At 50.0% G+C, this 41,263-nt stretch carries 27 protein-coding genes; 17 read left to right on the top strand and 10 right to left on the bottom strand.

The features are described 5' to 3' along the window. Positions 1-1,058, bottom strand: a 1,058-nt coding sequence (locus tag V2I46_02265; GenBank protein ID MEE4176313.1) for a hypothetical protein, incomplete at its 3' end; no start/stop codon positions are given. A gap of 360 nt (positions 1,059-1,418) precedes the next feature. Here V2I46_02265 and V2I46_02260 point away from each other — a divergent pair. From V2I46_02260 to V2I46_02245, 4 genes are read left to right on the top strand one after another with little or no spacing between them, the layout of a single operon-like run. Further along, on the top strand, positions 1,419-1,700 hold the full coding sequence (locus V2I46_02260; protein ID MEE4176312.1) for a DUF485 domain-containing protein: 282 nt from the start codon (positions 1,419-1,421) through the stop codon (positions 1,698-1,700). Continuing rightward, a complete protein-coding gene (locus V2I46_02255; GenBank protein MEE4176311.1) occupies positions 1,697-3,607 on the top strand; it encodes a cation acetate symporter in 1,911 nt (636 codons plus the stop codon). The genes V2I46_02260 and V2I46_02255 overlap by 4 nt, the downstream gene beginning before the upstream one ends. A gap of 47 nt (positions 3,608-3,654) precedes the next feature. Then, a complete protein-coding gene (locus V2I46_02250) occupies positions 3,655-4,395 on the top strand; it encodes a metallophosphoesterase (protein MEE4176310.1) in 741 nt (246 codons plus the stop codon). A gap of 9 nt (positions 4,396-4,404) precedes the next feature. Beyond that, positions 4,405-6,909 (top strand): DUF294 nucleotidyltransferase-like domain-containing protein, encoded by a 2,505-nt coding sequence (locus tag V2I46_02245; protein ID MEE4176309.1) that lies wholly within the window; start codon positions 4,405-4,407, stop codon positions 6,907-6,909. Positions 6,910-6,925: 16 nt separating this feature from the next. Here V2I46_02245 and V2I46_02240 read toward each other — a convergent pair whose 3' ends face one another. Further along, positions 6,926-8,299 carry a M20/M25/M40 family metallo-hydrolase gene (locus tag V2I46_02240; GenBank protein MEE4176308.1) on the bottom strand — a complete coding sequence of 458 codons (1,374 nt, stop codon included), beginning with the start codon at positions 8,297-8,299 and terminating at the stop codon, positions 6,926-6,928. A gap of 101 nt (positions 8,300-8,400) precedes the next feature. Here V2I46_02240 and V2I46_02235 point away from each other — a divergent pair, with 101 nt between their 5' ends. Further along, on the top strand, positions 8,401-9,390 hold the full coding sequence (locus V2I46_02235) for a DUF1028 domain-containing protein (GenBank protein MEE4176307.1): 990 nt from the start codon (positions 8,401-8,403) through the stop codon (positions 9,388-9,390). Between the two features lie 268 nt (positions 9,391-9,658). Next, positions 9,659-12,646, top strand: a complete 2,988-nt coding sequence (locus tag V2I46_02230) for an insulinase family protein (protein ID MEE4176306.1) — start codon at positions 9,659-9,661, stop codon at positions 12,644-12,646. 60 nt (positions 12,647-12,706) lie between these two features. Here V2I46_02230 and pbpC read toward each other — a convergent pair whose 3' ends face one another. The 4 genes from pbpC to V2I46_02210 form a co-directional block, all read right to left on the bottom strand. Beyond that, complete coding sequence (gene pbpC / locus V2I46_02225) at positions 12,707-15,097, bottom strand: penicillin-binding protein 1C (GenBank protein ID MEE4176305.1); 2,391 nt, start codon at positions 15,095-15,097, stop codon at positions 12,707-12,709. A gap of 417 nt (positions 15,098-15,514) precedes the next feature. Further along, positions 15,515-21,118, bottom strand: coding sequence for an MG2 domain-containing protein (locus V2I46_02220; GenBank protein MEE4176304.1), 5,604 nt, complete (start codon positions 21,116-21,118; stop codon positions 15,515-15,517). A gap of 124 nt (positions 21,119-21,242) precedes the next feature. Next, on the bottom strand, positions 21,243-22,364 hold the full coding sequence (locus V2I46_02215) for a hypothetical protein (GenBank protein ID MEE4176303.1): 1,122 nt from the start codon (positions 22,362-22,364) through the stop codon (positions 21,243-21,245). A gap of 45 nt (positions 22,365-22,409) precedes the next feature. Further along, on the bottom strand, positions 22,410-23,048 hold the full coding sequence (locus V2I46_02210; protein MEE4176302.1) for a copper homeostasis protein CutC: 639 nt from the start codon (positions 23,046-23,048) through the stop codon (positions 22,410-22,412). Positions 23,049-23,110: 62 nt separating this feature from the next. On the opposite strand from V2I46_02210, the gene V2I46_02205 reads away from it, so the two are divergent. Further along, entirely contained in the window at positions 23,111-24,088 is a 978-nt protein-coding gene (locus V2I46_02205; GenBank protein ID MEE4176301.1) for a N(4)-(beta-N-acetylglucosaminyl)-L-asparaginase, read from the top strand. 105 nt (positions 24,089-24,193) lie between these two features. Here V2I46_02205 and pulA read toward each other — a convergent pair whose 3' ends face one another. Then, positions 24,194-26,206, bottom strand: a complete 2,013-nt coding sequence (gene pulA / locus V2I46_02200) for a type I pullulanase (protein ID MEE4176300.1) — start codon at positions 26,204-26,206, stop codon at positions 24,194-24,196. Between the two features lie 203 nt (positions 26,207-26,409). Between pulA and V2I46_02195 the strand changes: the two genes are divergently transcribed. From V2I46_02195 to V2I46_02185, 3 genes are all read left to right on the top strand, one after another. Continuing rightward, positions 26,410-27,285, top strand: a complete 876-nt coding sequence (locus V2I46_02195; GenBank protein ID MEE4176299.1) for a hypothetical protein — start codon at positions 26,410-26,412, stop codon at positions 27,283-27,285. Between the two features lie 65 nt (positions 27,286-27,350). After that, positions 27,351-27,794, top strand: coding sequence for a DUF1573 domain-containing protein (locus tag V2I46_02190; GenBank protein MEE4176298.1), 444 nt, complete (start codon positions 27,351-27,353; stop codon positions 27,792-27,794). Between the two features lie 122 nt (positions 27,795-27,916). Continuing rightward, a complete protein-coding gene (locus V2I46_02185) occupies positions 27,917-29,116 on the top strand; it encodes a pyridoxal phosphate-dependent aminotransferase (protein ID MEE4176297.1) in 1,200 nt (399 codons plus the stop codon). 107 nt (positions 29,117-29,223) lie between these two features. Here the strand turns inward: V2I46_02185 and uvrA are convergent, their stop codons facing one another. Continuing rightward, complete coding sequence (gene uvrA, locus V2I46_02180) at positions 29,224-32,052, bottom strand: excinuclease ABC subunit UvrA (protein ID MEE4176296.1); 2,829 nt, start codon at positions 32,050-32,052, stop codon at positions 29,224-29,226. A gap of 195 nt (positions 32,053-32,247) precedes the next feature. On the opposite strand from uvrA, the gene V2I46_02175 reads away from it, so the two are divergent. The 4 genes from V2I46_02175 to V2I46_02160 all read left to right on the top strand — a co-directional run bounded on the left by V2I46_02175 (position 32,248) and on the right by V2I46_02160 (position 36,773). Continuing rightward, entirely contained in the window at positions 32,248-33,906 is a 1,659-nt protein-coding gene (locus tag V2I46_02175; protein ID MEE4176295.1) for an AMP-binding protein, read from the top strand. Positions 33,907-34,204: 298 nt separating this feature from the next. Further along, positions 34,205-34,792, top strand: a complete 588-nt coding sequence (locus V2I46_02170) for a sigma-70 family RNA polymerase sigma factor (protein MEE4176294.1) — start codon at positions 34,205-34,207, stop codon at positions 34,790-34,792. A gap of 265 nt (positions 34,793-35,057) precedes the next feature. Beyond that, positions 35,058-36,074 carry a UDP-N-acetylmuramate dehydrogenase gene (murB, locus tag V2I46_02165; protein ID MEE4176293.1) on the top strand — a complete coding sequence of 339 codons (1,017 nt, stop codon included), beginning with the start codon at positions 35,058-35,060 and terminating at the stop codon, positions 36,072-36,074. Between the two features lie 93 nt (positions 36,075-36,167). Beyond that, the gene (locus V2I46_02160) at positions 36,168-36,773 is read left to right on the top strand and encodes a hypothetical protein (GenBank protein MEE4176292.1); all 606 of its coding nucleotides are present in this window, start codon (positions 36,168-36,170) and stop codon (positions 36,771-36,773) included. A 3-nt stretch (positions 36,774-36,776) separates the two neighbouring features. Here V2I46_02160 and V2I46_02155 read toward each other — a convergent pair whose 3' ends face one another. Then, positions 36,777-37,106 (bottom strand): DMT family protein, encoded by a 330-nt coding sequence (locus tag V2I46_02155; GenBank protein ID MEE4176291.1) that lies wholly within the window; start codon positions 37,104-37,106, stop codon positions 36,777-36,779. A gap of 78 nt (positions 37,107-37,184) precedes the next feature. Next, a complete protein-coding gene (locus V2I46_02150) occupies positions 37,185-38,924 on the bottom strand; it encodes a phospho-sugar mutase (GenBank protein ID MEE4176290.1) in 1,740 nt (579 codons plus the stop codon). Positions 38,925-39,378: 454 nt separating this feature from the next. Here V2I46_02150 and V2I46_02145 point away from each other — a divergent pair, with 454 nt between their 5' ends. From V2I46_02145 to V2I46_02135, 3 genes are all read left to right on the top strand, one after another. Continuing rightward, complete coding sequence (locus V2I46_02145) at positions 39,379-40,590, top strand: cation:proton antiporter (GenBank protein MEE4176289.1); 1,212 nt, start codon at positions 39,379-39,381, stop codon at positions 40,588-40,590. A gap of 75 nt (positions 40,591-40,665) precedes the next feature. Continuing rightward, a complete protein-coding gene (locus V2I46_02140; GenBank protein MEE4176288.1) occupies positions 40,666-40,869 on the top strand; it encodes a tautomerase family protein in 204 nt (67 codons plus the stop codon). A 26-nt stretch (positions 40,870-40,895) separates the two neighbouring features. Then, positions 40,896-41,222: a multidrug efflux SMR transporter gene (locus V2I46_02135; GenBank protein ID MEE4176287.1), complete on the top strand. Its 327-nt coding sequence runs from the start codon at positions 40,896-40,898 to the stop codon at positions 41,220-41,222. Positions 41,223-41,263 lie beyond the last annotated feature (41 nt).

Genomic DNA, 41,263 nt, shown 5'->3' with positions numbered 1-41,263 from the left:
TGCAGTGCCTTGAACCGGGCATTGATTTCTCCGATGATCCTTGACCGCCGAACCCGTTTATAGTCAGGGTTGGGCAAGTGATCGATCTCAAACAGCCGGTCCAGCTCATCCACTTGCAGGACCTGCCCGGAATACTTGTACAATTGGCTTATCAAACGCTCAATCAAATCAATATCCAAGCCATTCAGGCCATTTTCTTCAGCATCTTTTTGATTCCGTGGTCTCCTTATGGCATAGAAAACCGATAAACAAGCCAGGATTAAAACCCCAGAGGACACAGCCATCATGAATCCGGATGAAGGTTTCCATTTAATTTTCACCTTTCCCACCTTTAAAAACTCTTCGCGCCCCGATTCGAAATCGGTAAGGATCAAACCGTCACTGGATTCCTGGTGAATCAATTTGTTTCCTTCCGTAAAAAAGAAGGGTGACCGTTCAACGGTATTTGCCCTGTCCCAAAAAAACACTTCAAAGGTGGCCTTATCCATAACAAAATACCCGGCTATTCCCTTGTAAGCATGCCTGAAAACAAAGAAATCCTTGAGATCAAAGGAGGTGCCCAGTGAAACAAGTCCTTTATACTCCCTTGGAACTCGTAATTTAACTCTTAACGGCTTCCAGGTTTTTTCGCCAATGTCCAGGAGCCATCCATTTCTTTCTGCTTTATGCCTTCCGGTGCTTTCCCGCAGATAAGTGCCAAACAAACAAACAATGGAATCGCCCACCAATCCAGTGATGGATGTGGAATAGTCAAAGGGCAGGTTTTCCACAATAACCATATTCCATCGCTTATCCCTGTCACTCCAATGGATCATTTCGCTATGCCTTTTATAGAAACCATAGCCCCCAATTGAAAAGATGTCTTGGCCCAGTATAAATTGCTGGCTAAAACAATTATACCCATATACTTTGCCGAGGTATAAGTTCACCCAGGCGGTATCGGTCCAGACAAAAACATCAAAAAAGCAAGAGCGGAAGGCATAGTAGGTTCCATTAAAAGGTAATATGGTAACTTCATGACCGCCAACCCTGTCATCGGAGGGTATCGAAAAAAGCATTTCCGGCGTCATTCCTTCAGGCAAAAAAGAATAATCACTGACTTCATCCAAGCGTGGAGGCAAGAATTTCAGTCTAAAGGTGGTTTCAGAAAAGCCTGTTAAAGAATGTAAAATCAAGGAAGTAAAAAGAATCCATGTCCATAAGGGACTATGTGGGTATAGCTTATTCACTCCGGAGAAAATCACATGCAATAGAGTAAAATCCATTGCTAATTTAACAAAAGGAATTGTAAATTTAACCCCAATGTAACATTTGTTTAAAAATGTTCTATTTTTATGGCTTTAAAAAATGGGGAATTCCCTTGGTTTTCCCTACAAGGGCTTTCTGAATCCAACCAATAACCACCAAAATCTTTTAAAATGTTACATGAACCTGCAGTTGAACTGGGTGCTGATCATGCCTCCAGAAGGAAGACGAGATTAGGGTTAATCTTGTTTTTCGTTTATGCGGTTATTTATGCCGTTTTTGTTTTGTTAGGTCTTTTTTTCACCGACACGCTTGGAATGATCGTGTTTTCGGGGCTCAATCTAGCCGTAGTTTATGGTTTTGGCCTCATATTACTGGCCTTTCTGATGGGACTGATTTACAGTTTGGTTTGCACCCGCATGGAAGACAAAATGAATGGAGGGGTTAAGATATGACATACGATGCATCCATTTGGGCCATTCTGATCTTTCTGATCTTTGTTGCCCTGGTCATAGGCCTCTCCTTTTATTTCGGATCGCGTACCCAATCCTCAGCCAGCTATTATGCTGCAGGGGGCACCATTCATTGGGGGGTTAATGGTATTGCCTTCGCAGGTGATTATCTTTCTGCTGCTTCGTTTCTTGGTATTTGCGGAATGATCGCTTATGCTGGCTACGATGGTTTTCTTTATTCAATCGGCTATCTTGCCGGGTGGGTTGTGGCACTTTTTGTTGTGGCAGAGCCTTTAAAGCGCCTTGGGAAATACACTTTTACTGATGCCCTTGATTCCAAATTCAACTCCAAGAGCATCAAATTGACAGCCTCCATCAGTACCCTAATCGTTTCCATTTTTTATTTAATTCCCCAAATGGTAGGTGCTGGTGACCTGGTGGTGCCTTTGCTAGGTTTGCCCCATTGGGCCGGGGTGGTCATTGTCGGTGCAATCGTTATATATATCGTAGCCACCGCAGGCATGACCTCAACTACCTACGTTCAATTTATCAAGGGCGGGTTGCTAATAACTTTTTCAATTATTTTAACCATTTACATCCTTCGTAATGGAATTAACCTGAAGCCTTACGAAGATTACCATGAGTTCAAAACCGTTGAAGCATTGGTTGTAGGCGATGAGATTCTTTCCATTACCGAGGACGAATACAAGCTTGTCAGCCAAACGCAATATGGCGGTAATACCTTTGCAAAACTGGAGAAGGATGGCATTCACCAGTGGTTTAAACTGGAGGCCCTGCCCGAAGGTTCTTTTGTATTAAAAGAAGCCCCAAGTATCACTGTGACGAGTGATGGTCAGACCTTATACAATGGTGCCCCCCGCTCAGAAAATAAGTTTTACCAAGTGGGTCACATGAGCAAAATTGTCCACAAAGGCGTTGAAGTTGAGCAAACAGGCCCTGTTGGACCTTTTGAAATGCTCAGCACCCTTGAAAAGAGTGAAGTGGTACTTTTCCAAAAAACGTTCTTCCTGGATGGCGATGACCGGGTAACCATTTTTTATCAGAAACCTACTGCCGGGTCTGATATTTTAAAGCCCGGCCTATTGTTTAAGTTAGGTAAGAACGCCAAGCTTTGGGATAAGATAAACTTCATCTCCTTGATGCTTGCCTTGTTCTTCGGGACTTCAGCACTGCCGCATATCCTGATCCGATACTACACAGTACCCAGCCAACGGGCCGCCCGTAAATCAACGGTGGTTGCCATTGCTGCCATTGGATTCTTTTACATCCTTACCATGTATATGGGCCTTGGAGCAATGATCAACGGCGTCAACGACCTCGAAAGCAGCAACATGTCGGGACCACTCCTGGCCAAGTATTTTGGCGTAGGGATCTTTTCCATCATCTCGGCTATTGCTTTTGCAACGGTACTGGGAACGGTGAGCGGACTGATCGTGGCATCATCAGGTGCCATTGCCCACGACTTCGTGGATAAATACCTGAAGGTGGAAATGACCGACAAGCAAAAAGTTAAAGCCGGGCGAATAGCCGCCTTTGGTGTGGGTATCTTGGCCATCATCCTGGGGATCCTGTTTAAAGGGATGAACGTTTCATTTCTGGTGGGATTGGCCTTTGCCATTGCCGCATCTGCCAACCTTCCTTCCATCCTTGCTGTGATATTCTGGAAAAAGACGACTTCCAAAGGAATTGCTAGTTCCATTACGGTGGGCATCGTCTCAGCAGTAACCATTATCCTGCTGTCACCCAGCATGTTCGAAAGATACGGACTACCTAAGGAAAACGCATTGATACCCTTTGACAACCCAGGAATTATTTCAATTCCCTTGTCGTTCATCGTTCTTATTGTGGTCTCGCTTCTTACACAGAAAAAGACATTGACTGTAAGATAGTCGTTGTACATTCTTTTTTGTATATTTGATTCTCAGGCACTTAAAGCATGAGAATAGCCATTATTACCGATATTCATGAGGATTTCGAAATGCTGGAAAAAGCTTTCGGAAAACTTCAATCGCTGGGTTACGACCTATTGGTTTGCCTTGGCGACATTACCGGTTTTGCCCATCGGTATTATGATCATCCCCCTGATGCCAATGCATGCATTGACCTAGTGAGGGAATACGCCCATTTTTCACTGGCCGGAAATCACGACCTTTTTTCCGTGCAACGCCTGCCCTCCTACCACCTTGAGAGGCACATGCCCGATAACTGGTATGACCTTAGCATTGAAGAACAAGCCTCACTCACCGGGGAGAAGCTCTGGCTGTATGAAGCGGAGGTCGTTCCTCTACTGAGCCCCGAAAACAGAAATTACCTTGAAAGTTTACCTGAATTTAAAGCCCTGGATACGGGCGCTAGGAAAATATTTTTTTCGCATTTCATGCAGCCTGACCTCTCAGGAGTCAGTCGTTGGTTTCCCTTTCACACCGGTGAATTAAGGCAGCATTTAAGGCTCATGAAAGAACTGAATTGCCAGGTAGCTTTTGCTGGTCACAGCCACCCTCTGGGAATCAGCATGGCCGGGAAATTTCTCTGGGCAGACCCGGGGTTTTCACAGGTAAAAATTAACCATTCACCAAAAATTGTTTTTTGCCCTGCTATTGTCAACGGGCGTAATACCAGCGGTTTTATCATCTTTGATACGCATTCGAGCATTATCACACCTGTCCCATTAAATTAAAATTTCACCATGCATATAGGTCAGCGATTCTTTTCCCGGATTCTACTCCCAGCCCTTGTGGCCGTTTTACTTTTCGTAGGAGTCACTTTCCTCGTGATCATACCTACTTATCGCGAGAATCTCATGGAAGGAAAACGCGAAACCATTCGCGAACTTACCAATACGGCTTTAAGCGTTATGCGCAAGCTCGACAGGATGGTAACCGATACCTTCAGCCTTTATGAAGCTCAAAGGGAGGCAGCCCTTATTATCGGTGATATGCGATACGGACCTGAGCAAAAAGACTATTTCTGGATAACCGATACAATTCCGGTAATGGTCATGCACCCCTATCGCCCCGGGATGATTGGAATGAATCTTTCTGACTACCGCGATAACCAGGGAAAGAACTTTTTTGTGGATATCGTTAACATTGTTAAGGAAAAGGGTGAGGGATACATCGACTACAAATGGCAATGGAAAGACGACAGCCTTACAGTCGTTTCAAAGCTTTCCTATGTTAAGCCTTATGAACCCTGGGGATGGATCGTGGGTACGGGCATTTATATCGATGATGTAAATCGCGAGATTGCAAGTCTTTCCCGCAGGGTCATTTGGATATCTATTCTTGCCACCCTGGTTCTGGGTGCCCTGATTGCTTACCTGACCCGCCGCAACTATATGGCTGAACTTGAACGACAAAAGGCACAGGAAAAGCTGCGTGATTCAATGGAGCGTTATAAGAAGCTGGTGGATGCATCAGCCGATGGGGTGATCCTGGTGCTTGAGGATGAGATCGCCTATGCAAATCCCTTTGTCCTGGGCCTTTTGGGCTTCTCCGAAAAAGACTTTGAATCCAAAGAATCTCAACTGTTTGAAAGACTTGAAACTTTGATTGAAGAAGCTGACCAAGGCCACGAAGGGGATAGGGAGGAAGCCCTGGTTTCAGAACAAAAGATCCCTGGTTTTGATGGCAATACAGTGGATGTCGTCGTTAACCGGTCGAAATTTGAATTGGAAGGAAAACACGGGTTCATTTATGGGGTGAAGGATATTTCCAGGCAAAAGGACCGGGTACGCGAACTGGAAATGAAAATCGAGAAATTTCGCGCCTTTGACAAGTTGCAGATATCCTCTAGCCTATTGTTGCAGCCCCTTTCCGAACACCTTCAACCTGCCCCTCGCTGCGATCTCACAACCACCGTAAATATGGCAGCCCGGATGATGGCACGTGCCAAAGCCGATATTATCCTGGTGATGAATGATGATGGCTCTGTGGCGGGTCTTATCACACAAAGCGACATCAGCAGGCGGATAGTGGCCAGCGGAATGGATCACGGAATCCCGGCAGAAAAGATCATGAGTGCCCCCGTAATCAGCCTCTCTGAAGACGATATGGTTATGGATGCCTTCTCCCTGATGTTGCAGCACCAGGTTTCCTATATTGTGGTACTTCCCAGGGAACATACAAAACCCTCCTATATTAGCTTACTGAGCCTTTCAGAATTGCGTCGCGATACACCCGAATACCTCATGAATGCCATCAGAAAAGCAGAAACAGTATATGAAATTGCCGACAACCTGAACCGCCTGCCTACCCTTATTCAACGACTGGTAGAAACCGGCACCGGGGCTGCCACCAGCGGAAAACTCATCAGCAAGGTTTCTGATGCCATTACCCAGAAATTAATCGAAGAGGCTATGAATGAAATGGGGCCTCCGCCCGCCCCCTTTGCCTTCCTTGCACTTGGAAGTGAGGGACGATTCGAACAAACGCTGGCCACCGACCAGGACAACGCCATTGTTTTTCGATCAGACAAAGCAATCGACAAAGAATCCAATAAGGATTATTTCCTTCAACTTGGAAACCGGGTCTGCAACAACCTCCACAAAGCGGGATATCCTTTGTGCAAAGGAGGAGTAATGGCATTAAACCCCGATTGGTGCATGGATCTTGAAGACTGGCAAAAAGCCATTGCAGCATGGATCACCACCCCAAACCCCCAGGAGTTATTGAAAACCTCAATCTTCTTTGACTTCAGGGCCGTGGCAGGACATCAGGAACTGGCTGAAGAACTGCAGCATTTTGTTCTGAAAGAACTTAAAGGAAAGGATATCTTCTTTTTCAATCTCGCCAAAAGTGTCATTTCCTTAAGGCCTCAGGTATTGGATAGTTCCGCTTTGAAGAACGACAACATTGACATTAAGCTTCCCATCCTTTCGCTTACAAGCATCGTCCGCCTTTGGGCCCTTAAAAACGGAATTAGTCTTAGGAATACCAGTGAAAGGTTGTTTGCCCTGGAATCGGCAGGAGCCATTCCATCGACCTTAACGGATGATTTCGAACAGGGGTTCAGGTTTCTTACCCTGTTGCGGATAAAAGGCCAGTTACAGCAGTTTGAAACGGGTGAACCATTCAGCAATCAAATCAACGCAAAGCATCTTTCTGAAATGGATAAAGCCATGCTGAAACGAGTCACCACCATGATAAACGATCATCTGAACCGCCTTTCCATCGATTTCAGGATCAGTTAAAAGGGGCAAAAGAAACCTACTTAAGAACATCCCCGGCATCCAGCAAGTAAATAAGGGCGGCCATGGCGGCACTTCCCAGCTGCATCTCGCGACGGTTGATTTTATCAAAGGTATCGTTTGCCGAATGATGAACATCAAAATATCGTTGGGAATCGGTAAGCAAGCCTGCCAGGGTCATTTGAAAATGCTTTTTCAGGGGCTCGATATCTACCCCGCTTCCCCCGGCAATAAACTCATGCATCCCATAGGGAGCGAACAGGGGTTGCAATGCCTGAATGGCTAAAAGGTTTTCGGGAGCAGCATCAATGGAAAACCCACGCGGACTGAATGCCCCCCTGTCGGCTTCCAGCGCAAAATAATGCTCTTCGCCATTCACACGGGCATCTTCTACGTAAGCCTGCCCTCCCCGCTGAGCGATCTCCTCGTCCATAAACATGACAGCCCTTACGGTCCTCTTGGGCTGTAATCCAAGCGCGCGGAAGATGCGTAGCACCTCCATGGACTGCATGCAGCCTGCACCGTCATCATGTGCACCAGGGCTATTGTCCCAGGCATCAAGATGTCCGCCCACAGTAATGATCTCATTGGGGTAATGGCTACCCCTTATTTCCCCAATGACGTTATATGAAACAGTATCCGGAAGCTGCCGACAATGGGTTTCGAGATAGAGTTCCAGCTCAGGATCGGCCTCCAGCCATTGGCTAAGCTGTTCAGCACCCAAAGTACTGACCGCTACAGCAGGGATATTCGGCCCCTCTTCACTTACGTAAGTCACGCCGGTATGGGCGAAATCGTGTATGGCACTGGTTACGGATCGCACGATTACGGCAACAGCACCATACTGGGCTGCCCGATGCGGTCCATAGAATCGCTGATCCACGGCATCACCGTATCCCAGGAAAGTATTATAAAAAGCATGGTTGAAGGGCCGGTTGAAGAATATAATCCGCCCTTCAATCCCTTCCCGCCCAAGGCTTTCCAGTTCATCCAGACCTTTAACCTCTGTTACCCGGGCTTTTACTCCATCAGGGCCTGTCCCAACAGACAAACCCAGGGAAGAAACCGTTAAAGCCTGGGAACCCAAAAGTCTTGACTCCATCCGGGAAAGTTCCACTTCCCCGCGGATCCAATGGGGTACCATAATCTCCTGACGATAAACCGAATCTAATTCAAGCCCCTCCATCATCCTTTGCGTAAGGTCCACTGCCGCCAGGGAAGCCTGTGAGCCAGCAATACGTCCTTCGGTGGTTTCGCAAAGAATCTGAAGATTTTCATAAGCAATATTAGATGAAAGCGCTTCGAGGAAAATGGATTCCACCACAACCTGCTGAGACCTGGCTGAAAGAGTACCAAAAATAAGGATGAACAGCGTAATGATCAATTTTTGCATAGCTCACTGATTTTTCAAATAAAAATCCAAAAGTAATGATTAGAAGCACTGGTTTCAAGGGAAAATTTCAATAGCTTTGAAAAGAAACAAAGTCAAATCCTATGAGAAAAGCAGCAATCAATTTAATGATGGTTATCCTGATGAATCAACTTGCAGCAGGGCAGGTTTACAAGCAGACCGAGCCCTTTGCCCATACCTATTCCATTGTAGCCCGCGATCCCGTGACCGGTGAAATGGCCATTGGGGTACAAAGCCATTGGTTCTCGGTAGGTACTGTAGTAAGCTGGGGAAAGTCGGGTGTAGGCGTGGTAGCCACGCAATCGTTCGTGAACCCTGCCCTGGGTCCCGATGGCTTGGCCCTGATGGAAGAAGGTCTGGATGCCCAAACTGCCTTGGAGCGACTGATCTCAGAAGACGAAGGGCGTGACTTCCGGCAGGTAGCCTTCCTCGATGCGACGGGCAATGTGGACGCTTACACCGGCGCCAAATGCATAGCCTGGGCCGGGCATTATGTAGGCGAAAACTACTCGGTGCAGGCCAATATGATGCTCAACGACCTTGTCATCCCTGCCATGCGCCTGGCTTTTGAAAGCAATGCCCACCTTCCCTTGGCAGAACGGGTAATTGAAACAATGAAGGCGGCAGAAGCAGCAGGAGGCGATATTCGCGGCCGGCAATCGGCTGCCCTGCTTGTGGTGAGTGGCACAACAGCATCCCATCCTTCATCCGATAAGCTTATTGACCTAAGGGTGGATGATCATCCTTTACCCCTGGAAGAACTCGAACGCCTGCTCAGGGTCCATCGTGCCTATACCCACATGAACAATGGTGACCTGGCTATGGAAGCCGGCGACATGCAGAAAGCCATGGAGGAATACGGAGCCGCCGAACAAATGTTCCCTGACAACCTTGAAATGAAGTACTGGAAAGCTATCGGCCTGGCTAACAGTGGCAGCATAAATGAGGCCCTACCCATCCTGAAGGCTATATTTCAAATAGACGGAAACTGGAAAGAGCTTACGCGCCGGCTTCATGCTTCCGGCTTACTGAATATCAGCGAAGCTGACCTGGAGAAAATTATGAATCTCTGATCCGGCATCTACCTCTCATTCCCGATCCAGGGCAAGTCCTTTACGTTTTATTTTTAAAAGAGGCACTTCATAGAAGCTGCCCCCTTTGGCTATAGGTGTCCGTTATCGGTCAAAACTGTCCGTTTCTGCATCACCAGACTGGTTTACATCCCCATCACCCTCACCTCTAATGATTTGAAAAATAATACATTAATAAATGTTGCATGTTTATTGTTGTCACGTTGCGCCATATAAACCTCCAAATCATTGTCAAATTTAAAATTAAATCATGAAACAAGGAATCGTTTTCACCATCTTGATGGTGATGACTGGTATGCTGCTTGCCGGCAGACCAATGGAATCATTTAATGAAAACCAAACCTATCACGGGTTTAGTTTAAAGGAAAAGAGGTTTGTTCCGGAAGTAAATGCAGAATGCCTTTTTTTCATCCATGAGCAAAGCGGGGCACAACTGATCAAGATTGCTGCGGATGATCCGAACAAGCTATTTAACATTGCCTTTAATACCCTTCCTGAAAACAGCACCGGGGTGGCCCACATCATGGAGCACTCCGTTCTGAACGGCTCACAAAGCTTCCCGGTAAAGAGCCCCTTTAATGTGCTGCGCAGGGGGTCACTCAACACCTTCCTGAATGCCATGACGGGTTCGGATTTCACCACCTATCCGGTGGCCAGCATGAACGAAAAGGATTACTTCAACCTTATGCATGTCTACCTCGACGCCACCCTTCTCCCAAGGATTTATGACGACCCGAGAATCTTCCTCCAGGAAGGCTGGCATTATGAAATTGAAGAACCGGAAGCTGAAATCGTTTACAAAGGGGTGGTCTTTAATGAGATGAAAGGCGCCTATTCAAGCCCCAACAGGGAACTTTATTATCAAAGCTGGAAGGTCCTCTTTCCCGACAACACCTATGGCAACTGCTCGGGTGGTTATCCCTCCGAGATCCCCAGGCTCACCTATGAGGAATTCCTGAATTTTCACCGCACTTTCTATCATCCATCCAACAGCTACATCACTTTATACGGGAATGCTGATCTGGATAAAGAACTTGCTTTCATCAACGAAAATTACCTCTCCCGTTTTACCCGGTCGGATGCTGTGATTGAGCTTCCCATGCAAAAACCCTTCGACAGGATGAAAGAACTGGAGACTCCCTATGCGGTGGCCGAAGGCAACAACATTCAGGACAACACCTATCTGTTGATGAATTTTGTAGCCGGACAAGGGATCAACCAGGAGTTTAACATGGCCATGGAGGTGATTGCCGATGCCCTGGTCAACCACGAGTCAGCTCCCCTAAGAATTGCCCTTCAGGAAGCTGGTCTGGGCAAGAACGTCAGCGCCGGCCTGAAGAAGGGAAAACAAAACCAGTTTCTGATCCTCCTTCAAAACGCCAACCGCGAAGACAGGGATCGTTTCCGTGAAATAGTCTTTCAAACCATGAAAGAAGTCGCTGACAAGGGTTTTGACAAGGAAATGCTGGAAGGGATTATCAACCGAAAGGAATTCCAGCTAAGAGAGGGTAACACCTCAGCCAAGGGAATGATGTATATGATGGCATCGTATATCAACTGGATGTTCGATGGAGACCCCTTTGCCGGCCTCGAATTCGAAAAACCCCTGGCCTATGTGAAACAATCACTCGAACAGCCTATCCTGGAAAATCTTATGGAGGAGTATCTGATCCAGAATCCCCATGCCGTGCTGGTTGCCATGTATCCTCAGCCCGGGCTTGAGCAGATCCATGTGGAGCGCGAGCGTCAGGAACTTGCGGAATATAAAGCAAGCCTCAGCAAGGAGGAAATCGATGCCCTGGTGCAGCAGACCAAAGAATTAAAGCAGTATCAGCTTAGCGAAGACAGCCCTGAAGCTTTGGCCTCTGTTCCTATGCTGTCACTGGAAGACATCTCACCCGAAGTCAACTGGTATCCCTTGCAGGAGAAAAAATTCCGGAATGCCCCCGTTTTCCATTACGAGGATTTCACCAACGACATCATTTACATTTACCTATATTTTGACATGCGCACCTTGCCCCAGAAACTGATCCCCTATGCCAGCCTTCTTTCGGCCCTGATCCGCGAAATGGGAACGGAAACCAAAAGCGTTGGTGAACTCGACAATGCGCTGAACATCCATACTGGCTCCTTCTGGACTACCCTTGATTCGTATTTACAGAACCAGTCGGACGAGCAACTTTTGCCGTTCTTCCTGGCTGGCGGGAAGGCCATGTCAGACAAGACAGGAACTTTCTTTGAACTCGCCGCCGAAATCATCAACACCTTTAACCTGGAAGACCGCGAACGCCTGAAGACCATCCTGACCCGCCACCAGGCTGTTGTGGAAAGAAGGATCACCAACGATGGCCTGAATTTTGCAAACCTCCGTCTGCTGGCCAATTTTAACAAGCAAGGGATTTTCAATGAAATGACCAGGGGTATCAGCTATTACAGGTTCGTTACTGAACTGAACAATGAATTTGATACCCGTTCCGATGAAATGATCGCCAGGCTCAGGGAAACTGCAAGTTTACTGTTTAACCAGAATAACATCAGCGTTCAGGTCACCTGTGCAGAAAACAACTATGGCGCCTTTGAAGACGGATTCAAATCATTCCTGGCTTCCCTTCCCAATGAAAAACCCGTTATGCAAACCTGGTCGCTGGAGTACCTTCCAGCCAATGAAGGTTTGCTCTCGGCATCAAAGGTTCAGTATGTTACGCAAGGATACGATTTCAAAAAGCTGGGCTATTCCATCAACGGGCATTTTTATGTACTGAACCAGATTCTCTCGACTGACTATCTGCAGAACAAAATCAGGGTGATGGGAGGTGCCTACGGGGGCTTTTCAACCCTGAACCCCACAGGTCCCCTGTTTTTCTCTTCTTACAGGGACCCAAACCTGAAAGAAACCCTTGACAATTTTGAGGGACTGCCCCAGTATCTGGAAAATTTTGAGGCCGATGATATGGAGATGACGCGTTATATCATTGGCACCATCGCCAAGCATGACCAGCCCAGAACCCCATCTGTTTCCGGCCAGTTTGCGCTGTGGAGGCATTATGAGAATGTATCGCATGAAGACCTGCTAAAAGAAAGGCAGGAGATCCTGAACACCAGTGCCGGGGATATCAGGTCATTCAGCACCATGATCAGGGAGATCCTGGACCGCGATGTCTATACCGTATATGGAAATGAGGAAAAAATCAGGGAGAACGAAGATCTTTTCCGCACCCTTGTAAAAATAACCGAATAAGCGGACAAAGTTTTTCCCAAAAATAAAAACCACCGTGAAGCTCATTTCGCGGTGGTTTTTTTATGGTTTTCCCACAATTTCGAAAACCCGGTTAAGCGTGTTTCCGGCTTCATCCACCAGGGTGAGGGTATGAAATCCCTGTTCAGGCGCCAGAGCCATCTGGTGGTTTTGCCATGTTTCGCCCAGGTATTCACCATCGAGGTGCCAGAAAATCCTTGTGCCCAAGTCCCTGTGCGCAACTTCAAAGATGGTCTTCCCGGCTGAACCATCCAGCTCACGCGGAACAAAAATGGCCATGCCCTCGCGCGGATAGATCATCTCCATCATGGTATGGGATTCCTGCGGCTGGCAGTCGCCTCGCCAGGGCGGCAACGGGCGGTATGCCGGATTACGCGAGCGGTAAAACCATTCCATTGCAGGAGGCAGGACAAACCAGGAAGCAGTGATCATCTTGCCAACGGATTCGCAATCGCTGTTCACGCGATATTGCCCCAAAGAGTCAAGATGCACCAGCTGGTGATAAGGACAGGGTGGCGTTTTCAACCCCTTTGAATGGACCCACAGAGTGTCTTGGACGGGGCAATGCATCCCGGCACGGTGGCCACTTTCGCGGCACACCGCCACCTGTTCCATTTCCCCGTAAGGGGGATCAAACCAGGCAGAGGCGGGCAACAGGTCGAACAACTGAAACAGAATGGGCGCTGCAGCGCCCAGCCCAGTCAGTTCCGGGCGTCCTTCCCCCGTTGCATTACCCACCCAAACCCCAACCACATAGTCCCGGGTAGTGCCCACGGCCCAGGCATCACGCCCCCCAAAGCTGGTCCCTGTTTTCCAGGCGATCTTGCCCTTCGACGCCATCGCCTGCCATCCAGCCTCAGCATCTGGGCGATTTACCTCCACCAGGGCCTCCCAGGTAAGCCATACCGCCGCGGCACTTACCGGACCATAGTCTTCCAGCTTTTGGCGACTCCCGGAATTGCGCTTTTTACCGGAAACCTGATCTGCCAGGTAAACAGGAGGATGAATGTCGGCCAGGTCATACATCCCGTAATAATCCCCGTGATGCCGCAACACCCTTGAAAGGCTGGCATACATCCCACTGATGTCCCAAAGGCTTCCCTCGGCTCCACCCAGAATGATGGACAAGCCGTAATGGCCCGGGGGATATACCAGGGTGTTCATTCCCAGACGCTTCAGGATGAAACGAAACTTCTCCACGCCGTAATCACGAAGCATGCGCACCGATGGCACGTTGAGCGATCGCGTCAGGGAACGCTTGGCAGGCACGGCACCGTCGTAGGTCAGGAAATAGTTTTTTGGCGAATAGCCTGCGATCTGGGTAGGGATGTCGGGCACCAGCGTATTGGGCAGCAATTGCCCTTCCTGCATCATCGCCGCATAGAGAAAGGGTTTGAGGATGCTGCCAGTGCTGCGCGGGGCAGTGATGACATCCACCATATGACCCTGTCCGGCATCAGCACGGCCACGGGTGTTTCCCACATAAGCCAGCACCTGTCCGGTCTCCACTTCAAGCACGATGGCAGCAGCATTGTGAATATGATTGGCCCTGAGCATCAGGGCATGCTCCTCCAGGATGGCTGTTGCCCTTTGCTGAAGGTGAGGATCCAGGGTAGTTTTCACCCGTGTTCCCCGCTGATTCAAATACACCCGGTCGAGCAAATGAGGCGCCATTAGCGGTAAGGGATAGGGTTTCCCGGGCAAAGGTTCAAGTTTGGCCAGCACACAGTCGAGGGAGTCGAGATGCCCGCGCCTAAACAATTCATCCAGCAGACGATTGCGTTTCACCAGTAAAACCTCTTGGTTTTTTCCCGGGAAGATCAATGAAGGTGCATTGGGCAGCACCGCCAGGGTGGCAGCCTCAGCCCAGCTCAGGTCAGCGGGGGGGCGCCCGTAATAACGCCAGGCAGCCGCATCCAGCCCCACTACGTTTCCTCCGAAAGGGGCGTGGGAGGCATACAAGGCAAGGATTGATTTTTTGGAATAGCGCGCCTCCAGCCGGGTCGCCAAAACCATCTCCCTCAACTTTTCAACGACTGTTCTTGGCTTCCCCTTTCGGGAAAGCCTGATTACCTGCATGCTCAACGTACTGCCGCCACTCACCCGCCTGCCCGCCCTGATGTTCTGCACCAGGGCCCGGACGGTGGCCAGGGGGTTCACCCCCGGATGAAAATAAAAATAACGGTCTTCGAAAGCCACCAGGGCTTTGGCAAACTGTTCGGGAACCTCCTCCATCTCAAGGAAACGCCATTGCCCGTCATCCGCAATCCGCGCTCCCAGCAGAACCCCCTCCCGATCCTCAATTACCGTGCTGCCCGGATCAGGAAATAAATCGCGCGGCAAGCTGAAAAACCAAACCAGCAATAACAATCCCAAGGCCAAAAGCCAGTAACGGTATTTTCGCAAAAAAGGCTGAAGGACTATTTTGGACATTTATTATAGATGAATTATTAACGATTCAGAGGAATAAAATGAAGGGGATTATAAAAGCTCAGCAGGCCTTGTGAATCCCAAATAAAATAGATTAAACATTCTGTTTCTCATAACCTTATTCCCATTTTTCATTTTTCATTTTAACCTTTTCATTTCCATCCTGTCCCCTGCCAGGGACCTACCACAGACCTACCCCGGTCGTGTCCAGAAGGACCCGGTACGAACCTGGCACGACCTTTACACGAGGATGGTACAAGCATGGTTAAATCAACAAGATTTTTTTTGGCATAAATGCACTCTTTTTTAGTACTACTTTTTACCCTTCTGGTGAATTCATCAAAATTCGGGGCGGGACTTGAAGCCGCTTCCCGAATGGATTTCATTTTTCATTCTTCATTTTTCTTTTATCATTCTCCCTTAGTTTCCGGCCTGTACCACTTCGACCCATTGACCGGGGATGCGGGCATTAACCTGGTCGTTATACATGGCTTCGGCAAATACCCCAGGCAGGAAAAATTTCCCAAGGTAAGCCGCGTTGAGAACGACCACAAAGCTTTTGGTCTGCCCTGCCTGGAGGTCGAAGAAGCTGTGGACGCGGTCATCCCTTATATCCTGGTAGGTGGGCTGACTGGCCTGGTGTACGGATGGAAATTCGTCGAGGCGGGTGTTATGGATCTCCCATCCTGAGGGGAAAACCTGGGTTAGGACCAAATCCGTATAATTTCCAAGCCGGCCGGGGTTGGTCACAGTGACTTCGGCCAAGAAGTCGGTGCCCTGGTTCAGGCGGGTTACATCCAGCGCCTTGCCGTCCATCCCGCGATAAGCCACCGAAACCTGAAGGTTACTGCTGGCAGCGGTCATCTCTGTAACATCCGGGATGCCGGTCATCAGCAGCCTGGCAAACAATACGGAACTGCCGGAGTTTTTAACAGTAACATTCCCTTTTGAAGCCTCGCCCACACGCAGTTCCACCTGGTTCACAGGAAGCTGCGAAGTTTTCTGTTCTTCGCTGCCATTGTTGAAGCGATAGGCAAATTTAAGGTCCTTTCCTGCAGCCTGATCACCGGCAAATTTGGAAATGGCCAGCAAGGCATAAGCGGTGGTCTGAGTGCTCAGCCAACGCTGGCTGGTCAACACCTCCGACAGCCTTCTGATCACGGGAACGGCTTCATCCCTGCGGTTGAGCAATACCAAAGTTTCGACGATCATCGCCTGATCCCTTTCAGGTGAGCCATAAGTCATATTGAAGGCCGGGTATTCGCCGACCTCGGTAGCTGCCTGGTCGACAAGCCTGGTTGCTGCTTCGGGCTGGCCGGCGAGGGCATAGGCTGCAGCCAGTCGCCAGCGTGCCTGCAGGGACAGGCTGGCCGATTCGCGCAGGCGGTTCATGGCGCCCATCTCGGGGGCTTTGGCCAGGGCCAGGGTATAGAGGCGGTAAGCTTGCAGGAGGTCATTCTGGGTCCAGGCCCCGAAACGCATGTTGCTGGCGCCGGGGTTGAAGTTGCGGGCTGCATTGCGCTGGTAGCGAATCCAGCCATCCTTGAGCCCCAAGGGCAGGGAATAGCCTTTGGCCTCCGCCTCGAGCATGAAATGCCCGGCATAGGAGGTGCCCCAATCGCTGGCTTCGGAAGCCCCGGGCCAGTATGCTAGCCCTCCTCCGGGCATCTGGTAGCGGCCCAGCAGGCGCAAGGCCTCGCCGATGTTTTGTTCGGTCTTGCTGCGCAGAGGGGCGTCCATTTCCATCACCGTCGAGAGGAACAGCTGCGGAAAAGCAGCCGAGGTTACCTGTTCGAGGCATCCATGGGGGTAATTGATGAGGTATTTCAGGCGCCTGCCAAAATCGACGGGCGGGATGGAAGAGATCTCAAGCACAGCGGTATTGGTGCCGTTCATTCCCGGAAGGGTATACTCCGATTGCCAATCCTTGCCGGGATCGATCGCAGCTTCAAGGACTTGAGAGATGCGCTGATTAGGATTCCTTACTTCGATTTCAATCTCGTATTCAGCGCGTTCACTGCCACTGCTGACCACCACCTTCACTTTCCCAACGCCAATGGCTTTGGCCACCTCAAGGTCGAAATTGACCACCTGGTCGCCCGTCTGGCTGAAGCTGATCTGGCGGTTGGTGCTGCCCCTGACGGGGAGCAAGGCATTGGTCTGGACTTCCACCCTGACATTTTTCACATGGTTCTCCATTGCAAAAACGGTGACGGGAAGCTTAACGGTTTCACCAGGGGTAAGGACCCTGGGCAGGGTAGCCAGTACCATCAGGGGATTCCTGACCGGGACAGTCTTTTCAGCGTGGCCGTATGCGCCATCATTGCCCGCAATCACCATCACCCTGACCGACCCCACGTATTGGGGCATCAAAAAGCTATGGGTGTTGCTGCGGTTTCGCTCAAGCGTAAAGGGCCCGAGGAACTTCACCACGGGTTTGAAGCGGTTGGCCTGTGATTCGGGGCGCCCAACGATCTCTTCGTCGCCCCCAATGCTGAAGATCCTTTCGATGCGCCCGCCATAGGCTCCCAGCACATAGTCGTACATATCCCAGGTTTTTACGCCAAGGGCTTCGCGGGCATAAAAAGAACGCCAGGGATCAGGGGTGGCAAAACGGGTCAGGTCGAGCAAACCTTCATCCACCAAGGCCAGTGTATAAGTCATCGGTTTCCCTGATTTCTCCTTTACCTTGATGCTGGCATTCTCGCCGGGTTTCAGGACCTGGGGCATTTCTACCAGGGGATCGAGGCGTGTAGCCGGGTCCTCCACTTCCACAGGGATCACCCCGTACAGGCGGATTGGCAGGTCATTGGAGGTGCGGCGGTGGGGCTGGACCAGGGTCACGTGAACATAGACATTGGGCGCCATCTCGCCGGTGGCGGTAAAGCTGAACTGGGTATCCTGCCCCCTGGTTTCGACCCAGAAGGCATCGAGGACCCTGGAGCCCGACTCAATGCTCACCAGCGCCCGTCCTTCCGCGGAAGCGGGCACCGTCACTTTGACCTCCTCCCCTGCCTGGTATTTGTCCTTATTGGCAGAGAAGCTAAGCATGGTTGCGGCCTGGGGGTCGGATGCCGCTGCCCGCGAGGACCAGCCGGGCCAGTCAACATAGACTGTTTCCCCGGTGCTGTGTCCGCTTGCAGGATCGGTGATGCGGATCAGGTAACGGCCCCATTCGGGATGAGGGATACGGAAAGTATAGCTGCCCTTTCCGTTGGTAGTGGACACCTTCACGGAATGCACCGGCCGTTGGTGTGAATTGGCCATATAGGAAGCCAGGTTTTCTGCTGAAGCATCCCACCACCAGCGCCATTCCACCTTATAGACATCGACCTGGAGGTCGCGGCGGGAGACGGGATTCCCTTCGGCATCCACGGTAACTATTTCAATCTGATGATCTGTGTTGTTCACCAGCATCCCCGTATAAGGCTCTCCTTCAGGAAGTTTAAGCCCCACATAATGGCTGTAAGGAGAGTAGGGCATGCTGAAACGGTCGATGCTGAAGTCGCCGCTTTCTTCAAATACGCGCACCACAAAGCCGGCATTGAGCATCCCGGGGGCCAGCCCCTTCACCGGCAGGGTGGATTGCACTGTGGCTTCCCCGCTTTCACTGACTTTTCCATCAAAAATGGTCAGTTCCTCCGTTTCAAAGCTACGGGAAGGATCATCAAAAGTATATCCCGGGAAGCGATCGAAGCTGGTAGTCATGGGGCTCAGGGTCGCAGTAACGTTTGCCCGCAGGTTCCGGGCAGGCGCCCCGTGGAGCCAGTTCACCTTCAGGTGGCCCTTTACGGCAGTGCTGCCAGCCGAAAGCCTTTCGGTGCCAAAATCCAGGTTTATCTTGAGGCGGTTGGGCTTGATGGATTCGACTTTAAAGACCCGTGAGAAGGTGTCCCCCCCCACACTTACCCGTCCCGACCAGTTTCCGGTAGGCGCATCAGGGGTTGTGGCCGTGCTGAAGTCATAGAAGCCATTCTGGCCGCTGGTACGGGTCATCCGTTGGACCAGCTGTCCTAATGGGTTGTAGAGTTCAAAGGTGACCGGGTGGCCTTCGGGCAAGGTTTTCTGCCGGTCTTCGAGGATAAAGGCGACAAACAGGGAGTCGCCTGGCCTCCACACGCCGCGTTCCCCATAGAGAAAGCCTTTGAGGCCGCGCTGAACAGCGTTTCCCGAGACATCGAAACGGCTCAGGGAAAGGGCAGAGCCATCGTCGAGGCGAAGATAGCCCCTTTGCTGATCCTGTTTTGCAATCAGCAGGAAAGGCTTGCCATCAGGCTGAACCTTGGCCATGCCACTGCGGTCAGTGGTTACGCTTGTAATCAGCTGGTTCTGATAGTTGTACAACTCAAGGGTGACATTAGCCAATGGCAGCGTGGTTCTCAGGTCGGTAACCGCAAAAAGCATCGCCTGATCCGAACCGCCCTTAGCCACAATGCCCAGATCGGAAGCCAGCACATTGCGGGCTACTGAGCGGCGCCTTCCATAATAGGAATTACTGCAAGGGTTGTCGCGTTCTTCCCAGTCATAATTATCGTAGGAATAGTAATCCTCATAAGAATAGTCGTCCCAATACCCCATGGGTGAGTCCCAATAATCCAGCTCATCCTCAATGCCAGACTGGCCGGGGGCATCCATTTGGGTAAGAGCTTCGTCTTCGGTTTGTCCGGGGCACCGGTAGGTTGAATGTTCACGGCGGAAACCAATCTCAACGCGGTAAATGGCCCCTGGCTCAGTGCTGATAAGTTTTGACAGGTCAAAGGAGAAGGTGTTCCAGGTTCCGTAATCGATGGGGCGGTCAGAAGTCAGAGGGATTGTACGTTTCAGAATCAGGCGTCCTGCCCTTTTAAGCTGGTTGCTTTCATCGATCTGGTTAACCTGCAGGAAATGCCCTACGTTATTTTCAAAAATCTTGATGATCCTTAAATCTACAGCCCGCAAATTAACCGCCTCGAAAGGAAAGATAAGGCCATCGCTATTGGGAATAATGACGCCTGTGCCTGCAAGTTTTACGGCTGGCTGGATATCTTCGAAATTCAGGACAAAGTCTTGCGACGCACCCAAGCGGTAACCCCGGCGGCTGTTAATCCCTTCAGCCAGGGTGAGGGTCTTTGCCCCGGAGATACGAGTTTCGGGATACACCCGGACTTCTGAACCATCTATCAAGAAACGCAGATCCGGGGCATCCTCCAGACGGATGAGACCGTTCAGGTCCTGCTCAGGGCTGAGCGGGTCAGAAAAGCGGACCAGGACAAATTGTTCAGGCTGTTGGTGCGGGCTAACCTCCATTACGGAGAAGTCGCTGATGGCGGGAATATCGATCAGCAGTTCATCCTTCTGCTGAACCCCGATGGGCTTTCCGTCCCAGGTGATCTTTACCTGGCTTTTGCTATCCGGGCGCTGGATGCTGTCGATCTGAAATGGCAGCTGTGTGCCAGAGGCTTCCTGGGTCCAGATGATCTTCAGTTCCCTCCTGCCCTGGTAAGCCCTGAGCAATTTGGCGGCCTGAGCCGGATCCAACATATCGGCGGCTACCAGGAGGCCTCCCAGGCGATTCCATTCACCATCATCAGGATCGAGGGGCTCAAATTGGTTTACATCCACCTGAAAGGATTGCGGGATGGTCTGGAAAGAAAACTTAAAAGTGGCCAGATCTTTCGGCACCTCCTTCACTCTCCCCAGGTAAAACTTTGCTGTATAAGTCTGCCCATTGGGCAAACGTTCCGAGGGTCGGAATTCAATGGTTCGGCTATCGGTCCAATATGCTTTCCCCTTGATGCCAGGCGAGAAGTCGAACAATTTTTCAGGGACAGGCTCCTGTAAAGCCACCTCGCCTGAATAATCCTCACTGAGGACAACACTAATGGAGGATGCTCCTTGAATGACCCCTGAGGTAAAGGCCGCAATATGGGGGTTGTAGGCAGGATCTTTCATCTCAGCGGCCTTGCGGCGGCCTGAGCACTGACAAAACATCAGGGTAAGGGCAAGGAGCAAAATGGGCAAAGACAAGGAGTTTCTGAATGACATGGTAAGGGATCTTGGGTGGTTGGTATATATAGCAAACCTAAGGCAATTTTAATTACCCTGCAATACAAAGGCATAATAATTCAATGTAAAACAACAGGAGGGACCTTTAAACAGAAATGACTCCTTAAAGTTCCTTGAAGAAGATGCGAAACCGCTTGTACACTTTTCCACCAATCCGTTCCACCTCGGCGCGCATCCGTTTGTTGTTTTCCAAAATCAAGTGGCTGTCAATGAACTCCATCCCGGCCTTTGTTGCCGACTCTAGGATGCGAAAGCTCACCAACGAATCGATCCCAAGGCCACGATAGGGTTCCTTAATAGCCCCCAACAGCAAGGTCAGCATCTTTGCCTTTCGGCTTTCGCGCAGGATGAAGAACCATCCGAATGGGAACAGTCGCCCCCTGGCCCGTTTAATGCCCGGGCTTAATTCGGGAATGCTGACCACAAAAGCGATCAATTCGCCCTTCTGGTTGGTTACGACCTTTACAAATCGTGGATCGAGAATGGGAATATAGCGATCGGCCAGTTCCTGCATCTCTTTTTCCTCAAGTGGGATAAACCCGTAAATATTGACAAAGGTTTCGTTCACCAGCCTGAAGACCGGGACTATCCAGGGGCGCATTTGCTTTCGGCTGGTAAATTCCAGGAGGGAGTAACCGTTGTTGTCAATCACCCGTTTGGAGATCCGCTCAATATATTCGGGGACCTTCTCGGGCATATCGATCCTGTATGAAACCAGGTCCACTTCTTTCTGAAACCCCAGTTCCTCGTAAAATGCCTTCATCCATGGGAAGTTGACGCTTGTGGTAATAGCAACCGGCTCATCGTGCCCTTCGATCTTACAGCCCTGGGGGTCTTTATCAGAAAACCCCAAAGGACCGACAAGTTTTAGCATCCCTTTTTCACGTGCCCATTGGCCAATAAAATCCAGCAGGGCACGGGCAATTTCAATATCCTGATAACATTCAAGGTAACAAAAACGGGCATTCCGTTCCAAATGAAGCTCATTGTAATGGGGGTTAATGATGCCCATGATGCGGCCCACCGGCTTAGTCCCATCCCAGGCAAGCGCCATTACCGTCACACAATTGGAAAAAGACTTGTTTTTCAGGGGGTCGAAATAGGACCATTCATCCATATACAGGGGAGGAATCCATTGCTTATGATTCTTATGAATCTTTTCTGGAAGGTAGATAAAAGTCCTCAAATCCTTTTTCCCTTCCAACTCCCGCACTTCAATAGTCATAAAAAAAGTATTAAAATATAAATACCTGTAATTTGCAAAACGGCCTTATATCCCCTGCACGATTTTCCTGCCGTGAAATTCGCTGGCTTCAGGGATTAATTTACGGAGATCGTTAATATTTTCATGAGTCACCCTTCCCGCCACAATAAGTTTGGGATTTCCCTGGGCTTCTTTCAGCAGCCTGTTGAGAACCGGAACAGCCTCATGGGCAGTCAATTTACCACCGGAGGTCAGTAGTCTATCGGCACCTGTTTCCTTTAAGTCCGTTAGGGCTTTTGAAAGGTCCTGGCAATCATCAAAAGCTTTATGAAAAGTGACCTGTAAAGGACGCGCAAGTTCCACCAACTGGCGGGTACGGTCTATGTCGATCTCGACCCCAGGCGTTAACAGTCCAAAAACAACGCCCTGGCAACCCAGTTCTTTGAGTTGTTGAATCTCCTGTTTCATTTGCGCAAACTCTTCCTCAGTATAAACAAAATCGCCACCCCGGGGTCTTACCATAGCCATGATGGGAATTTTCAGGGCAATAAGCAATTGAATGACCAAATCAAATGGCGGGGTGATCCCTCCCAGATCCAAACGATTGCAAAGCTCGATGCGTGAGGCTCCATTGGCTTCAGCCGAAATAGCCTGTTGATAAGTTTCCACACAAGCTTCCAGGATGATTTTCGTTTCGCTTGACATTTTTCCCTATTTTCGAATCGACAATTCAAAAGTAATTTTTTCATTTAAATAATTTGACTTTTATGATCGCGCGCAGGCAATTCATTTTTCAATCGCTGAGCTTTGGTGCCGGGCTGGGACTGCTGGGGCTTTCTTCTTACACCCGCGCAAAAGGCCCGGCCGCAACAATAAAAGGCCAGCCCATGGTGATCTCCACCTGGCGACACGGCCTTGCCGCAAACGAGGCAGCCTGGCAGATTCTTGGAGAGGGAGGCTATGCCCTGGATGCTGTTGAGGCAGGCGTTCGTGTGCCGGAGGCTGACCCTGAGGTGATGAGTGTTGGGTTTGGCGGACACCCTGACCGCGATGGCCGGGTGACTCTCGATGCCTGCATCATGGATGAAAAAGGCAGGGCAGGTTCCGTGAGCTTTCTGGAACACATCAAGCACCCCATATCGGTCGCCAGGCTGGTAATGGAGAAGACGCCTCACGTGATGCTCTCGGGACAAGGTGCCCTTGAGTTTGCCCTCGACAATGGCTTTGAGAAGGAAATCCTGCTGACGGAAGAAGCCAAAGCCCAATGGCAAGAATGGCTGAAGGAGGCCGAATACAAGCCCGTAATCAACATTGAAAACCACGACACCATCAGTATGATTGCCATCGATGCCGAAGGGCGCATCTCCGGGGCTTGCACCACCAGTGGCGCAGCCTATAAAATGCATGGCCGGGTGGGCGACTCTCCCATCATCGGTGCTGGGCTTTTCTGTGATGACGAAGTTGGTGGGGCTGCCGCCACCGGGCAAGGCGAACTGGTGATGAAGACCCTCGGTAGCTTCCTGATCGTGGAGTTGATGCGCAATGGCTTTAGCCCCCAGGAAGCCTGCAAGGAAGCGATCCAGCGCATTGTGAAGAAAATTCCTGACTTCAAGGATTATCAGATCGGGTATATTGCCATCGACAAAAGCGGACAAACCGGAGCCTATTGCCTGCACCCGGGATTTGATTATGCCCTTACCTGCAACGGGAATACGGAACTGGTGGATGCACCCAGTTACCTGTAAAGCGCCTGGTAAATCTTCTTCATAGGTTAAAAAAAGGAAAGCAGCATCCATTGTTACAGATGCTGCTTTAAAAAAAATTTCAAGGAATTTAGAAAAAAACCGGGATCAAATGCTTTCGGTATCCACAAGGATCATGATGGAACGTGAAGGAAGGTTTACTTCCTCTTTCAAAGGCTTATCGAAGCCTTGTGTAATGACACCAGCTTCATTCACTTCATCCTTGGTGGCTACCACGCGCCATTCGCCATCGGGCAGGTCAACCTTCAATTCGCCGGGATCGGCATTGTAATACACCAGGATATTCTTCCAGCGGTCGCCATTGGCATTATTGCCAATGTGGTATCCCACCACCAGGGGATGTTCGATGTCAAAAAAACTTAAATGCTTTTGAATCAGATCAGTGGTAGGCATCCGAAATGCAGGATGGTTTTTCCGCAAAGCGATCATATCCCTGTAAAAGGTAAACACATCATAGTATTTGGCCTTTTGTGTCCATACAAGCTGATTGATGCTGTCGGGAAGGTTATAGCTGTTGTGTTCGCCAAACTTGGTACGCACCAACTCCTCACCTGCGTGCAGGAACGATACGCCCTGGGAGGTCAGAACAATGGCGTTGGCAAATTTCTGAATATCAAGCCTATCCTGTTCGTTGCAATCGGGACAGGTAAATACGGTCTTATCCCAAAGCACAGGGTTGTCGTGACAAGTGACATAAGTTATGGTCTTCAGGGGCTGATCGGCATAGGGGGCATCGGAATAATTCACGGCAGCATAGTCGATCTGGGGGTGCTTGGTAGAAGCCACCACACCAAACTTAATGCTTTCCTTCACGCCTTCCTTGCCCACCATAAAGCCCTGGTCTTTCGCATCGTACCAGTGGCCACGAATGCCATCGCGGATATCATCGCTGAATACTGCAATGCCATCAAGCTGTGTGGCGTGGGCCTTCAGGGCGCGGTCTTCAAGAGGCAGGGGCGTTTCATTGGCAGTCCAGCCTTCCCCATAGAGGAAAATGGCCGGGTCAATCCTGTCCATCTCCTCGCGGATCAGATTCATCGTTTCTATGTCGTGCAGGCCCATCAAGTCAAAGCGAAAACCATCGATGCGGTATTCGTTAGCCCAGTGTTTCAGGGATTCGATCATAAATTTCCGCATCATGGGCTTTTCTGAAGCCGTCTCATTGCCGCAATAAGCACCGTTGGCATAGCTTCCATCTTCCCAGCGACGGAAATAGTAGCCCGGCACCAGTTGCTCAAAGGCTGAGGCTTCCGCATCAAACATGTGGTTATACACCACATCCATGATGACCCTGATCCCTGCCTGGTGCAAGGCTTGCACCATTTGTTTGAACTCTTTAATGCGCACCCTGCCATCATAAGGGTCGGTGGAATAGGAACCTTCCGGAACATTGTAGTTCTTGGGGTCATATCCCCAGTTAAACTGGGGCTCGTCGAGGCGGGTTTCGTCAACGGTAAAGAAGTCGAAGGAAGGCAGCAGGTGGACATGTGTAACCCCCAGCTCCACGAGGTGATCAACCATGGTGGGCAGGCCTTCGGGGCTTTTAGTTCCCCTTTCGGTAAAGGCAAGGAACTTTCCGGGGTAAGCTGAGCCCGCGCTGGGGTGGATGCTGAAATCGCGCACATGGATCTCCCAGATCACAATATCGGCGTGGCTGGCAAGGTGAGGGCGCTGGTCGTTTTCCCAGCCTTCGGGATCCGTTTTACTGAAGTCGACGATCATCCCCCGGTTGCCATTCACCCCCACTGCCTTGGCGGTGGGATCAGGCACTTCTTTTTTCCAGGCATCATCGATGCGGGCCTGGAAAGTATAATAACGGTTTTCCCAGTCTCCGTTCAATTTAAAGGACCATGTTCCATCCCTTCCTTTTTTCATCTCATGGGTTCCCAGCAATTCGCCATCCTGTCCCTGGTCATAGATCCTGACCAACACTTCGGTAGCAGTGGGTGCCCAGATTTTAAAAATAGTCTTTTCGGGACTCCATGTGACTCCCAGATCATTGCCTTCATAAACCGGATAGGTGCCTTGTCCGACCCTGGGCTTACAACTTACAAATGTCATTGCAAAAAATAAAGTGAAAAGAATCAGACGTGTTTTCATCTGCTCGACTGTTTTACTTGAAGGGACAAAAATACATTTTTTTTAATGACTGCCTTATTCAACTTTTTTTCAAAAAATAGCCTTTTTAAGTTATTCACTGATGCTTTTTACGGTTAATTGTAATATTTTTGAAAACAGGAATGATCAGGCCGGTTTACCTGCACTTGGGTTTCCGGCATTTAAAACAACCAAAACCCCATCTCATGAAAGCTTCTCTTTTCATAGTCAGCCTGCTTTTGTTCATGTTTGCAGGGCAAAGTGTTTTTGCTCAGGACAACGAGGAAAAGCCTCAGGTGTATCGAATCGAAACCTCCGACCGGAATATCTATACCGGCCAAATCATCTCTGAAACCAATGAAGCCATTGTTTTGCGCACGGAAAACCTAGGAGACATTACCCTTCTGAAATCAAACATCATCCGCAGAACTCGCCTGGAAGAAAGCGGCAAGGAGAATCAAATTGTCAACATCCATGGAAATCGCTACTTTGTCTTGTCCAACAGCCTGGGAATCCCAAAAGGATCAGGATATTATCAGAACTCCTGGGTCTTTTTCAACCAGGCCCACTATGGCATCACCAATAATATATCTATCGGAGCAGGCATTGTTCCTTTATTCCTATTTGCAGGGGCCCCATCCCCTATTTGGATTGTTCCTTCTGTCAACATTCCTGTTTCAAAGGATAATTTTTCCCTGGGTGTCAATGCCCTGATCGCTACCATTGCAGGAGAAGATGTTGAGGGAACAGCCGGTTTTGTGACCTTTACTGCCACTTTTGGCAACCGCAACAACAACCTGTCGCTGGGACTGGGATACGGTTATGCCGGCGAAAATTGGGCGCAAAGTCCATTGGTATCCATCAGCGGGATGATCCGCACCGGTCAAAAACATTATTTGCTGACCGAAAACTATTACGTTAGCGGGGTGGATGCATTCAACCTCATGAGTTTTTTCGGGGGGCGTTTTGATTTCAGGGGTGCTGCCCTCGATTACGGCCTCTTTATACCCATGTTTGAAGGCATGGACGTTTTTGTTGCAGTACCCTGGCTGGGCGTGGCCATCCCTTTCGGGAATCATTGACATCCTTTGGCCCTATGTGAAGAAACTTTCCTAATTTAGCCGGCAAATTAATTCAAGGTTTTGCCGTGAGGAAGTTTTTTAAGCATTCTACCTTCAAGTTATCCGTGTTTTTCCTTTTCTTTTTCCTGTTTTCAAAGGTATTTGCCAGTGACCCTCCCCCTCCCGAGGCCCTGAGCAATCACGCGTATGCCATTCTTTCGGCCGACAGCATTGATATGGGTCGCCTTCAGGCAGGTAACCCCGGAGTGGGGTCCATAACCCTGACCAATGCAGGCAATAGGGAAATGATCGTGGCCAGGGTACGCAGCTCTTGCGGACTGCTCATTACCTCCTGGCCGGCAAAGCCCTTGAGTCCGGGAGAACAGGCAAGCATTTCCTTTCGTTATGACACCTCCACACTGGGGGCTTTTCGCCGTAATATCGTCATCCATACGAATGCCTGGCAAGGAACCCTGGTGGTACCTGTTAAAGGCGAAGTAGTGCCCGCTCGCCCAAAAGCCTCCGACTAATGGGGCGAAACAACAGATTAAAGTCCTTTCAATATTACTAGGAAATCAATAAAAAATTTGGGAACTTTGCCCCCGAAACAAGCTTGAATTTTTTTCTATCAACCCTATAAATATCAACGTTTATGCCCAAGATTTCTGAAAAGGGACGTATGATGCCCGCAAGCCCCATTAGGAAGCTTGTCCCCTATGCTGATCAGGCCAAAAAACAGGGCGTTAAAGTGTTTCACCTGAACATTGGCCAACCCGACATTCCTACCCCCCAGAGCATGATCGATGCCATGCACAAACTCGACATCAAGGTGATCGAATACAGCCACTCGGCAGGAATCCTTTCCTACCGCGAGAGCATGTGCAAATACTATGAAAAGCACGGGATCCAGGTCAAGCCCGATGAGATCATCGTCACTGCAGGCGCCTCTGAAGCCATCCTGTTTGCCGTACAGACTTGCCTGAACCCTGGCGACGAGATCATTATCCCCGAGCCCTTTTATGCCAATTACAACGGTTTTGCCACCAGCGCCGGGGTAAAGGTGAAACCCATCATCTCCGACATCGACAACGGGTTTGCCCTTCCGCCCATTGCCGAATTCGAGAAGGCCATCACCCCTTCCACCAAGGCCATCATGGTGTGCAACCCCAACAACCCTACTGGCTACCTTTACTCAAAGGAAGAACTGGAGATCCTACGTGAGATCGTACTAAAATACGACCTCTTCCTGTTTGCCGATGAAGTGTACCGCGAGTTTTGCTATGATGGGACGACCCATTTCTCTGTGCTGAACCTCGAAGGCCTTGATGATTATGTAGTATTGTTCGACTCTGTTTCCAAGCGTTACAGCGCCTGCGGCGTGCGTATCGGGGCCATGATCTCGCGCAACAAGGAGGTCATGCAGACCGCCATGAAGTTCGCCCAGGCCCGTCTGAGCCCGCCCTCCCTGGGACAGATTGCCTCTGAAGCAGCCATGGCTACGCCCGACAGCTATTTCGACGAGGTGATCGAAGAATACAAAGCCCGCCGTGACACCGTGGTGAAGGGTATGAACAAGATTCCAGGGGTTACCTGCCCCAACCCCAGGGGTGCATTTTACGTGACTGCACGCCTGCCCATCGACAACAGCGACAAGTTCTGCCAATGGCTGCTCGAATCATTTGAATACGAAAAGCAAACGGTGATGCTGGCTCCTGCGACAGGGTTCTACTCTACCCCCGGTGCAGGAACCAATGAAGTGCGCATCAGCTACGTGCTCAATGTGGGCGACCTCGAGAAGTCTATTCAGGTGCTTGGCGAGGCCCTTAAGGTATATCCCGGCAGGATCATTTAAGAAACAACAAAGAGGTTGAAAACCATCCGTTAAGGTTTTCTGCCTGCGAAACCCGGGGGTCCCCCTTGCTGCTGAGAACAGAAGCGGGGACCTCTTTCTTTTTCGGCTTACACCTTTCCAATCAGGAACTTTCCCGTGTAAGAATCTTCACATTTCACCAGGTCTTCGAGGGTACCTTCAAACACCAGCCTGCCCCCCTCTTCACCACCTTCCGGACCCAAATCGATGATCCAGTCGGCGCTTTTGATCACTTCGGGATTATGCTCGATTACGACCAGCGAATGCCCATTCTCAATAAGAGCATTGAATGCGATCAGCAATTTGCTGATGTCGTGGAAATGCAGGCCCGTGGTAGGCTCATCGAAAATAAACAAGGTTTTTTCGTTGGTGATGCCTTTGGTAAGAAATGAGGCCAACTTGATACGCTGGGCCTCGCCTCCGCTGAGGGTGCTGCTGGGCTGTCCCAGCCTCACATAGCCCAAGCCAACATCAGCAAGAGGTTGTAAGCGCGAAGCGATGCGTTTGCAGTGGGTACCACATTTCGCGGCATTGCCAAAGAATCCAATGGCATCATCCACGGTCATCTCCAGGATGTCAGTGATGGTCTTGCCTTCGAATAACACATCCAGGATCTCCTCCCTGAAGCGCTTACCCTTGCAACTCTCGCACACCAGCGTAATATCAGCCATAAACTGCATCTCGATCTTCACCTGCCCATCTCCTTCGCATTCGGGACAGCGGCCGCCCTCAATGTTAAACGAGAAGAAACCTGGCGTGTACCCGCGCGTTTTAGCCAGCGGCTGATCAGCAAATAGACTGCGGATGTCGTCGTAGGCTTTCAGATAGGTTACGGGGTTCGACCTTGAAGATTTGCCTATTGGGTTCTGATCAATGTATTCTACTCCTGCGATGCGATTATAATCTCCTTCGAGGGCATCGAATCGCCCGGTGCGTTCGCCATAACCACCATAAATCTTCTTTAGCGCAGGGTAAAGAATGGATTTTACCAGTGTGGTCTTTCCAGAGCCACTTACCCCGGTGACCAAAGTCATAACCCTGAGGGGAATCTTCACATCAAAGCCCTTGAGGTTGTGCTGTCTGACGCCTTTCAATTCGATGAACTCCTTCCAGGGCCTCCTCTTTTTGGGTAGTGGGATCTCCAGTTTCCCATTGAGGTATTTCGCCGTAAGGCTGGTTTTATGCTTCAGCAGGTCCTTGAAATCACCCTGAAATACGATCTCCCCGCCATGGCTGCCTGCCAGGGGGCCAATGTCCACCAGCTGGTCAGCAGCCCGCATGATGTCTTCATCGTGCTCCACCACAATCACCGTATTGCCCAGGTCACGTAATTTCTTCAGCACCTCAATCAGCCGGTGGGTATCACGCTGGTGCAGGCCAATACTGGGCTCATCGAGGATATACATCGAACCCACCAGGCTGCTGCCCAGAGAAGTGGCCAGGTTGATACGCTGCGACTCGCCTCCTGAAAGCGTGTTTGACAGGCGGTTTAGGGTGAGGTAGCCGAGCCCTACATCGTTCAGAAAAGACAGGCGTTGATTGATCTCCACCAACAGCCTGCGGGAGAGCTCACGCTCGTGCGGATCCAGGGTGATGGTCTGAAAAAAACGGGCCAGCCTGTCAATAGGCATAAGCACCAGTTCCGTGATGGTTTTGCCCGCCACCTTCACATATGCTGCATCCTTTCTTAGGCGAGTGCCCTGGCATTCCGGGCACACCGTCTTCCCGCGATAGCGCGAAAGCATCACACGGTACTGGATTTTATAGGTGTTCTCCTCCACCATCCTGAAGAAGTCATTCAGCCCGTGGAAGTACGCGTTGCCCGTCCACAAAAGCTGTTTCTGCTCCTCGCTGAGCTGGTAATAAGGTTTATGTATAGGGAAATCAAACTTATAGGCGTTTTTGACCAGCTCCTCGTTCCACAGGCCCATTTTTTCGCCCTTCCAGCAGGCAATGGTTCCTTCATAAATACTGAGGCTCTTGTTGGGAACAACCAAGTCAGGGTCTATGCCAATCACACTGCCAAAGCCTTCACAAACCTTACAGGCCCCATAGGGGTTGTTGAAAGTAAACAGGTTCACCGAAGGCTCTTCAAATTGCATGTCATCCAGCTCAAAACGGCTGGAAAAATGAACCTGTTTTTTCGCCCCGTTCAACTCATATTCCAGCAGGCACTCCCCTTCACCTTCATAAAAGGCAGTCTGCACCGAATCGGCGATCCGGGCCTGGAGATCTCCATCCTCGTCCCGCACCTGGAAGCGGTCAATGATTACGCAAGGCCGCTTCCTGACGGGGATATCCTGGATCAGAGGAAGCGTTTCCTCGATTCGTTTGATCTCATCATTGATCATGACCCTCGAGAAGCCCTGCTGCATCAGCACTGAAAGTTGTTGCTCCAGGCTGCGCCCCTCCTTGAGGGTGATGGGGGCCAGGGTCAGCACCATGGTGTCAACAGGCAATGCCAGGGTATGATCCACCACATCGGTGACTGAATGACGCATCACCAGGTTGCCCGACAAGGGTGAATAAGTCTTTCCGATACGCGCAAACAGAAGCTTCAGGTATTCATAAATCTCGGTGGAAGTCCCAACCGTAGATCTTGGGTTGCGGGTATTCACCTTCTGCTCGATAGCTATGGCCGGCGAGATGCCTTTGATATAATCCACTTCGGGCTTGTGCATCCTTCCCAGGAATTGACGGGCATATGAACTCAGGCTCTCCACATAACGTCGCTGGCCTTCCGAATACAGCGTATCGAAAGCCAGCGAGGACTTCCCTGAACCCGACAATCCTGTGATGACTACCAGGCTGTTGCGCCTGAGCACCACATCAACATTTTTTAGGTTGTGTACCCGCGCACCCTTGATGATGATGTACTTTTTGGGGTCGTAGGTTTCCAGTTTGGCGGTTGCAACCATAGGTTTGAAAAATAGCCTGCAAAGTTACCATTTTAATCTTTCTACCCCAAGCCCCCCTTGCAATCAATTGTTGCAATGAAAACATTTCCAGTGCCCCTGAATTCATTTACACAATAAAGATTTCTTTGTACCTTGCACTGTTTTTCCCCCTGTAACGGGGTGCTTTTTAAAACCTAAAAAACACGAAAAGCTATGATGAAGGAGAATCTGACCGAATTTATCAGCAACAGTATTCGCAAGAACTGGGAGCTGGAATCCATGACAGACTACAAGGGAGAAAGCCTCACCTTTAAGGAAGTAGCCGCGCGAATAGCCCGGCTGCATAGCCTCTTTGACGCCTTCGGGGTAAAAAAGGGTGATAAAGTGGCCCTGATAGGGAAAAACTCGGCCAACTGGGGGGTCACCTTCCTGGGCACCATCACCTATGGAGCAGTCATCGTACCCATCTTGCCCGACTTCAAGCCCAACGATGTTCACCACATCACCAACCATTCCGAATCGATATTGATGTTTGCTGCAGATAATATTTTTGATTCCCTTGAAATCAGCGAAATGCCCGAACTGCTTGGGGCCTTCTCGTTGAAAGACTTTTCCTTCCTGGGCTGCGGCAAGGAAAAGAAATGTCAGGAAGTGGCTGCCAAGGCCGAAAAGGTCTTCCAGAAGAAATACCCCGATGGGCTAAAACCTGAAGATGCCAATTATACCCCTATCCCCAACTCAGAGATGGCTGAGATCAGCTATACTTCCGGCACCACGGGATTTACCAAGGGGGTCATGATATTGCACAACAACCTCGCCGCCAACGTAGTTTATGCCAACGACAATATGCCACTTGACCCGGGCGATAAGATCGTTTCCTTTCTGCCCCTTGCGCATACCTACGGTTGTGCCTTCGAATTCCTGTGGCCTTTTACCCTGGGCTGCCATATCACTTTCCTGACCAAAACGCCAAGTCCCGCCATCATCCTTCAAGCCTTCAAGGAGATCCGGCCAAGGCTGGTGCTTTCCGTACCGCTGGTCATCGAAAAGATTTATAAGAAACAGCTGCTGCCCGTCATCAGCAAGCCCAGCATGAAAGTGCTGCTTAAAACGCCCGTGTTGAACAAGGTGATCAAAAAGAAAATCCGTGAAAAGCTTAGCCAGGCTTTCGGTGCCAATTTCCACGAAGTGGTCATCGGGGGTGCTGCCCTCAACAAGGATGTGGAGCTCTTCTTCAATAAGATCGGCTTTCCCTTCTCTATCGGCTATGGGATGACCGAATGCGGGCCACTGATCAGCTATGCCAACTGGGACAAGACCCGCCTGGGTTCTGCCGGTAAAATTGTAGACAATATGGAAGTCACCATCGACAGCCCCGACCCCTACAAGGAAGTGGGCGAGATCCTGGTGCGCGGAGAGAACGTGATGCTGGGATATTACAAAAACGAAGAGGCCACCAAGGCGGCGCTCGACAAGGATGGCTGGCTGCACACTGGCGACCAGGGCGTCATCGACAAGGACAACTTCATTTACATCAAGGGCCGAAGCAAAAGCATGATCCTGGGCCCCTCGGGGCAGAACATATACCCCGAGGAAATTGAGGCCAAATACAACAACATGCCCTATGTGATGGAAGCTCTCATCATTGAGAAAGACCATCAACTGGTGGCCCTGATTTACCCCGATATGGAAGCTGCCGACAAAGATGGCATCAAAGAAGCCCAATTGAACGAAATCATGGAAAGCCATCGCAAGCATCTCAACCACGAGCTGCCCAACTATATGAACGTAGCCCGCTTTAAGATCGTTCCCGAGGAGTTTGAAAAAACCCCGAAGAAAAGTATCAAGCGCTTTTTATACACCATTGAAGAATAATCCAGGATATACAGCAGTGTTTTCTGCAACAGTGATAGGCCAAACCGCACATTTCCCGTTGCAGAAAACACCTGTTTTTTTCTCGTAATTACAATTGGTTTTCTGGTTATAGTTAAACATATCTTTATCGACACATTAGAGGATGTTAAAAAAATTAAAAAGCATCTTTTTCTTGAATGAAATAAAAAATTAATCTATATTTGCTTTGCTATTCGCAACAAACCCGATGTCGAACTAAAAATGGAGGACTGATTATCGCATAGACGTTTACTCTTTTTCTTAAATACCGGAGGCATTTATGAATAATGACCGCGTAATCTGCGATCAGGAGTTAATACGTCAGTTCATTAACGGTGATCACGATTCATTAGAAGAACTCATCAAACGGCATCAGCGGAAAGTCTTTTCCTATATTCTGCTCATCGTAAAAGACAAGCATCTGGCTGAGGATATCTTCCAGGACACCTTTATTAAGGTGATCAACACCTTGCGTGCCGGATCCTATAATGAGGAAGGGAAGTTCCTGCCCTGGGTGATGCGCATTGCCCACAACCTTATCATCGACTTCTTCCGTAAGTCAAAGCGTATGCCCTACGTTGAGAACAGCGAAGATTACGACCTGTTTGAAACCCTGAAGGTCTACGAGGAAACCATCGAGGACAAGCTTATCATTGCCCAGATTCACGACGATGTGAAGCGCTTGGTAGAATATCTCCCAGAGGAACAGAAGGAAGTGCTCAAGATGCGCCATTACATGGATATGAGTTTCAAGGACATCGCCGAACAGACCAACGTGAGCATCAACACCGCTTTGGGGCGTATGCGCTATGCGCTGATCAACCTCAGAAAAATGGTGAGTGAAAAAGAGATCATCCTGACCCGTTAATGTTGCTATCTTTTTTCTGTTTGAAAAACGGCTCTGAAAGCTGGTTTTTCGCAAATGATCTTTGGTTTTACCTCCCAAAGATTCACTCCTCTCACCTCCTGGCAAGGTGGCTTACCTGTTTTTTGACTCTCCTTGGCTAGTGACTCTCCCTTTTTGCATATGTCATCTCATACAGCTCGTTTCCCTAACAGGTTTTGCTAGTTTTCAGGCCTCTTTTTACCGCAATTGGCCTACCTTTGTCCACTGCTAAAAAAAATATACTGCTATGCAGATCCTGGAAAATCATTCCTTAAAGAAATTGAACACCTTTGGGCTGGATGTCCGTGCCCGGTATTTTGCTGAGGTAAGTTCGGCCGGGGAACTGCACAAGGTCTTTTCGCAATACCCCCCGGAGACCACCCCTCATCTTATCCTGGGTGGGGGAAGCAACCTGTTGTTCACCGGCGACTTTCCCGGGCTGGTCATCAAGGTCAGCATCCACGGAGTGGACATTCTTAACGAAACGGAAGAACAAGTGTTGGTGAGGGCCGCCGCAGGCGAGGACTGGGATGGCTTTGTAGGCTATTGCGTCGCCATGGGCTGGGGCGGGCTGGAGAACCTCTCACTTATTCCCGGGCAGGCGGGCAGCAGCCCCATCCAGAACATCGGAGCCTATGGAGTGGAACTCAAGGACCATTTTTACCAGCTCGATGCCTGGGACAAAATGACCGGCAACAGGGTGACCTTCTCGCGCGAAGCCTGCCGCTTTGGCTACCGCGACAGCATCTTTAAGCGCGAGGGGCGCAACCGTTATGTGATCCTGTCAGTGAGCTTCTGGCTGACCAAAAAAAACCACCGCTTGCAGCTGGGCTATGGGGCCATCCAATCCGGACTGCAGCAAGGAAACATCACGGCCCCCACCATCGCCGATGTGCGCGAAGTGGTTTGCAGCATACGTCGCAGCAAGCTGCCCGATCCGGCCGTAACCGGCAATGCCGGGAGTTTTTTCAAAAACCCCGTCATTGGCCAAAAACAGTTCGAGGGACTTAAGCAAGAATTCCCAGCAATCGTAGCTTTCCCCGATCCCGCAGGCGTAAAGCTGGCTGCTGGTTGGCTGATCGAACAGGCCGGCTGGAAAGGATACCGCGAAGGTGATGCCGGCATCCACCCCCTGCAGGCACTGGTGCTGGTCAATTATGGTCAAGCCACCGGGAAAGACCTGTTGGCCCTTTCAGAAAAAGTGAAGGCCTCTGTGCTCCAACAATTTGGGGTCAGGCTGGAAACCGAAGTCAACATTGTCTGAGCTGAAAAACCTTCAAAAAATGACTTCCAGTGCCCAACTGGCTTCATTTTTTTTGTATCTTGAGCAACAGCAATAGCGAAACAGGATTGTCCGATGGAACAAAACAATACCTTATTCAAAAAAATAGAATTTTACGGAGCGCTCGTCACCCTGGCGCTTTTGATTTACCGCGTGGTCTTTGGCACCGGGCTCAACGGCCTGCTGATCACCGCCCTGGTGGTGATGGCCATTTATTATATGTGGTTTGGCTTTTTTATCTTTTCGGGGCGCTCCCTGCGCGACCTGGCCACCCCCCAGTCGCGGAAAAGAATCAGCCCCTTCAGGATCGCCTCCAGCATTCTCATGGGACTGGTGTATTCCTTCTGCACCATCGCCATCTTGTATGCCGTTTTCTTTTATGAAGCGATGAACTTTATGCTGGCCTTCGCCTTTTTCCTGTCCTTGCTCGCCACCGGCTTCACCCTGGTTTATCATAAGCTCAATCCCGAAGACGGACCATATCTCAGGCAGTTCTACCAACGTTCAGCCATCCTTGGGCTGTTGTGCCTGGCCATGTGGATCACCCCGGTGAATACCCGCCTGAAGGTGCTTTTCCGCCAACATCCTGACTATATCGAAGCCTACCAGAACTACCGCGCCAACCCCGATGATGAGCAGGCCGAAGAAGCGCTGCGCAAGGCCAGGAGTTTCTTCCGGTAATACTTACCACTTCTTGAAAATAAAAAACGCCGCTGCCACCAGCAGAATAAAGCCCACCAGGTAATTCCAGCGAAAATCCTCCTTCAGGTATAGGATGGAAAAGACTGAGAACACCACCAGCGTGATGATTTCCTGCATGGTTTTCAGTTGAACCGCATTGAATTGCCCGTAGCCGATCCGGTTGGCAGGCACCTGGAAGATGTATTCGAAAAAGGCAATGAACCAGGCCACGAAGATGACCTTCCATAATGCTACGTGTTCAAACTTCAGATGCCCGTACCAGGCAAACGTCATAAAGACGTTGGAAATCAGCAGCAATAATATTGTTCGCATAGCAATAAAAAAACCTTCCTAAAATAATCGCGCAAAGGTAGGAAGGTTTAAATATGCTTTTTAAGCAGGAAGAAAATTTTATTCCAGCTTCAGCGAGGCGATGATGCCTTTGATCTTTTCCTCAAGCTGGGCGTTGGTTTGCTCAAAGTCTTCCGCCTTGCCTAGCTTGCCCTTAGCGCCAAAATAGAACTTGATCTTGGGCTCGGTGCCCGAAGGCCGCATGGTGAGCTTGCTGCCATCTTCGAGGAAAAACTGCAGCACATTCGACTTGGGTAAGTCGATGGTGACTTCCCTGCGTTGCACATAGTCAATGCACTTCGAGCTCAGGAAGTCCTTGAATTCGGCCACCTTCACGCCCTGAATCTGCACGGGCGGGTTTTTGCGAAAGCCCTCCATCATGGCCTGTATCTCTTCTACCCCGGCCTTGCCTTTCTTGGTGATGGAGATCAGTTTCTCGAGATAAAAGCCGTTTTCAACATAAAGGTCAATGAGGGTCTCATACAAAGTCTTGCCCTGCTCGCGGGCCCAGGCAGCGGCCTCGGCCACAAAGCAGCACGAGATGATGGCGTCCTTGTCGCGAACATAGTCGCCCACCAGGTATCCATAGCTCTCCTCGCCCCCTGCAATGAAGATCTTCTCCCCTTCAAGCTTACGAATGATCTCGGCAATGTATTTAAAGCCCGTCAGCACGTCGAAGCACTCCACTGCATGTTTGTCAGCGATCTTTTTCAACAGCTCGCTGGTGACAATGGTCTTGACGATAAATTCCTTACCCTTAAGCTTGCCCTTGGCCTTCCACTGCCCCAGGATGTAGCTGATGAGCAGGGAGGCGGTTTGGTTTCCATTGAGCAACACAAATTCACCCTTGAGGTCTTTCACGGCTATCCCAACGCGGTCGGCGTCGGGGTCGGTAGCCATCACCAGCTCGGCATTCACTTCGCGGGCCTTATCGAGGGCCATCTTCAGGGCGGCAGGCTCCTCGGGATTGGGCGAATGCACCGTAGGGAAGTCGCCGCTGGTGACATCCTGTTCGGGCACGTGATAGACGTTTTTAAAACCGAAAGCTTTCAATGCAGCCGGCGCCAGCTTCACCGCCGTGCCATGTATGGGCGTAAAGACGATCTTCATGTCGCGATGCTTCAGGTTGTTTTCGGGCGCCAGTGAATAGGCCTTCATCCGCTCGAGGTACAGGCGGTCCATGGCTTCGCCAAGCATCTCTATGTTCTCGTCCACGCGTTCAAACCGCACCTGGTCGACCGAGGTGATCTTTAGCACTTCGCTGATCACGTTCTTGTCGTGGGGCGCCACCAGCTGTCCACCATCATCCCAGTAAACCTTGTAACCATTATATTCCTTAGGGTTGTGCGAAGCGGTGATCACGATGCCGCTCTGGCAGCCCTTTTCCCTCACGGCAAAGCTCAGCTCGGGGGTAGGACGAAGCCCTTCAAACAGGTATACCTTCATCCCGTTGGCCGACAGGATCTCGGCCGAAATCTCGGCAAAGTAGGCGCTGTTGTTGCGGCAATCGTGGGCAATGGCCACGCTGATCTGAGGCACATCGGGGAAGCACTGTTTCAGGTAATTGGCCAGTCCCTGGGTGGCCATACCCACGGTATATTTGTTCATCCGGTTGGTGCCCACACCCATGATGCCGCGCAAGCCCCCGGTGCCAAACTCCAGGTCGCGGTAAAAAGCCTCGGTCAGCCCCACGGGGTCATTGTCCATCAGCGTCTTCACCTGGTTGCGGGTATCCTCGTCAAACGATTCGCCCAGCCATTTCCGGGCGCGCTCCAGCACTGCTGCATCCACTTTATTCATAGCCTTGGTGTTTTTGGGCAGGCCATAGCCCTGCCTTGTTTACCCCAAAGTTAGAATTTTTAGGCATTGATTAAAAACCCGTTCCTCCAGGGAAGAAAAAAATGGATGGAAAAATGCATCCCTCACAAAATGTCAGCACCATCCCAGCGATTTTTTGTGCCGGGCGAAGGATCATTCCTTCCCTTAGGACATACCTGCTCCCTACTAAGTCTTTTCACCCTTCGCTCCTGCGCCGTATTTAGTCCGTTTCCCTCTCGAAAAAATACAGCCCTGGAACGGAGACGGAACGGACTTGGTACGGACTTGGCACGGAGAAGACCACCCCCAGGCCTTCCATTCCAGGGGAATGGTCTGCCGGGAGTGCGGGAGCCATCTCCCCAGCCAATTCAACTCCCATCAAAAGGCCATTCAATAATGGGCAAGTTTATATATCTTTGAAAATCAATTGCAAATTATGAATGAAATTCTGAGCATTGGACTATTAATTTTCACGGGATATATTTTCGGAGAACTGGCCGAAAAGATAAAACTACCAAAAATATCAGGATACATCCTGGCAGGTATTTTGTTAAATCCAGACTTGGTGGGAATAATGACTAATGACTTTGTTGATCATACAGATCCCTTGCTTTCGGTTTCCTTATCCTTCATAACCTTTTCAATAGGAGGTTCCTTATCGGCCAGCAAACTCAGGGCCTCTGGCAAAAAAGTGATTTTTCTTACGCTGTTTGAATCGGTATTTGCCTTCATTTCCGTTTTCCTTTTTCTGTTTCTCAGTCTTTCCCTGGTCTTCAAGACCTTTGATTCCCTTTATGTTATAATAGCCGTCAGTCTTGTGCTTGCATCCTTGGCCGCCCCCACCGATCCTTCTGCCACCTTAGCCGTTATTCACGAATACAAAGCCCGTGGAGAGGTCAGCTCCACCATCCTGGAGATTGCGGCCTTTGATGATATTGTTGGAATCACCATTTACACGCTGGTTATGGCCTTCGCGGCATTTTTCCTGGGAAAAACAGAACTGGATTTCGGAAAGACGCTATTGAACCTCGGTTCAGGCATTGGCGGGGCTATTGCGATAGGTGGAATCATGGGATTATTGTTCAATGTGACCATAAAATTCTTCAAGGACCAACCCGAAGGAAGCCTGATCGTCCTGACCTTTAGCCTGATATTACTAAGCTACGGCATCTCAGAACTTTTCGGCTTTGAGTCCCTGCTCTCCACCATAGCCCTCGGCGCGGTCGTTTCAAATTTCAATCCCATTTCGGAAAAGATATTCAAGCTGATTGAACGTTATACGGATGAGTTGATCTTCGTGATATTTTTTACCCTATCGGGGCTTCACCTCCAACTGTCTTCCTTCACAGGAAGTTATGTGCTGATAATCATCTATATCCTTGCAAGGATGATCGGAAAATTTTCGGGCATGTATGTAGGTTCGGAAATAGTTCATGCGAGTCCGGCCGTCAAGAAATATACGGCAGGAGGTCTTATCCCGCAGGGAGGCATCGTGATTGGTCTGGCGCTTATTCTGACGGCAGATCCTGTATTTAAGGACACTGCTTCCATGATCATGGGGGTAGTCATTGGCGCAGCCCTGATCCATGAAATTATTGGACCCATATCCTCAAGGTTTTTTCTCAAAAAAGCGGGGGAGCTATGCTGACCATGGTATGATCATACCCCCAGACTTCATGATTAAAGGAAATCGTTTAAAGGTCACTGAAAAATTAAAGGAAAAATGCCGATTATCACCATTGAGATCACGCCCCAGGGCTATGCAAGAAAAGCCGAGATTGCCAGGGTTTTTACCGATGAGCTGAGCAGGATAACGGGAATCCCCAAGGAACCTATCGTAGTGGTATTCCATGAAACCCCTGTGGAGAGCATTGCCAGTGCAGGTGAAATGCTGGCAGAAAAGTTTAAGCGTGATCAGGGAAAGTAAGGGATAAAAATCAACAGAAAAAAAGCATGAACTGGATTATCCTGATCATAGCAGGTTTGTTTGAAGCGGCATTTGCCTTCTGCCTGGGGAAAGCCAAAATAACCTCCGGGAGCGAGATGTACTGGTGGTATGCCGGGTTTGGCATAACCCTTTTGATCAGCATGGCCTTGCTGATCAAGGCCACCCAAACCCTGCCCATAGGTACCGCTTATGCGGTATGGACCGGCATTGGGGCCGTGGGAACCGCCTTGCTGGGCATCCTGGTGTTTAAGGAGCCGGCTACCTTTCTGAGGATATTCTTCCTGGCTACTTTGATAGGATCCATTGTGGGGTTAAAGGCGGTTTCAAATTAAAAGAAGAAAGGAGAAATCAGATTGGAAGAATTGAAGAATGT

The organism is Bacteroides sp. (genome assembly GCA_036351255.1).
Lineage (GTDB): Bacteria > Bacteroidota > Bacteroidia > Bacteroidales > UBA7960 > UBA7960.
This window is presented reverse-complemented; position numbering and strand designations above follow the sequence as displayed.

Excerpts from the sequence above, each read along its gene's own strand:
- V2I46_02235 (MEE4176307.1), top strand. The coding sequence starts at position 8,401 with ATGAGAAAAGCAGCAATCAATTTAATGATGGTTATCCTGATGAATCAA.
- uvrA (MEE4176296.1), bottom strand. The coding sequence starts at position 32,052 with ATGGTTGCAACCGCCAAACTGGAAACCTACGACCCCAAAAAGTACATC.
- V2I46_02220 (MEE4176304.1), bottom strand. The coding sequence starts at position 21,118 with ATGTCATTCAGAAACTCCTTGTCTTTGCCCATTTTGCTCCTTGCCCTT.
- V2I46_02210 (MEE4176302.1), bottom strand. The coding sequence starts at position 23,048 with ATGTCAAGCGAAACGAAAATCATCCTGGAAGCTTGTGTGGAAACTTAT.
- V2I46_02170 (MEE4176294.1), top strand. The coding sequence starts at position 34,205 with ATGAATAATGACCGCGTAATCTGCGATCAGGAGTTAATACGTCAGTTC.
- pbpC (MEE4176305.1), bottom strand. The coding sequence starts at position 15,097 with ATGTCCAAAATAGTCCTTCAGCCTTTTTTGCGAAAATACCGTTACTGG.
- V2I46_02175 (MEE4176295.1), top strand. The coding sequence starts at position 32,248 with ATGAAGGAGAATCTGACCGAATTTATCAGCAACAGTATTCGCAAGAAC.
- V2I46_02240 (MEE4176308.1), bottom strand. The coding sequence starts at position 8,299 with ATGCAAAAATTGATCATTACGCTGTTCATCCTTATTTTTGGTACTCTT.
- V2I46_02150 (MEE4176290.1), bottom strand. The coding sequence starts at position 38,924 with ATGAATAAAGTGGATGCAGCAGTGCTGGAGCGCGCCCGGAAATGGCTG.
- V2I46_02250 (MEE4176310.1), top strand. The coding sequence starts at position 3,655 with ATGAGAATAGCCATTATTACCGATATTCATGAGGATTTCGAAATGCTG.
- V2I46_02215 (MEE4176303.1), bottom strand. The coding sequence starts at position 22,364 with ATGACTATTGAAGTGCGGGAGTTGGAAGGGAAAAAGGATTTGAGGACT.
- V2I46_02155 (MEE4176291.1), bottom strand. The coding sequence starts at position 37,106 with ATGCGAACAATATTATTGCTGCTGATTTCCAACGTCTTTATGACGTTT.
- V2I46_02245 (MEE4176309.1), top strand. The coding sequence starts at position 4,405 with ATGCATATAGGTCAGCGATTCTTTTCCCGGATTCTACTCCCAGCCCTT.
- murB (MEE4176293.1), top strand. The coding sequence starts at position 35,058 with ATGCAGATCCTGGAAAATCATTCCTTAAAGAAATTGAACACCTTTGGG.
- V2I46_02255 (MEE4176311.1), top strand. The coding sequence starts at position 1,697 with ATGACATACGATGCATCCATTTGGGCCATTCTGATCTTTCTGATCTTT.
- V2I46_02145 (MEE4176289.1), top strand. The coding sequence starts at position 39,379 with ATGAATGAAATTCTGAGCATTGGACTATTAATTTTCACGGGATATATT.
- V2I46_02230 (MEE4176306.1), top strand. The coding sequence starts at position 9,659 with ATGAAACAAGGAATCGTTTTCACCATCTTGATGGTGATGACTGGTATG.
- V2I46_02135 (MEE4176287.1), top strand. The coding sequence starts at position 40,896 with ATGAACTGGATTATCCTGATCATAGCAGGTTTGTTTGAAGCGGCATTT.
- V2I46_02140 (MEE4176288.1), top strand. The coding sequence starts at position 40,666 with ATGCCGATTATCACCATTGAGATCACGCCCCAGGGCTATGCAAGAAAA.
- V2I46_02185 (MEE4176297.1), top strand. The coding sequence starts at position 27,917 with ATGCCCAAGATTTCTGAAAAGGGACGTATGATGCCCGCAAGCCCCATT.
- V2I46_02205 (MEE4176301.1), top strand. The coding sequence starts at position 23,111 with ATGATCGCGCGCAGGCAATTCATTTTTCAATCGCTGAGCTTTGGTGCC.
- V2I46_02260 (MEE4176312.1), top strand. The coding sequence starts at position 1,419 with ATGTTACATGAACCTGCAGTTGAACTGGGTGCTGATCATGCCTCCAGA.
- pulA (MEE4176300.1), bottom strand. The coding sequence starts at position 26,206 with ATGAAAACACGTCTGATTCTTTTCACTTTATTTTTTGCAATGACATTT.
- V2I46_02160 (MEE4176292.1), top strand. The coding sequence starts at position 36,168 with ATGGAACAAAACAATACCTTATTCAAAAAAATAGAATTTTACGGAGCG.
- V2I46_02195 (MEE4176299.1), top strand. The coding sequence starts at position 26,410 with ATGAAAGCTTCTCTTTTCATAGTCAGCCTGCTTTTGTTCATGTTTGCA.